Below are 57,671 nucleotides of genomic sequence, written 5' to 3'. Positions count from 1 at the left end.
CCGGACGTTTATTGCAAGATTTCATAATACCGCCCATAAGTTTTGTCTTATCGAATATCTCTCTTGTGCCATCCCGCTTAATTACAGTAATGGGGATCATGTCTATTCTCTCGTAAGTAGTAAAACGTTTTCCGCAGCTTTCACAAAGACGACGGCGACGAATAACCGCACTATCATCCTGCGCTCTGGAATCAATTACTTTCGTATCTGCATAGTTGCAAAAAGGACATTTCAAAATGGTATCCCCCTTTTTCGGTATTCTTTCCTTCTCGAAAATAATTATACGGCAAAAACCCCCAGTTGGTCAAGGTTTCATTCGTCTGTAATCAAAACCTCCTCTGCATCTACTTCCACTAAAATAATATCATCCCCAATGCGCTTAATACATCGCCATGGCACAAAAAAAAGACGTTCCTTACAAAAAAAATTCCATCTGGCACCATCCTCCGGAATAATCAGCGTACAAATTTTTCCACTTATTAAATCAATCTCCAAATCACATACAAACCCCAACCGCCTTCCATCGCAAATGTTGATAACCTCTTTTTCCCTCAGGCTCGAAAACCGCTCCCATTTCATGGATTTTGTCTCTCCTTTCTGCAGCTTTTATAACAGTTTATGCCCCAGCATTGTGAAATTCACCAAATTTCATTTTTTCAATAAATTCTCTTGACGGTAATTCCGGAAAGGTCTACAATATGTATGAATAATATTTTCCAAAAAACTATATGTTGTGTTTTGTCGATTTTAAATTTCTGTTCAGGCATATACTGGGTCTGTCAAAAAAAGGCAAATACAATGGCTATTTGAAAGGGGCATAAAAATATGATCACAACCATTAAAAAGCGTGACGGCAGAACGGTTTATTTCGACATTAATAAAATCGCCAACGCAATTGAAAAAGCATTTGAAGCAACGGTAGGCACAAAAGATTATGGTATTTGCTTGAACCTTGCGCAGGAAATATCCGAAGGTTTTGCCGCAGATAATATTACTTCCCCTACGGTTGAACAAATTCAAGATATGGTAGAAAAAGTGCTTATTGATCATGGATATGTCCGTACAGCAAAAGCCTACATCTTGTATCGTGCGGAACGTACCCGCGTACGCAACATGAATGATAGATTAATGAAAACTTTCGAAGATATTACCTATAAAGAAGCAAATGACAGTGATATAAAAAGAGAAAATGCCAATATTGACGGGAATACCGCCATGGGTTCCATGCTAAAATACGGCTCCGAAGGCGCAAAACATTTTTATGAATGCTACGTTTTGAATCCCGCCCATTCCGAAGCCCACAGAAATGGAGATATCCATATTCATGATTTGGATTTCTATACTCTCACAACAACCTGTTGCCAAATTGACCTCCAAAAATTATTTCAAGGCGGCTTCTCCACAGGCCATGGCGTTTTAAGAGAGCCTAACGATATCGCCAGTTATGCTTCCTTGGCATGTATTGCTATTCAATCTAATCAAAATGATCAACATGGCGGTCAATCCGTACCAAACTTTGATCGTGATCTTGCTCCCGGTGTCATTAAAACCTATAAAAAACGTTATCGTTCTAACTTTTCTTCTATTTTGGAAGTAATGGACAGCCCCGAAATGGGAAAAATGGCATTAGATAACTTTGCAAAATTGGAAGAAAAGGGATTGTATCCTACCCTTGACTCAAATCATGTGTTTGACAAAGCAGAAGAAGAAATATTCATGCAGTCAGGGGTATCCCCTGAAATGTACAAAAAAGTGAAGGATTTTACATCCAAAAAATCTACGGAAGAAACAGATAAGGCAACCTATCAAGCCATGGAAGCCCTCCTTCACAACTTAAATACCATGCACAGCCGTGCAGGGGCACAAACCCCCTTCTCCTCTATCAATTACGGTATGGATACCTCTACAGAGGCACGGATGGTCATGAAAAATATGCTTTTGGTAACGGAAGCAGGGCTGGGAAATGGAGAAACAGCCATCTTCCCCATCCAGATTTTCCGTGTTAAGGAAGGCGTTAACTTTAATCCCGGCGAACCAAACTACGATTTATTCAAATTAGCTTGCCGTGTAAGTGCAAAACGCCTATTTCCCAACTTTTCCTTCCAAGATGCAAGCTATAACCTGAAATATTATAAAGAAGGACACCCTGAAACGGAAATTGCTTATATGGGATGTAGAACCAGAGTCATGGGAAACGTTTATGATCCTGCGCAGGAAATCACCCCTGGGCGTGGCAATCTGAGCTTTACCAGCATCAACCTTCCTCGCATTGCCATCCTTGCCAATAAGAATATTGATTGGTTCTTTAAAGAACTGGACAGTAAAATTGATTTAGTTATTGCTCAGCTTATGGAACGCTTTGAAATTCAGGCAAAGAAAAAAGTACATAACTATCCTTTTCTTATGGGAGAAGGTGTTTGGATTGGCAGCGATAAATTAAACCCCTACGATGAAGTTCGGGAAGTAATAAAACATGGCACACTATCCATAGGCTTTATCGGCCTGGCAGAAACCTTAAAGGCCCTCATTGGTGTTCATCATGGGGAAAGTGAAATCGCACAAAACCTGGGTATCGACATCATAAGTCACATGCGGAACCGTTTGGATGATTACTCTAAAAAAACAGGCATGAACATAACCCTGCTTGGCACACCGGCAGAAGGCCTTTCCGGAAGATTTGTCCGCATGGACCGTGAAAGGTTTGGTTCCATTGAAGGGGTTACGGATAAGGAATATTACACAAACAGTTTCCATATTCCCGTTTACTACCCCATCAGTGCCTTTAAAAAGATCCAATTGGAGGCACCCTACCATGCCCTCACCAATGCTGGTCATATTACTTATGTGGAACTTGACGGGGATCCCAGCAAAAATTTGGATGCCTTTGAAAAAGTGATCCGCTATATGAAAGCTCAAAATATTGGGTACGGTTCCATTAATCACCCCATTGACCGTGATCCCATTTGTGGCTATAACGGTATCATCGGAGATACCTGCCCCAAATGTGGTAGAAAAGAAGATGATGGTGTTGTGGGCTTCCAACGGATTCGTCGAATCACCGGATATTTGGTAGGAACCCTGGATCGTTTCAACAATGCAAAACGTGCCGAGGTTGCAGACAGAGTAAAGCATTCCTTAGTTACCGATGTAAAAATTAATGCAAAGAAGGGCTGATTTAATGGAAATCAAACTCAGTGGTGTGGTAAATGATTCTATTGTGGATGGTCCGGGAATACGGCTAACCGTTTTTACACAAGGCTGTCCTCATCATTGTCCGGGTTGTCATAATCCTCAGACCCATGATCCTGAAGAGGGGTATACCGGAGATACTGATCTCATTCTGTCCGCTTTGGCCGAAAATCCTCTGCTGGATGGCCTTACTCTTTCGGGAGGAGAACCTCTGGATCAGCCCATCCCATGTACCTATATGGCAGAAGGCGCAAAAAAGCTGGGGCTGAATGTTTGGGCATACACAGGATATCTTTGGGAGAATCTTATAGAAAACGGAAATGCCGATATTCTTCGGCTTTTAAACCAAATTGATGTTTTAATTGACGGACCTTTTCTCCTAGAACAACGTTCTTTGGAACTACAGTTTTGTGGCAGTAAAAACCAACGGCTCATAGACGTAAAAAAATCCCTTGCAACGGGAAATATTGTTCTTTGGGAACCGGAAAACATTATATAAACTGCGCTGAACACATATTCCATAATTTGGAAAATTAATATCCTCAACCAAAAAAATCCCCACCTGTATTTTTTCGTTACAGCGTGGGGATTTTTCCCTGTTTTATTTATTTTTCTCCTCTTTATTTTCTTCCAATTGTTCCGTTTTTGCCCCAGCGGCCTCTGATGTTTCCTCTTCTTCTTGCACTTGCGGCGCAGGTTCCTTTGCTGATGGATACTGCACAAAGGCTTTAAATAAATCCCCCTCTATGGAAAGGGTAAACTTTCCTTTTTGGAGTTCCACTAAACTACGGGCAATATTTAACCCCAGTCCACTTCCTTCTGTGGAACGAGAGCTATCCCCTCGCACAAAGCGTTCCATCAATTCATCAGGCGCAATATTCAGCTGTTCTCTCGATGTATTTTTCATAGAAATAATTGCTGAATTCCCTTTTTTTGAAATTGAAATATAAACCCTTGTGCCAGTCTGGGAATATTTACATGCGTTGCTCAAAAGATTGCTCAATACACGCCACGTTAAATTGCCATCAACCATACCAAAAACCGGCTCCTGGGTGGTAATAATCACTTCCAACTTTGCTTTTTCCAGCTTTTCTTCATATTCAGCCACCGCCTGATGCACCAATTCACAAAGATCCGTTGGTGCCAAGTGTGCAGAAATATTACCTGTGGATGCTTTCGATGCCTCAACCAAGTCTTCCGTGAGTTTTTTCAATCTTCTGGATTGGCGATCCAAAACCTCCAAATACCCTTGTGCCTTTCCTGTTAGTTCTTCTTTTTTTAGTAAGTCAACATAATTAATAATGGAGGTTAATGGCGTTTTAATATCGTGAGATACATTGGTAATTAACTCTGTTTTTAATCTTTCGCTTTTCATTTTCTGTTCCATAGCAATGGTTGCACCCTTTGATAGGCTATTTAAATTACTTCCATGTCTTCGGAAAGATCGAAACATCCTAGAGGTATCCACCTTATAATCCAAATTACCGTTTGCCAATTGCTCCCCCGCCTTTTTCAACTTTTGCAGTTGGTTTGCCACCGAAAGAACAAGAACCAAAATAATACAGTTCACAATGAAAACTGTTCCGTTATTATTGGAATTGGCAAAGTAAAATAGCGAAATCAAAAACCATGCCACGGCATATTTCCATGTCATTGGCAAAGCGGTAATGGTATCCCTTATGGTAGTAAATACTGCCCCCATAAATTTCCATCCAATTCGAAAAACCCAATAAGTGATTGAATTTCTCCACCATTTTCCCATTTTCAGCCGCGTTGCAGTGGTCATCATAACTGCAATTGCCAATACAACAAAGTAAACTAATCCCGCAAAAAGAAATACAAAGTCACTAAAACTATCATAAGGATACATTGCATTTGTTCCCATAGCGGGAATTGATATTAGCGCTAAAATTAAGCCAAAATATATCTCCAATGGAATACGGTCTTGAAGATTCGGAATAATCTCCTCAGATTTCCCCCTATGTCCCGCAGCGCAAAGCAAATAAATAAGAATAGCAAAAAATGTTAATATGCTTGCCAATGCTACCACTAGAATCAACATTCGAAAAGAATAAATAAATTCATATAGCCTATAGGATAGCCAATAATCATCGGAAGCTGTCAAAGGAGCTTTCACGTATGCCCGAAGGCTAACATTAACGGGCTCATCATAATCAATCCATTCCCCATCCCCATTATACTCTCCATAGGTATAGAATGAATAGCTTTCCGACTGACCTACCGCTTGAGGTACATTCCCTTCGGCAATCTTCTCACCATCTAAGGTAAGAATCTCATATCCAAAGTTTACATTTTCTTTTCCCGACCATTCCTCTAGCTGGGGAGGGCGATAGTTATACATATCCATAGCCTGATCGGCATACTGATCGGTGATCCACTCACACCATGGCGTTTCATAATAGGAACGCGCATCGCCGCTATAGAAGCCGCTTTCTCCTCCCACAAATACGGCAGTTACGCTAATGAAACTCAAAACTCCCGAGATAACGGCAAGAAATAAGGCCAGTACTTTAAACCCAAGATTATGGGTGACCTTTGTCATTCTTTCGCCTCCTTTTCAACCTTGTAGCCAAGCCCCCATACCACCTTTAAATACCGTGGTTCAGAGGGATTGATTTCAATTTTTTCTCGCAGATGACGAATATGTACCGCTACAACACTGCCGGAGCCATAAGCATCTTCATTCCAAATTTGCTCATAAATTTGTGTGGATGAGAAAACACGTCCTGGATTTTCCATAAGAAGTTTTAAAATATTGTATTCGCTGGGAGTCAAGGATACCGCTTCGCCGTCTACAGAAACCGTTTTGGCTTCATCATCTAAATCAATGCCTCCAATGACCAAATGGGAAGCTTTTTTCGCCATACCGCCTAATGAGGTATATCGTCTTAGCTGAGAGCGTACCCGTGCCATCACTTCTATGGGATTAAAGGGTTTGGTAATATAATCATCTGCACCAATATTCAATCCAAGAATTTTATCGCTGTCTTCACTCTTTGCTGTTAAAAGGATAATGGGGATATTGGAGGACTCCCGAAGCTTCGCCGTAGCTGATATCCCATCCATCTGGGGCATCATAATATCCATCAGAATCAAGTGAATATCATTATTCTGTACCACCTGCAAAGCTTCTTTCCCTGTATAAGCAGTAAAAATCTTATAATTCTCCGTAGAAAGATATATTGACAGCGCAGAAACGATGTCTTTCTCATCATCACAAATCAAAATATTGTACATGCTGTACACCTCCGTCATTCTGTAATTTCATTTTATAAAAAAGCCCTTAAGAATCCATCTCGAAAATAATTAATTTTCCCTTAAGATTCATTTTTTCGCTTTTATTAAGATTTTTGTTAAGTTCTTCTTAAAATATATACCCTATATTTGTTGAAGACAATAAAAAATTGTAATTTCCGAAAGGTGGTAAAAAAAGTGGAAGAATTACTATGGATCGCAGTTATCATTGGAGTGCTTCTAAAGCTAATCAGCTTATATTTTGGCGGGATTGCCTGCTTTGCTTTCAAAAAAGAAATACAGTATCCTTCCGCAAAAAAAATGCGTCGCTTCGCAGTCATCACGGCAGCCAGAAACGAAGAATCTGTAATTGGTGATTTTGTCGAAAGCATACAAAAACAAAATTACCCCTATGAACTGTTCGATGTATTTGTTATCCCCAATAACTGTACCGACAATACAGAGCGTGCTGCAAAAGCTTACGGCGCAGAGATCATTCACTGTCCCTTTCCCGTAAAATGTAAAGGAGATGCCTTACATCAAGCCCTTATGCAATTGCAGAAAAAAGGCTACGATGCTTTTTGCGTCTTTGATTCTGATAACATTGTAAAATCCGATTTTTTACTTAAAATGAACGATGCCTTTGATGCAGGCGCAAAGGTTGCAAAAGGCCGCCAATTAGCAAGCAATCCCCATGCTTCTTGGGTTTCCGGTTGTTATAATCTTTATTTTAATCTTTTCCATCTGTTTTTCAATAAAGCAAGGGGTGCCTGTGGTCTTTCCGCAAAATTGGTCGGTACAGGCTTTGCTGTTGATAAAGACACTCTGAAAAAACTTGGTGGATGGAATACCATAACCATCGCCGAGGATGCGGAATTTTCAGCCCAATGTGCACTTTTGGGCGAGCGTGTATGGTGGGTACCCGATGCCATCACCTATGACGAACAGCCCACCTCATTTCGAGTATCCTTATTACAACGTCGTCGTTGGTGCAGCGGAATTATGCAAGTTGGGAAACTGCACCTGAAAAATCTGGTTAAACGCCTTCGTAAACCAAACAGAGCCTATGCCGCAGATTTTTCCATGTTTCTGATGAGTGCCTTCGCCCAAGCTTTTTCCATCATTCCCCTCAGCCTGACTTTTATGGCAGCTGTTCTTGATGGAAAAGAAGGAATTTTTAATTTCATACAGGTAATGGGCCTTTACTTTATGCTTTATTATATCATAATGTGTGTCTTAGCTGCATTACTTACAATCTATCAAGAAAAAAGGAGCATTCCAAGGGAAATGTATGGCGCGATTTTTTTATTCCCCATTTTTATGATATCATGGATTCCACTGCAAGTAATTAGTCTGTTTCGAGAAACAAGCAACTGGGCAGAAATTCGTCATAACGGTAAAAATAAGGATACCATACCTACAACATAAGTCATAATCCATTATATCTATCAAAAATTTCCTAAACAAAAGCGACAGATATAAAATCTGTCGCTTCAGACTGTCGAAAAACTTATTTTATAAAACGGAAGGGCTTGGGAAACTTTTTGTTTCCCAAGTAGAATCCGCAGGATGAGCTTTGCCCATCCGAGAAAAATAGAGCGTTTCAAGACCTTTTGGTCGCAGGAACACATCTATTTGCCAGTTAAGAATCTATCGATTGAAAAATATCAGAAAACTCATCTATATGGGAAAGAATGTCTGCATCTCCTTGATATCTAATCCCTAGAACCTTATTCCCCTTTAATAAGAAAATATTTGTTTTGCCTGACTCCTGCTCAATCCATGCCTGATCCACATTCTCCTGCTCCATAGGGGTTGTATCATAGTATTCCATCATTCCCTGAAGTGCCTTATTCCCTAAGGCTTCATATCTTAGCTCAATATAAGACAATTCTAGATGAACCTCATCTCTTTCCTGTTCCCCATCAGAATGATAGATTGTTTTTCCTTCTTGTTCAATTTCATAATGAACGGGCGTCAAAAAGGTTGTATAGGTACTGATATATGTATAATCATTATAATAGTTCCGATCTGCGCCTGTTATTTCTATCTCCGCCAGGGTTACATAGGAAAACGGCAGGGCATCTTCAGAAAGTTCAACAGCAAAGTTATCCTCATAATACACTGAAATAAGGGGGAAAAGCATCATAACAAAAACAAGAATTTGCACCAATGTCTCCGCACGTACCCACTTCGTTGTAGGTATATAGGGGGAATCAGCTTCTTCACCCATATTGATGCTTTCCAACTTTCTATTGATAAGAACATAGGCACGATATTCCCGAATGGCTGCCATAACATTTAACATCGTGGCAAGAAAATAAACATAGCTGGTATCCACATCTCTTCCCATGATATAATCGTCCAATTTCAAATAAAAGAGCCAAAACTGAAATCCCGTAAAAAAAGTAAAAGCCAAAACTGCTAAAATCATACTATTGCGCTTTTTCCTCTTTAAGCCCTCATAAATACGTTGTTCTTCCTCTTTTGAGAAAGGGACAGGCTTTGGATATTCAGCATCGTTGGAAAATACATAAAAGGCTTTTCCCAGTGTGGCAATATACTTCCATCCATCTTCCTCAAAAAGCTCTTTCATTTCGCTTGAGGGTTTCTCTTCCTCATCTTCTATAGGAATCAAACGATATTTTATTTTTTGACAATATTCATCTTGAAACACTGCTTTCTTACCCGAAAAGGAGTCTAATATCAGTCCTTCTTCAGCCATTTGAGACAGCCATTGTTCCATGGTCACCGTATCATACAAATGAACGGGAATAATCCGCTTTTCCATGGAAAACCTCCTTAAAATTACAAATAATAGCATATTGACTATATCAGCATATCCAAATTTTGTCAACAAAACAAGAAGGTTAATCCTAAGGGATTAACCTTCTTTATTTTTTCTTCTGCAATTTCCGCAAACACCGTAAAGAATCAGCTGCTCACAGTTTACTTGAAAATCCAATTCATCCTCTACTTTTTTATGAATCTCTGTTAATTCATCCAAATATAAATCTTGCACCTTGCCACACTGGACACAAACCGTATGAGGATGGCACTTTACAACAGCATCATAACGAGAACTGCCTTCACCCACATTCAGCTCCTGCACTAACCCAAGTTGCTTAAAATAATCTAAGGTTTTATAAACCGTAGCTAAGCTCATCGTTGGATTTGTAGGCTCTAATGCTTTATAGATGGTTTCCGCATTGGGATGCTCCGTGGTATTTAAAAGCATGTTATACACTGCAATACGCTGCGGTGTTACCTTTAGTCCTTTTTCTTTTAAAATTTGCGCAGTTTCTTTCATAAGCAAAACTCCTAAACGATAACTATTTTTATTTAATAATAATATACAAGAAGTAATTAGTCAATAGGAATATTTTTCAATTCAAAATTTCTCCCATTTGCCCAAGTATTGTCTTATACTTTTCTTTATGCTACAATTTAAAGCATAAGTTAAAAGGAGGAACACAGCATGCATATCGTACTTTTAGAGCCTGAGATACCGCAAAACGCAGGTAATATCGCAAGAACCTGCGCCGTTACCAACTCTGTTTTGCATTTGATTAAACCCTTGGGCTTTTCTGTTGAAGATAAATATTTAAAAAGAGCGGGGTTAGATTATTGGAAACTTCTTGACATTCGCTATTATGAAAATTTTCAGGATTTTCTGAACAAAAATCAAGGAATTCGTCTCTGGATGGCAACTACAAAGGCAAAGCATGTATATTCTGATGTAGAATATACAGAAGATGACTATATTATGTTTGGGCGGGAAAGTGCAGGCATCCCTGAAGAAATTCTTATGGCACATGAAGCAACCACCATCCGTATCCCCATGTTAGAAGCGGCTAGAAGTTTAAATTTATCAAACTCCGTGGCAATTGTTCTTTACGAGGCCTGCCGTCAACAGGGCTTCCCCGGAATGCTCTCACAAGGTCAGTTACATCATCATACTTGGTAAACAATTTGGCTTACTCCAAACGTATACCCTAAATAATGTACTTTTCCTAATTTTTTATACGCTAAAAACAAACACAAGTCTTTCTTTTCTGAGATAATGATAAAGCAATTTTGAACTCATAAAACCACCGGATCTTATATAAGATCCGGTGGTAAATACTTTCTGAACTCTATCATTTTAGTTGCTATGAAGGCATAAAATTTTGAAATCCAGTCAATTGAAATTACTCAGTTTTAGCGAAATAATTGCTCTAAATTTTTCGCTATATCTACAGAATCATTTACCATTTTCTGCAAATCCACCATAGCTTCACTCTGACTTTCAGTATTCTTAAGACTCACATCAGCATCTTGAATGGTGGTGTCTATCTTTTCCCTAATTAATTCGTTTAAAACATCAATTCTTACAACTGTTTCATTGGAACTTTCAGCAAGGGTATGAATCTCTTTCGCTACTACCGCAAAGGTTCTACCGTCATTACCCAATCTAGCTGCCTCGATAGATGCATTTAAACCTAACAGCTTTGTTTGACTAATTATTTTTGCAATAGACTTTAATACATCAGAAACTTCCCTAGTTACATTGCTCACTTCTGTAATTCCTGCAGACAGTTCATTATGGCTACTAGACAACTCTTTTGCAGCTGCGGTTAGCGTTCCGATGGTTTCCGATATATGTAAAAAATTATTGGCTAATTCTTTCGTTAATATTTCTATTTCAAGCCTATTATATCCATTTTCTGCTAATGCATTTACAACAATAAACAAAACATCTGCCGCCGCTTGAATATTTTTCATAGGAACAATATCTATCTCATGAGCCGCAGACCATAATGCATCCTGATTAATATTTAGATCTTTTGCTGTTTTTTTAATTGCAACTTCATTCGGCTGAGAATCTAAAACTTGGCCTCCCAGTACAGTCCCTATATGCCGCCCCTTAATAACAATTGGACAGGCAAAATCCATTAGATTTGCATGGCATGAACCAATATATGGCTTACCCATCTGAACTGCCTTCACACCCATATCATGGTGGCAAGTGGCACATCTCGCATCTCCAATAGATGACATATGTATGTAATTATTACAAAAATCCCGATAATGACTAGGCGCTGTAATTTCTCTTCCTTCTCGATCTACACAAACTGCAGCGCAATTCATACCTATTGCAAAATTATCCAAAAAATCCTGAAGCACTTTTATATCTATAATATCTGTCACTTCCAACTTTTCCAGACCAATCATTCCATTTTGTATCTCTACCATTCCCATTCCCCCTAAAGAAGCGCCAATATTTCATTTGTCTTTGAAAATCCATTTAAAACATTTATTTTCAATGTTATCATTTCGCTTTATCTATGTCAATGTAGGAAAACACAAAATTTACATGCCAAATAATGTAGTTAAATGTCCCATTTCCTCATATTATAAAACCTATTTTTTTGACAGTCCCTTTTTTTTATAGATATTTGCAAGTAATGAGATAAAATTAATACCAAAACTTCAAATTATTTTAAAAACGTAGTAAGCCATTCAAAATTATGACAATTAAATATCCTAATGAAAAGCACTCCAATGGTAATGACACCTAAATTGGAGTGCTATCGTTCAATTAATCTTTTTTCTTTTCCATCCCTTCTATTGACGCAAAAAACTGATCATAGGTATCTCCCCATTTTTTCGGAGCCTCCGTAACGCCAAGGCGACCATCCTCCATATCGGATAAAAACCTTTGACCTTGTTGATAAATCTCTCCTACGGTAACTGCACAGCCTAATTCCGTGGCAAGCTCGCAAAGAGCCAGTTCCGGATCCTCCGCCTTCCTTGTTTCCAATATTTTTTTACGCAGGCTACTGTCTTTTCTTGCTTTTTCCTGCAATTCAAATAATCCGTCTTTTAACATTTTTTTCGCCTCCTTTTTTAAAGTATTTCCAACGAAAACATTTCAATGCTAAAAATTCTTATCAATATTTTACCAATAAAAAAGGATACTCCGGTAAGTATCCCTCAAAATCTAATTCCGTAAAAACCATGGAGAGTATTACCTTTACAGTATTCCCATGGCCTTTGCACTTTCCTCAATGGCATCTGCCGCCAAATCCAAATCCTCTTTGGTATGCCCTGCGGAAATGATTACTCTTAAGCGAGCTGCATCTTTCGGTACCATAGGAAATTGGATTACCTGAGCAAAGACACCTTTCTCAAATAGATCCCGGCTCATTTTTTGTGCCCGTTCTCCATCCCCAACAATGACAGGAATCACAGGTGTAACTGTAGTTCCAATGTTTAAACCCAGTTTTTTCATTCGGTTAGCGAAATATTCTCTGTTTCCCCAAAGTTTTTTTACATAAGATTCCTCATCCGAAATCATCTCAATCACCTTTAATGCTGCTGCTGCCAAACAAGGAGCCATAGGCGATGCTGTAAAAATAAAGCTTCTTGCCTTTGGTCGCAATGCATCAATCAGTTCCCTTGAACCTGCCACAAACCCTCCGGCAGAGCCAAATGCTTTTGACAAAGAACCAGTTTCCACATATACACGCTGACGAAGTCCAAAGTGGTCTACCGTGCCTCTTCCCATAGGCCCCATAACCCCGTCGCCATGGGCATCATCAACCATTAGCATTGCCCCATACGCATCTGCCAAATCGGCAATTTCCGGAAGAGGTGCCAAATCTCCATCCATGCTAAACACGCCATCCGTAACAATAAGCTTTTTCCCTTCCACAGGCTCCTTTAATTTTTCCTCAAGGGATTTCATATTCTTATGCCCATAAACTTTAACCTGTGCCCCGGATAGACGACAGCCATCAATAATACTGCCGTGATTCAAAGCATCACTGTAAATAACATCACCTTTCCCCACCAAAAAAGGAATCACCCCTGTATTTGCTGAAACACCACAATTAAAAACAAGAACAGCTTCCACATCTTTAAACTCTGCCAACGCCTTCTCTAACGCATCGTGAACGGGAAAATTTCCAACTATATTTCGGCTGGCGGTTGGTCCCACTCCGTATTGATCTAAAGCCTCTTTTGCCGCCTGTATTGCCGCAGGATGGCTGGCAAGACCTAAATAGTTGTTGGATGCCATATTTACGACCTCTCGTCCATCCAAATTAATCCGTGCCCCTTGAGGACTATAAACAGTTCTATACATATTCTTTCCCCCTCTGCCTTTGCCTTGTGGAACTTTTCAATAATCCCCGCCCTTACCACGGGAAAAGCTTTCTTTTATTATAACAAATACAATCAGGCGAAACAACAAATACAGCGTCTAAAATATGTAAAAAAGTCCACTCATATTTCCAGCTGACACCTTTAACAAAAGCATAAACAAAAAGCTTGAGGAGCCCCCCAAGCTTTTTGTTATCAGTTAAAATACTGCAAGTTGATTTTTACTTTTCTTACAGTCTATTATTCTGTCCTTCCATTTTTCCAACTCAACAATGGGTAAAGGTAAAAGGGCTAGCCCAGCAACAACAATCCATTCTGTAATACCCAGAGGAGTAACTTTAAATACCGTCGCCAAAGGCTGAACCATAATTACCCCAACCTGAAGGATTGTACCCACAATCAGTGCTCCAACCAGCCAAACATTATCAAAAGGACGAATGGCCAATAAAGAATGCTCCGAGCGCATATTAAAAGCATGAATTAACTGAGACAGAGAAAGTACTGCAAACGCCATAGTCCTGCCAGTGACATACATTTTTTCTTCGTCAAAATATACATGTCCAATGGCAAACGCCAGCAATGCCAACATACCAATCATCATGCCTTCCACCATAATCTTACTTCCCAATCCACCGCCAAATAGCGTGCTCTCCCGCTTTCTAGGCGGGCGATCCATGCAATCCCTTTCCACCGGGTCCATGCCCAATGCAATGGCAGGCAAAGAATCCGTCACCAAGTTTACCCATAACAGCTGAATAGGAAGCAGGGGTGTTGCCCAACCAAAGCACATCGCTGCAAAAATCGTTATGATCTCTCCAATATTGCTGGATAAAAGAAAATGTACCGCCTTACGGATGTTATCGTAAATACCTCTGCCTTCCCGTACCGCTTCCACAATGGTAGCAAAATTATCATCCGTCAAAATCATATCCGATGCACCTTTCGCCACCTCTGTACCGCTTTTTCCCATAGCGCATCCGATATCCGCTGCCTTCAATGCCGGAGCGTCATTTACGCCGTCCCCTGTCATGGCAACAACACTGCCATCTTTTTGATACGCCTTCACAATACGCACCTTATGTTCCGGGGCAACCCTTGCAAATACCGTACAATGGCCAACGGCATCCACCAATTCCTCATCAGATAGCTTCCCTAACTCCTGACCCGTAATGCAAATATCTCCTTTTTGATAAATCCCAAGCTGGGTAGCAATCGCCTGTGCCGTAAGGGCATGGTCTCCCGTAATCATGACGGGGCGAATCCCCGCCTTTTTGCAAAGGGCAACTGAACTTGCAGCCTCAGGCCTGGGGGGGTCAATCATACCGGCCATACCAACAAAAACCATATCCCGCTCAGTCTTCTCTACTCTGGATAAATCAGGCTTCTCCCGCCATTCTTTAAACGCAACCGCAACCACTCTTAATGCACCTGCTGCCATCTCCCCGTTTTGCATCCTTGCCTTGCTTTTCTTATTTCCATCAAAAGTAACCTGAGCATGTCCCTCCAAACATTTCGTACAGCGTTCAAACAAAATATCCGGTGCACCCTTGGTAACTGTCATCCATGTCCCGTCGCCCATGGCATGAAGGGTAGTCATCATTTTTCGTTCCGACGAAAAGGGAATTTCACCGATTCTTGGCATTTCTCCATGCACATCCTCAATCCTCACACCGTTTTCTTCCGCCGCCTCAGCTAACGCCCGCTCCGTAGGCTCACCCAATAATTTTCCATTTTCCATTCGGCAATCATTGCAAAGGGAAAATAGCGTAAGAATAAGCCGTCTTTTTTCCTCATTCTTCTTTTTATCATGGCCTGAAATTTTAACAACCTTCATTTTGTTTTGTGTTAGCGTTCCTGTTTTATCCGAGCAAATGACTGCCGCACTGCCTAAGGTCTCCACTGCGGGTAAACGACGTATTATCGTATTTTTTCTGGACATTCTCTGCATCCCGATTGCCAACACAATCGTCACAATGGCAGGTAGCCCCTCGGGAATTGCAGCAACAGCCAAACTAACGGAAGTCATAAACATATTAAATGGTGGTTCGTGCCGCAAGATTCCCATAGCAAAAATAACGGCACAAATTCCCAGTGCCCCCATACCAAGGACCTTTCCGGTTTGTCCAAGTTTTTTCTGCAATGGCGTTTCTTGATCCTCCTGCTCTGCCAAAAGATTGGCAATCCTTCCAATTTCCGTATCCATCCCTGTTGCAACCGCTATGGCACGTCCGCTTCCGCCTAGTACGAAACTACCGGATAACACCATATTTTTCCGATCGCCCAAAGCCGTTTCCTTCGCAAAAACCTTTGTTTCCTTTTCTACCGCCAGAGACTCTCCAGTAATAGCACTTTCTTCGGTTTTTAAACTACGGCTTTCTGTCACTCGTCCATCGGCACATATGTATCCCCCTGCTTCAAGGAGCATAATATCCCCAACTACAACATCTTCAGCAGGAATTTCCATGCGCTTCCCATCCCGAAAAACCACAGCCTTCGGTGCCGACATTTTCTTGAGCGCCTCTAAAGCCTTTTGTGCCTTACTCTCTTGTATCACACCCAAGAGAGCATTTAGCACGACAATTGCTATAATAATGACAGAATCGATAAAGTCCTTTTCCCCATTTAGATAAGATACTGCAAAAGAAACCACCGCAGCCACTAATAGCAGTATAATCATAAAATCATTAAACTGAGCAAAAAATCTTCTTATAATTCCTGTGTTCTCCCCCTCATGCTGAAGCAGATTCTTCCCATTCTCCGATAATCTCTTTTTTGCCTCTTCCATAGAAAGGCCATTTCCCAAAGAAGACCCCAAAGACTGAACAACTTCCTTTGCATTTTGATTCCACCAATCCATATCATCACACCCGTCCTTTGTTTGTTTAATCAGTTTGTCCTCTTTTTCATATCTATGAGACCATGCCCAAAAAAATGCCATCTGCATACTATGAAATCAGGAGGTGTTTCCTTATGGTTTTTTGTTTGCTGCTTGCCTTTTCCCTCAGTGTGGACGCTTTAGGCATTGGCATCTCTTATGGATTGCGTCGCATTACTTTCCCAACCGCATCCAAATTTTTATTGGCAATAGAGACTTTTTTCATGATGCAAGGTTTTATTTTAGCAGGCCGCGGGCTTGCACTGCTTCTTCCCTCCGCCACAGGCGAGACCTTAGCCGCCTGCTTTTTGCTTCTGTTTGGTCTATGGCTTTGCTTACAAGGCTTTCGGAAGGCAAAAGAACCTCCATCACATCTGGCAACGGTTCACCAGCCTTCCGCTTGCGATAAAGACGCATCTAAGACATTGGAGCCTAAGGAAGCCCTCCTGCTTGGTTTTATTCTTTCCCTTGATTCATTAGGTGTTGGTGTCAGTGCTGCTGCTTCTGGAATAAAAATTGCCAGTCTTCCTATTTTTGCCGCAATTTTTCAGGTCAGCTTTCTATCCTTAGGTGCTTTCTTCGGTGAAAAGCTTACCTCTTCCGACAAAGTTAAAGAAAATCTGTGGACGACGCTATCCGGCGGAATCCTTATTTTGATCGCACTAATTCGTTTAATATTTTAAATTTGCTTCTCCATATTAAAAAAACAATTTGCACGATAGTGGGTGCTAGCATTCTAAAATGCAAGCAATTGGTTTCCATCACCTTAAAATCATGCTATACTTTATGAAACGGAGGTGATGATTATGTTCACATTTTTTAATAGTCTTACAGTATATGTAGCCCATTCCTTAGAAGAACAGGGAAAAATGCGTGAATTTTTAGAGGAGGCTGGAATCGAACATTCTGTATCGGCAGTGGATGCAAATTCCCCCGGAGGGCTTTCTCCCGTAATTTCTCCCGATCGTCTCTTGATACAACCCATTGACTTTAATTTTTACGTCTACAAAAAAGACTTTGACAGAGCAAAGAGTCTTATTCAAGACAATTGGCATTGGAATGAAAATACCTAACGAGGGGCATAATCCTCATATGCACCTCCAATCCCTTCTCTTTCGCAAAAAAGCCCCATTGCTTCGTGCAGGATCTACCTTGCACTAATAAGCATGAGGGCTTTTCATTTTTCCAAAAAAATTTCAATTAATTTTATCGAGACCTGTTCTTCTCACATTCAGTCGCAATCTTACAACTTCTCAATCCAGTAGTCCACAGCCTTTTTCAAAAATTCTGCACACCCTTTTACTTCTCTGTCATAGTAGGCAGTAAAACGTTCATCCATCAAATACATCTCCGTCAACGCCTTATGTCCTTTTAGGGAATAGCCTTTCCAAGTCATTTTCAACCATTCCTTGTGAAGCAGCACTATATTCTTTCCTTCTGCACTTTCCCCTTGTTTCCCCGCAATGACCACTTCCTTTAAACGAAATAAAATTTCATTTTCTAGATTTTTAAGATGTTCATATTCTCCCTCTGTCATATCTAAAATTTTCTTGTTTGTTTCTTCTAGGGCACCATTGCCATACTTCTCTCGAACTTCCTTGCCATAGCGTTCTTCATTTTCTTGAATAATTTCTTCTTTCAATACATCAAATCGTTCTCTGTCGCTCATTTCCACTTCTCCTTTTTTTGATAGAATTGTTTTTTTCACAATACAAATCAAGTCATCTACCCGTTTCTTTTGATTTTCAAGTTCCTGCAAATGACCATATAAGGCAGAAAGAATATCAAAATCAGTCTGATATAAAATATTTCTGATCTGCTCTAAACCAAAGCCCCGCTCCCGATAAAAAAGAATTTGTTGTAAAAGCTCAACCTCCTTTTCCCCGTAAAATCGGTATCCGGCATCATTGGTATGAGAAGGCAAAAGCAGACCAATCTCATCATAATACCGAAGGGTGCGTGAGCTTACTCCCGCCAATTCCGATAGTTCCTTAATGCCATATTCCATACTGTCACCTCCTATTGAAAAAAGGATACACCTTGACGCAACGTCAAAGTCAACAACAAAATTCATCATAGAACACTCAAATTTTTTTGCACAAAAAAGCGAGTAGCTATGCTACCCGCTCAATTAAACTTCTTACGCAGTTGTTTTTAATTTTTTTCTATTTTCCATCAATTGCATTGCAACAATAATACCAACTGCAATAATACCAACGAAGTCTGTTCCTATGCTCGGATAAATCAACATTAGGCCACAAATGATACAGATAACCCGTAAAACGGGATTTAAATCTTTAAACATATAACCAATCATGCCGCCAGAAATAGCAAACATACCGATAAAAGAAGTCACGACTACCTGAATTACCTGTATGGGTGTTGTATTAATAAATAATAACGCTTGGTTGTATGCAAATACATAGGGAATGATAAAGGCAGCAATGGCAAGCATTGTTGCGTTAAATGCCGTTTTCATAGGATTTGCACCCGCAATTGCAGATCCCGCATATGCGGCCAATGCAACAGGCGGCGTAATATCTGCTACAATACCAAAGTAAAATACAAACATATTGGCAGCCACGATATCCATATTCATGCCCGTAATTAATATAGGCGCACAGGTTGTAGCCATAATGATATAGTTCGCCGTTGTAGGCACACCCATACCCAAAATAATACAACATACCATTGTTAGCATGAGCGCAATAATAAGGCTATTGCCTGCTACGGAAACAATCCCTGAAATAAAAATCTGTCCTAAGCCTGTCATACTTACAACGCCGGCAATAATGCCCGCCATACCACAAGCGGCTGCAACAGAAAGGGTACCTTTCCCACCATTTTCCAAGGCTGTACAAAAGCCATTTACATTCATACGATTTTCTTTGTTAAACATACTCACGGCAATAGCTACTAATGTTGCAAAAATCGCAGAACGTGACATGGTGTAACCATCAATAATCATATATACCAGTACAACCAATGGCAAAAGCAAATACATATTTTTAAATAAATGTTTAAATTTTGGCAATTCTTCTTTGGGAATTCCCATTAATTTTAGCTTTCTTGCCTTAAAGTGTACCATTAAAAAGATACCTGAAAAATATAAGAATGCAGGTAAAATGGCCTTTTGAATAATGCTGGCATATTGTACACCGCACATTTCTGCCATCAAGAATGCAGCCGCACCCATAATTGGGGGCATAATCTGACCACCGGTAGAAGCTGCTGCTTCAACTGCACCCGCAAACTCAGGAGGATATCCTGTTTTTTTCATCATAGGGATGGTAACGCTACCTGTCGTAACCGTATTTCCTACGGAACTACCGGAAACCATACCGCATAGCGCACTGGAAATAACCGCAACCTTTGCAGGGCCGCCTGAACTGGCACCTGCCACAGAATTTGCACATTGAATAAAAAAGTTGGATATTCCCGTTGCTTCTAAAAAAGCGCCAAAAATAATAAATAATGCGATAAAGGTAGAACAAACACCGATAGGAACCCCGATAACACCTGTTGTTGTATAAAACAAATTATATATAATTCGTCTGAGAGGTAATCCCGTGGAAAATGCATAGATTACAAAGGCTGTTGCCACAACAATAATAGGGATACCCGTTACTCGGCGGCAAGCCTCCGTTAAAACTAAAATACCAATAATACCAAAAATCACTTCAATTTGCCCTATTCTTGTGGCCTTTTGGATGATTTCGTTAAAATTTATAACATAATAAAGAAAACTGGCAGAACCTCCAATTCCCAAAATCCAGTCATACCAAGGAATATGGTTCACCTTTTGCGACATACCCTTTTTTCTTGGATAAACTGTAAATATCAATAAAATAACTGCGCTCAAAAATAAACAACGCCTAATCTGTTCGCCCCAATTTGCGAATAAATTCATATAAACCATAAATAATGCGAACGCAATCAGCATGCACCGCACAATTATCTTTGGAATCCCTTCAAAATGACGAACATTCGCTTCCCTATCATATTTTTTCATAACCGCTTCCAAATTTGTACCATTTACTTCCTCATGAAATGCAGCAATGTTCTCCAAAGATACCTTTTCTTTCTTTTTAAACACCGTACGTCCTCCTTTTGTTCAGAATGCTTTTCAAAGTATCCAAACCAAATTTAAGCATTTTACATATCTTAATTATAAGGCAATCTAATTTTTTCTTAAAAACAATATGCAAAAAAACAAAGCATTAAAGGGCTTAAATTACTTTGAAACTATCAACCCCTTTTCTATTTCTTCCCCTTTTCATAACTAAAAGTGACAAATCTATCCTTACCGCAAAGTTGGCGCAGACTGATTTCTTCTCCGTTCACACTCAGAATATGATCATAAACAGGGCTTACATTATAAGAAAGATCAGGTATGGGCTTGTCAAAGCCGGAAACAATCATAGATCCATCTTCCCCGTATGTCAATGTTTGTCCATCTTCCACCTCAGTTTGCACCCCTGCTCCAAAATTATAGTATACCGTCTCGTATACAACAATTTTTCCATTCTCAATTCGGTACCGATCCTCCACCGTAGACTTATTTACAGAATGCATGAATCGCACAGAAAATTCCCCGCCTTCTTCCATGGGGTAACTTGCGAGAATATTGCCTGTTCTCCCGTTCCTCAATATCAGGCAATCTCCTGTATGGTTCATAAGAAAAATAGTAGTTGCAATAATAACAATTATTATTGCAACCACTATGCCAGCAAACTGCTTATAGCTTATTTTACCACGATTTGACAATTAGCTCAGAACACCAATCTCTTTAAAGTATTTCTCAGCACCGGGATGGAAAGGAACGGAAATCCCCTGTACTGCTGCATTTGAATCTAATTCAGCAAATTTTGCATTGCTGTTTGCCAAAGCCTCTTTGTTTTCAAAAAGTGCTTTTGTAAATTCATAAATGGTGTCTTCTGTCAAATCATTTTTAGCAATTAAGGTTGCACGAACGCTCAATGTCTGTACGTCATCAGGAACGCAAGAATATGTTCCGCCCGGAATAATTGTTTTAGTATAGAAAGGATATTCAGCCATTAAAGCTTCTGCATGCTCATCATCAATGGTCAGCAAATTAATGTCTTTGGAAATAGCCAAATCAACCACTGCTGTTGTAGGCGCGCCTGCTGTAATAAATGCTGCATCAATTTTTCCATCCTTGATAGAATCTGCTGCATCGCCGAAGCTACCGTTTACTTTGTTAATATCCTTGTTAATATCAATACCATAAGCCGCTAAAATCTGTGTTGCATTAAATTCAACACCGCTGCCTGCGTCACCCACATTTATTGTTTTACCTTTTAAGTCTGCAATACTGGTAATACCAGGGGCTGCTATAATCTGGCAGGTTTCATCGTAAATTCCTGCAATCGCAGAAAAAGAATCAAAGGCGCCATCTGCTTCAAAAAGGTCTGTACCTTTATATGCATAGTACATTACATCATTCTGAACAATGGCAATATCTGAAATTCCTTCGTCTACATCTAAAATATTTGCCTTGGAAGCACCGGTAGAAACCACCTTCAGGCTAACATTTTCCATTACGTTGTTTAATACGGTAGCCATGGTTCCACCGACAGCATAATATGTACCGGTTGTTCCACCTGTACCCAAAGTTAATTCCTGTGCGCCCGCAGAAGCATTATTCGTTTCACCCTCAGCAGCCTCATTGCCACTGCTGCCACAACCTGTAAATGCCATCACAGCAGTTACAGCCAAGGCTGTTAATGTTACTAATCTCTTTTTCATTTACCCATCTCCTTATTTTTTTATTTTGCTTTATGCAAATTATTTTATTTATATTCAGTTGTTATTTTATCATATATCAATGTATACTTCAATCGAAAGTTTATGGTTTGTATTTCTCTGTTTATTTTTCATTCGTTTTTCCAATGCTTTTTTCCATATTTCCCAATTTTATTATTCAAAAAAACTATTGATTTCCGCATCAAAATGAATAATTATATAATTTATAAATGATTGGTTCTTCCCTTGCAAAAGACAACTTATTCATTTTTATAATTAATTTAATTAATTTTAGCCTATTCATTAAAAAAATTGTGTATATTTTGAAATAATACGCATGGATAATAAAAAGTAACCAGACTGGACAATCCTATTTTAAGCGTGTAAAATATATAAATAATCGATTATAGCAAAGGAGAATCTCTATGTCTATACACACAGTTCAATATGAAGGCATCGAATTGGAATATGAACTAATTCGCAAAGATGTTAAATATATCAATCTCCGTGTGAATAAACATGGAAACGTTGTTGTCTCTGCATCAAAAAAAGTTCCTTATTCTGTAATTGAGGAATTCGTAAAATCCAAATCCCTTTGGGTTATCACACACCTTGCCGAAATTGAAAAAATTCGTCAAAATTTACCCCCGGCAGGATTTTATAATGGGAAAACCCTTTACTATTTGGGTAAACCTTACCGTTTGGTGATTTCCAAAGGCACATCCAAAATTGAAATAAACGGAGATAAAATTTGCATGTTTTCTACCAGCACCACCGAAAATGCTCTCCATGATGAATATCTTTTTTGGCTGAAACAACAAGCAAAAACAAAATTCCAAGAAATTTTAAAAGAAATTCACCCCTTGGTTGAACCTTACGGAATTTTACTACCAACCATCCATGTGCGGAATATGAAAACCCTCTGGGGGAGCTGTACTACTTGTGGAGATACCATTCGCTTGAATCTTCAGCTAATGAAAGCCTCAGAAGACTGCATCCAACAGGTTGTACTCCATGAGTTACTACATTTTCGCTATAAGAATCATGGGCATGACTTTTATGCCCTATTAACCCAACTAATGCCCGACTGGCAAGACAGAAAAAGTAAGTTAGAGTCGAAATTTAAGGATGGGGTATGAAATTTGCGACAATGTTGTGTTGACAAACCTGTTTATTAGGCATATAATAAATAACGTAGTACATTTCATGTTGCCGCGGAGTGGAGCAGTCCGGTAGCTCGTCGGGCTCATAACCCGAAGGTCGTAGGTTCAAATCCTGCCTCCGCAATCCAACCCCCAATTTATATGGGGGTTTTTATTTTACCCTTTTAAAGTTGATTTCTCCTGTAGTATTTACAAGCGCCCCTTGAACATCAAAATTTGTTTTTAAAGAGTGTTCCTTGTTTTTGCTGCATTTCATTCACCAAAAATTATAAATTTCGGGACACAAATTCTTCTATGAATAATTCTTCACTTTTTTGCATTTCTTTATGATAAATCTCAAGTTTTTTTTCCTTTAGCTTTTCCAGCGTGGAAGTCTCAATTTTTACTTCTACTACTTCAGCACGCTTCTCTTCTTCCACTTTTTTTAATTTTTCAAGCTGGCGTTTTTCTTGTTGAATTTCCACTTCCAGTTTATAGAGAAAACCTGAATATTCCATTGCTTCAATAATAGAAATTCCTTCTATCTTTTTCTCGTTAAACTCAGAATTGATACCTCTATATCTTTCCAAAAGAAAATCAATTTTTTGATTCTGCTCATTTACCATGGCAATTACTTTAGCATGTTCAGCCTTTTTGCTTTCTAAGCGCTGATTTTTAAAATTCATAACAGATTCCAGCTGAAAACTAAATTTTTTCATTTCATCACCCACAAATATAATACAGCCAACGGTTTATTTTAAAATTTCCTCCATCTGTTTCAAGGTTTCTTCAAGGGAAAATTTCTCATCCACGCCTTGTTTCAAAAAGGAATTAATTTTGTCTATTTTGGAAATCGCAAAGTCCAGCTTATGGTTTGTCCCATGCTTATAAGCACCAATGGAAATCAAATCGCTGTTTTTCTCATAAATACTAAGAATATCCCTTAGTTTTGAGGCCATTTCCAAATGATGTCGTTCAGCAATGGCACTCATAAGTCTTGAAATGCTTGCATTTACATCAATGGCCGGAAAATGATTCCCATTGGCCAATTTTCTGGACAACACAATATGCCCATCAATAATACCTCTTACCGTATCTGCAATGGGATCATTGGTATCATCCCCTTCCACCAGCACGGTATAAATTCCGGTAATAGAACCATCTTTAAAATTACCCGTTCGCTCAAGCAGCTTTGGCATTTCTGCATATATGGATGGTGTATATCCCCTTGCAATAGGCGGCTCACCTATAGCCAGTCCAATTTCCCGCTGAGCCATAGCAAATCTTGTTAGGGAATCCATCATAAGCAGTACATCCTTGCCTTGATTTTTAAAATATTCTGCAATTGCAGTGGCAACCAAAGGGCACTTCATTCGAAGCATTGCAGATTGATCTGAGGTTGCAACAACTAAAACAGATCGCTTTAGGCCTTCTTCCCCTAAATCTCTTTCAATAAATTCTCGAACTTCTCTTCCTCTTTCCCCCACTAGCGCAATTACGTTAATGTCTGTTTTTACTTTTCTGGCAAGCATACCCAGAAGGGTACTTTTCCCTACACCACTACCCGCAAAAATACCCATTCTTTGACCCTTGCCAATAGTAAGTAAGCCATCAATCGCCTTGACACCGAATTCCATTCTTTCTTGAATGGGCGGCCTGGTAAGAGGATTTGTTACAATACTGTCCACAGGAAAATACTGGCTTGACTGAAGCTCACCCAAGCCATCCATAGGTCTTCCCAGAGCGTCTATGATTCTCCCTTGTAAAAAATCCCCCACCGGTATTTTTAAGCACTCGTTTGTATTCTTTACAAAGGTTCCTGCGGAAACCCCTTTCATACTCTCATAGGGCATAAGCAGAATACGATCGTCCCGAAAACCTACCGTTTCCGCCATGATTTGCTTTTTCTCGCTTTCGTTGTAAATCATGCTGATCTCGCCAATACTGGCTTTTCTGCCGGATGCCTCTATTGCCATTCCAACAATATTTTCAATTTTGCCGATATGACTTATGGTATTTGAACGTTTAATCACATCAACCAATTCACTAAACAATGTCATTCCCTCCGAGCTTACCTGAACTCTTCATAATTGCCCTGATATTTTCAATCTGGGTACTTGCGCTGGCATCAATAATTTGGTCTGGCAGTTCAATAATACAGGTTCCCGGCGCAGAATCCTCCATAACAATTATCTTAATATGTTCAGACAAATGCGAAATTGCATCTATCAAATCTGCATTTGACTCTACAATTAAAGCAGAATCACTTTTTGAAATATAAATCTTTGCCCATTCTTTATATTTCATTTTACTTGTAGCAGTTACAATCATTTTTTTTATGATTTCTCCACTGGTTTTCAAACTAATCTGAATGACCTTTTCTGCAATGGAAATTGCCAGTTCTTTTAGCTCATCTATGTTTTGCGAAATAAGCAGCTTTTTCTCTTCTTCATACGCCTGTATAATATCTCTTACTTGAATAAGAAAAGCTGCTGTCTCTTCATCCATTTTTGCTTTATTCTCTTCATAAGCCTTTTGATAACCTTCCTGGTATCCTTCTTGAGAAGCTTGGTCAAAGGCATTTTTTTTGATTTCCTCAGCATCGGTTTGAGCTTGTCCGATCATCTCATCCGCTTTTTTTTGGGCCTCTGCAAGCACTTTTTTCTCTTTCTCAAGAAGCTTAGCCTCTCTTTTTTCAAGCTCCCGCAACAGCAAGTGGCTTTTATCAGGTTCATCAGAGATTTTTTTTTCCGACTCCTGAGGTTCAACCTCTTCCATATCTTCTTCTACCACTTCTTTATCAAAACTGGGCAGTACGATATTCCCGCTGGATTTATTAAAAGTTTTTTTCTCCGCAGAACTATCTCCAAACTGATCAAAACGAAAGGCGTCTATTGTTAATTCTTCATCATGCAATAATATCATCCTTTCCGCCCTTAGAAACAACAATCTGGCCTGCGTCTTCAAGCTTTCTGATTACGCTAACAATTCTCTGCTGTGCATCCTCAACATCTTTAACACGAACATTCGTTGTGATTTCCAGTTCAGATTTAATGGTTTCTGTCATACGAGCAGACATATTGGAGAAAATAACATTTGCAACTTCGCTTTGTGCACCCTTAAGCGCATAAACAAGATCTTTTTGGTCAACCTCACGAATAACTCTCTGAATGGAAAGATTATCCATCCCAACAATATCTTCGAATACAAACATTTTCTTACGGATTTCTTCCACAAGTTCAACGTCACGCTTACTAAGTTCATCAAAGATATATTTTTCATCGCCACGATCCACATAATTCATAACTTCGGCAATATAATCAATACCACCAATTTTCGTATAATCTGTGGTCATTACAGACGATAGTTTTTTTTCAATTTCCTGCTCCACAATTTTCATAGCCTCGGGAGCTGCACTATCCATTCTTGCAATTGCCTCGACTACGCTAATTTTTCTTTGCTCAGGGAGTCCGGCAATAATATTTGCCGCCCGATCAGAGTCCATATATGAAAGAACCAAGGCAATGGTTTGGGGTCTTTCATTGCTTAAAATAGAGAAAATGGACAAGTCATCATATTTACTCAAGAAAGAGAATACCCTGGATTTAAGGGTTTTCTCTACCTTTCCTAATAAATTGCTGGCCACATCTTCGCCAAAAGCTTTTTCCAAAACGCTTTTAGCATACTCCATGCCACCTTCTGTAACAACTTTATGAAGCATACAATTTTTATAAAACTCGTCCAAAATTCCTTCTGTCACTTCTGATGGCAAAAATCCCAGTTTTGCAACTTCAATGGTAATCCTTTGAATTTCCTCTTCCGTTAAATATTTATAAACCTGCGCGGCCTTTTCTGCTCCAAGGGAGATAACAACCGCAGCAGCCTTCTGTTCCGGCGTTATAACATTTTCCTTTGCCACTTTTATTCTCCCCCTCTTAACCAAGATCTGATCAGCTGCGCTGAGATTTCAGGATTATCCCCTGCAAGCTCACGAACCTTATTTTTCAACTCCAAACCTTTCTCGTTTGACAGATTTAAAATTTGGTTTTCCGCATCATCTTGCTGTTTTTGTTTTAATTGCTTTAAGTATGCTTCCTGCGAAGCAGTTTGTTGTCTTGGCGTCTCAAGTGTTGCACCCATTTGCTTCTTTTTCTTTCTTCTTCTGCTAGCGATAACAATAATCGTCACCAAAATGATCAGAAATACACCAGATGCGATTGCACCAATAATAATCCAATTATTCTTTCCTAAATTATCAAGATCTGTCGTAATAGGACTCGCATTAAAAAACGGAGATGCAACAATGGCTATTTTGTCATCCTGGTTTTCTTTAGTAATTCCCGCGGCATTGGCAATCAACCCTTTTAAATCCTTTTGAGAAATATTCCCAATGGTATCGCTGTTAATTGCGATTGAAACAGAAATGTCTTGAATGCTGCCAGCGTCAATTTGAGACTGTTCGGTGAGCTGATTCACCAAATAATCAATGGTGCTATCCTGTTTATAATATGTTTCCGTTCCGTCCGCTTCTACTTGAGAATAGGTAGGCACCTCTGCATTGGTCTGGGTTCCCGGAACACCACCGGCAGTATCTCCACCCTTTACCATCTCAACCCCATTGGTCTCAGTACTGGGAATCCCCTTATCAGAATCTTCCAGGGGAGCTTGGTGATTTACGATTTCTCGAATTTTTTTATCCACATCAACCGTTGTTCTTACAGAAACCTTAACATTATCAGAGCCATAAATAGGGCTTAATACATTCAGTATTTTAGCACGAATGGCATCATCCATATGTTTTTCAAATTCAAGCTTCAGTTTGTTAGCCCCTTCGGAAGTACTATCCCCTGAAGGCGAAACATCGTTGCCGTTTCCATCCAAGACTACAACATCCGCCATTTCCATGGAAGGTATACTTTTTGCAACCAAGCGCTGAATTCCCTTAACCTGTTCCGTTGTGGGAGAACCCCCGTCCTCCATAATAACTACAACAGATGCCTGGGCTTTTTGCGTACTATTATCATCCAGAACATATTTCTGGTCTTCTGCCAAAGCTATGGTAACCTTAGCATCTTTTACCCCTTGAAAAAGACGAATGGTAGCGCCCATTCTATTTTGAAGATCAAACAACTTATAGCTGTCCTTTTCGAAATCCGTGGTTGTCAACCCAATGTTGTTTTTAAAAACATCATATGTAAAACCACTTTTAGGGTAACCTTCATACACAAGTTGTGCTTTCAATTTTTCCTCTTGTTCCTTTGGAACATAAATTACACCATCATTTCCATATTTATAGTCCACACCCATGTCCTGCAGTTTTGTCATGATTTCGCTGGCTTCTTCTTGATTTAAGCCACTAAAAAGCGTTTCATATGGCTTTGATAAATTAAGAACAACTGCAGTGCCTATTGAAAAAAGTATGACCAGGCAAGCCCCGATTAACAATAACTTTCTCCATTTGGGGTTTATTTTTTTATATTGATTCTTACCTTTTTCAAGCAATTCTTTTATTTTTGCATTCAAACCGGTACCCCTCTTACTATAATATTTTCAGTTTATCAAACCCTCCGTCACCCTGTGCCTGACTTCAGATTATCAAAGATTCAGTCTCATTAATTCATTATATGAATCTAATGCCTTATTTCTTAAATTCACCAAAAGATCTACGGAAATCTGTGCCTGTGTAGCTGCAATCCCCAAAGAGTGCGTGTCTTCACTCTGCCCTGTAGCAAATAAATACTGCTCTTTCGCCAAAACATCTTCACTGTCTACCACATTAGATGCAGCCTCAGCAAAAATATTTCTAAAATCATATTGATTATTCTGGGTTGTTTTGTTTGAATTTATCTGATCCATTAACTGCAATGGTTCCAGTCTATTCAGTGGTATGATAGCCATATTCTTTCCTCCAATGATTACTTGCCAACCTCAAGTCCCTTAGTTGCCATTTCCTTAATTGCATTAAACGCAGTCACATTTGCATCATATGCCCTTGATGCTTCCATGCCATCAATGGTTTCCTTTAGAAGATCAACATTAGGCATCATAACATATCCATTTTCATCCGCATCCGGATGTGTAGGATCATAAACTGATTTAAGAGGGCTGTCATCTTCAACAATTTCACTTACGATAACGCCGCCCTGCTGACCTGAAGCGCCCCCCCGGGCCGTTCGATTAAAGATTTCCTGAAAACTCCCTTGATTTCGTGGCTCAAAAACTACCATACGCCTCTTATAAGGATCTCCGCTTTCGGTTCTCGTTGTATTAACATTTGAGATGTTTTCTGCTATAACATCCAGCCTTGCTCTTTGGGCCGTTAGACCCGATGCGCTGACATTCATCGCATTTAAAAAAGCCACAAATACCCCTCCTAATTATTTCATCGCAGCACGAATTCTATTAAACTCGTTATTCAAATTATCTATTGCCATTTTATATTGAATCGCCGCACCTGCCAATTCAACCTGCTCAACGTCCATATTGACATTATTTCCATCCAATCGGCTTGATTCATCCGCTTTCGTATGTACACTGATTGATGTTTCTTTTATTGCCTCCCCGATTTTACTTGCTGTGGCTTGATTGTAAAAATCCAGTTTGCTTTTTAACTCATCTTGGAATGAAACATACTGTGCCTTGTAGCCAGGTGTAGATACATTGGCAATGTTATTTAAAGTTACCTGTTGTTTATCCCATAAATAATCAGCCATTTTTTGCGACATCAAAATTGAGTTATTAAACATGGATACCCCCCTTTCTTTAGGCTCTCTTGTCAATTCCATATTAATAGGTATTCATTTTTTCCTGTAATTTCCACCAGATATTATATGAACTATAATTTATCTGTAATAACATAAAAGTACAAATTTATACCTTTATCCTAGGCATTCCACCTATACTCACTTGGTATACGATTCGTACTTCTTTTTTTCCATCCTAATATTCTCTATGAATAATTATAAAGAATTCCTTAGTAAAAATCAACATTAATCAACTATTTTTTATTTATTCAGACATTAAATTTACTTTCTGAATTCTATTTTTGTAAAATAAAAGCTATTTTTATAGAAAGTTGAATTATATTGTACTTTTTTGCCAACATAATCCTACATATCAATGAAAAAATAGAAAAAAACCGAGGCAGCAATTTTTGCTCCTCGGCTTTTCTGGTTATACTTTTTCTGATTATATTAATGTTGTCTTGTTTCTCTTGGGAAATTAATTTGTGCTTGTGCCGCCGCCAATCTTGCAATTGGAACACGGAAAGGAGAGCAAGATACATAATCCAAGCCAATCAAGTGGCAGAACTCAACAGAAGAAGGATCTCCGCCATGTTCGCCGCAAATGCCCAAATGGATATCAGGGCGTACAGGCAATGCCTTTTCAACTGCCCATTTCATCAGCAAACCAACGCCTGTTCTATCCAGTCTTGCAGTAGGATCACATTCATAAATGTTCTTATCGATATAATCCGCCAAAATTTTGCCTGCATCATCACGGGATAACCCATAGGTCATCTGTGTCAAGTCATTGGTTCCGAAGGAGAAGAATTCTGCCTCCGTTGCAATTTCATCTGCCGTCAATGCAGCTCTTGGAATTTCAATCATCGTACCAACAAGGTATTCAAGCTTTTTGCCCTTTTCGGTCATAATCTTTTCAGCTGTTTCCACCACAATATTCTTCACAAATTTCAATTCTTTAATTTCGCCAATCAATGGAATCATGATTTCGGGTTTAATGTTGATACCCAACTCATTGGAAACCTCGATTGCCGCTTCAATAATTGCTCTTGTTTGCATTTCTGCAATTTCAGGATAGCTTACTGCCAAACGGCAGCCTCTATGCCCCATCATAGGGTTCAACTCATGTAAGCCTCTTGCTTTCACTTTCAACTCTTCCACAGTTTTGCCTGTTTCTGCTGCCAATATTTCAAACTCATCATTTGTATTTGGCATAAATTCATGAAGAGGAGGATCCAGCAAACGGATCGTTACCGGTCTTTCCTGCATTGCCTTATAAATTCCTTTGAAGTCTTCTTTCTGGAAAGGTTCAATTCCCTTTAAAGCTTCTACTCTTTCTTCAACGGTTTCAGAAAGAATCATTTTTCTGAACTTCATAATTCTATCGCCTTCAAAGAACATGTGCTCTGTTCTCGTCAAGCCAATACCCTCTGCTCCAAAATCAATGGCAGTCTGAGCATCATGGGGTGTATCCGCATTGGTTCTAACCTTAAGAGATCTCTTTTCGTCAGCCCAAGCCATAAATTGGGCAAAGTTACCGCTGATTTCAGGGTCAACCGTAGGAATATCTTCGCCGTAAATATTACCGGTAGAGCCATCCAAAGAAATATAATCTCCCTCTTTAAAGGTTCTTCCGCCCAAAGTAAACGTTTTGGCTTCTTCATTCATTTTGATTTCTTCACAGCCGGATACACAGCATGTACCCATACCACGGGCAACAACTGCTGCATGGGAGGTCATACCACCACGTACTGTCAGGATACCCTGAGCAGCCGCCATACCTTCGATATCCTCAGGAGAGGTTTCCAAACGAACCAAAATAACCCTGTCGCCGCTTTCCGCCTGTGCCTTTGCATCCTCCGCCGTAAAGCAAACCTTACCTGCTGCTGCCCCGGGAGATGCGGGCAGGCCTTTACCCAGAGGTTTTGCAGCCTTTAATGCTTTTGGATCAAAAGCAGGGTGTAAAATCTGATCCAACTGCTTAGGTTCAACCTTCATTAAGGCTTCTTCCTTGGTAATCAGACCTTCTTCTACCATATCAACAGCAATACGCAATGCCGCATTTGCAGTTCTCTTGCCGTTTCTTGTTTGCAAGAAATACAGCTTACCTTCTTCCACAGTAAACTCCATATCCTGCATATCTTTATAGTGGTTTTCCAGCTTATTTGCAATTTCAGTAAATTGTTTGTATACCTCAGGCATATCATCCGCCAATTTTGCGATGGGGTTTGGTGTACGAACGCCGGCAACAACATCCTCGCCCTGGGCATTTACTAAGTATTCGCCCAACATTGCCTTTTCACCTGTTGCTGCATTTCTTGTAAAAGCAACACCGGTACCGGAGGTATCACCCATATTTCCGAATACCATCATCTGTACATTAACCGCAGTACCCCAGCTGTAAGGAATATCATTCATTCTTCTATATACAAAGGCACGAGGATTATCCCAGCTGCGGAATACGGCCATAGCCGCCTCAAACAGCTGTACCTTTGGATCTTGGGGAAATTCCTTGCCCTGATCATCAAAATAAATTTGTTTGAACATGGCTGTAACCTTTTTCAGATCTTCCTCTGTTAATTCCGTATCAAAGCGAACGCCAACTTGTTCTTTGTATTCATCAAGTTTTCTTTCGAACTTGGACTTGGAAACGCCGATAACAACGTCTGCAAACATCATGATAAATCTTCTGTAGGAATCATAAGCAAATCTGGGATTCCCCGTTTTCTTTGCCAATCCTTCTACAGAAACATCATTCAAGCCAAGATTTAATACCGTATCCATCATACCGGGCATGGATGCTCTTGCTCCGGAACGTACGGAAACCAGAAGGGGGTTTTCGGGATCGCCCAATTTTTTGCCGGCAATTTCTTCAAGTTTGCTCAGCGCTACATCAATCTGTGCAATCATCTCTTCCGTCAGTTTCTTACCGCCTTCGTTATATTCTGTGCAGGCTTCTGTTGAAATGGTAAAGCCTTGAGGAATAGGCAGACCTAACCTTGTCATTTCTGCGAGGTTTGCACCTTTACCGCCCAAAAGGTTTTTCATGGATGCGTTGCCTTCGCTGAACATATAAACATACTTCTTGCTCATACACATTACCTCCTGTTTTCCATCTGGATTTCAGACTTGGAATTTTATTTCTGGAATTTTAGAAAAACTAACTCATTTAAATTATAACATTCTCCCTTGAAAATCACAATGTTATTCCTTGCAGGCAAAAGCGTATTCTACTCAATTGTTCTAGCAAAAAACAAGTTCGTTGTCATTATGCAATAAATTTTATAATTTTATCTCTATTTTTACTTCATCTTGCCAAAAAAAATATGCCAACCATTCACCCTGGTCGGCATATTGCAATATGGGACACTTAATGTCCCACTAAAATTTCTGCTTTTGGTCTTTTTTTATAATACATCTTATACCTATAAGTGATAAGTATACACTATGGCAAATCATTGTGCAAGAAAAAGAATTATATATTATTCGTGATCTTTTCATTTATTAATTTAGCAAATAAAGTCAAAACCCTAAGGACTTTGCCCGGAAACACCTCAGAGATTTCCATTCAGCACTTTGCCGGGCAAAGTTGTCCTTCGGTCAAATAGCACTTCTTTGCTATTGTATTCTTGCCCCCTTAGCAACACATAAGTAAGCGGTTACAATCACAGTTTTTGGTCTCACTTTTTTCAAAAATCAAGAAGCTTTGAACAAACTCCAAGGTCTTTAAAACTCCATTTTTTCCTTCAAATATGCAGTCAACTGCGCAATGGGCATTCTAACCTGCTCCATAGTATCTCTGTCACGCACGGTAACACTCTGATCCTCCTCGGATTCAAAATCATAAGTGATACAGAATGGTGTACCGATTTCATCCTGTCTGCGATAACGCTTACCAATAGAACCGGATTCGTCAAATTCACAATTGAACTCTTTGGAAAGCATAGCATATACTTCCGTTGCCTTTTCACTCAATTTTTTGGAAAGAGGGAAAATGGCAGCCTTTACCGGTGCAATCGCTGGATGGAAATGCAATACGGTTCTTACATCACCCTCTCCAACTTCTTCCTCATCGTAGGCTTCGCATAAGAATGCCAAAGTCACACGGTCTGCACCCAAAGAAGGCTCGATACAGTAAGGAATATATTTTTCATTCTTTTCTTGATCGTAATAGGTCATATCTTGACCGCTCACGTCTTGATGACATCTTAAATCGAAATTGGTTCTGTCTGCAATCCCCCAAAGTTCGCCCCAGCCAAAGGGAAACTTAAACTCAATATCTGTGGTTGCGTTGCTGTAGTGACTCAATTCTTCCTGTTCATGGTCACGCAAACGAATGCTGTTTTCCTCCATGTTCAGTTTTAACAACCATTCTTTACAGAAGTTTCTCCAATACTCAAACCACTGTAAATCAGAACCAGGTTCACAGAAAAATTCTAATTCCATCTGCTCAAATTCTCTGGTACGGAATGTAAAATTACCGGGTGTAATTTCGTTACGGAAAGATTTTCCGATCTGACCGATGCCAAAGGGCAGTTTCTTTCTACTGGTACGCTGCACATTCTTGAAGTTTACAAAAATACCCTGTGCTGTTTCAGGACGAAGATATACAACATTTTTCGCATCTTCTGTAACGCCCTGGAAAGTTTTAAACATTAAGTTGAACTGGCGGATTTCTGTAAAATTATGAGCACCGCAGGATGGGCAAGCCACATTATGCTCGTCAATAAATTGCTTCATTTCATCATTACTCCAGCCATCAACCACCATTTCGGGCATATCATGGGCAGCGATATAATCCTCAATCAATTTATCTGCACGGAAACGCTCTTTACACTCCTTGCAATCCATCAAAGGATCGCTGAAACCGCCAACGTGACCGGAAGCAACCCATGTTTGGGGGTTCATCAGAATAGCACAATCCACACCAACATTATAAGGGCTTTCCTGAATAAATTTTTTCCACCAAGCCTTTTTTACGTTATTTTTTAATTCCACGCCGATAGGGCCGTAATCCCAAGTGTTTGCCAAACCGCCGTAAATTTCAGAACCGGGGTAAACAAAGCCTCTGTTTTTCGCCAACGCAACTACTTTTTCCATTGTCTTTTCTGTCATTTTAATTCCTCCTTCAAAAAAGTTAAAAGTTTTTTACCGAGGAACAGAAATAAAAAAACTCCCCTCCCTCGCTGTAAAAGCAAGGGACGAAAGTCTATCTTCCGCGGTTCCACCCTTATTGATCTATACCAAAAGCATAAATCCACTCTTGTGAAGTCCTGCTCCAAAGTGCCCTTCTCCGTATTCTGCTGTCCTCTTTTCACCCACCGACGACTCTCTGAAAACTTACTACGGATACTCCTCTTTTTCAATGCAGTTATTTAATTTAGCCCTTATCCTAACACTTTCCCGGTTTTCTGTCAATACTTATTTTCACGCAAATTATAACTCCTTGCTAAATTCACGGCTTTTCAAACGCACCCCCATATGTACCTCCAAATATCGCCTTAAAATACCATCCATTTGCACCATGGCCTCGTCTGAAAGTGCAAAGGCAAAAATTTGGTTTCCATCTCTTTGGGTAATAAAAGAAATTGCTTTTTGAACTGCCGTGAGCAGAGGGATTTCTCCCCCATGGCAATGGTTCTTACAAAGGAGTTCTCCTTCTTTTTCACTAAAAAACAAGGATTCCTCTCCGTTTCCGCATACCATACAGCCTTCCCCGGATAAAAACCCTGAAATTTGTAAATATTTCACCTCGAAAATACGGGAAATCAACCTGGGCGGTAATTGTGTTTTTTCCAGTGCCGCTAATGAGTACAATAGAAGTCTTAAGGTGTCATCCTGTTCCATCCCTGTGGGACATGTTTTATCCACCAACTCCGCCAGATACACAGCTTCTGCCAGCTTATCCATGTCAGTTCGTATGCCATAAAAACTTTCTATTAAATCAGCTTGGGTCATGGAATAAAACCCCTTGCCTTCGTAAGCCAAAAAATCACAGTAGGAAAAAAGCTGCGTACCGGAAAGAAGCTTGCTTTTGGTATTTTTCGCCCCACGGGCGCTCAGCATTACTCGTCCCACACCCTTGGCCAAAACCTGAATTCGTTTACTGCTCTCGCCATTTTGGCTTTCTCCAATTACAATGCCTCTTAACTTCACTACACCCACTTTTTCCCCTCGTTTTCCTTATAAAAATAGTTAAAAATTAAGTTTTCGGGACAGCGCCCCGAATCTTGTAAGCTGGTCAAACCCCTTTGCTTCGCAAAAATCGGCTTCGCTGCCTGCCTATCTTGGACAGTGCAATTTTGTAAAGGCTTGACCCAAACTTTTATAACGCAAAATTTGCATTTTGAAAATGTGAAACGGATTTTTCTTCCAAACCCCCTGAAATTGGGTTTCAATCAAAGTTTTTGCACTTGCTTTTTTCAAGTAGGGTTTGGGGCAAAACCCCAAGGTCTTGTTTAATAAAAATTTTTATTTTTTGAACTATCGGCAATCCTCCGTCGGGGATTTGGTCTATCTCCCATACCAGACTTGTAACGTAAATAATCTTCAACATGACCTGTTTGCACAAATTTTTGCCAGTATGCTTTTTTATTCCGCTCGTCCATAAAACCGTCCCCTTTCTTTCGTTATGTTATGGAGCAAAACCAAAAGCATACAGGTAAATTAATACCAAAGACTCCAAAGAAAGAAAGGAATGTTGATTTTACTAGATATTCCGTTTATCGTATCCAAAATTTCTCAGTAAAAAATCACTGTCTCGCCAATCTTTTTTCACCTTGACCCAAAGCTGCAAGTAAATGGAAGAACCCAAAAGTCGTTCCATGTCCCTTCTTGCTTGAGAGCCGATTTTTTTTAACATACTCCCCTGCTTACCGATAATAATTCCCTTATGGGAATCCTTTTCACAATAAATGGTTGCTTCAACATCTACCATATTTTGATCCTGTCGTTTTTTCATAGACATGATTTCCACAGCAATGCCATGGGGAATTTCATCCTGCAACAGATATAATGCCTTTTCACGGATAATTTCAGAGGCAATCTGCCTTTCCGGCTGATCGGTAACCATATCCCCGGGAAAATATTGGGGACCTTCCGGCAAATATTTTTTGATAACTCCCATCAAATCCTCTGTATTAATGCCTTTCATGGCAGAAATAGGAACAACCTCCGCAAAAGAATACAGCTTTCGATAGGCTTCAATAACTTTCAATAGCTTTTCCCGCTCAATGGTATCAATTTTATTAATAACCAATACAACCGGTGTTTTTACATTTTCCAAACGGTCAATGACGTATTGATCCATTTCCACTACTTTTTCTGTGGGTTCAATGAGCATTAAAACCAAATCCACTTCGTTAAAGGTATTTTCTGCCGAACGTACCATAAACTCTCCCAATTTATGTTTGGGCTTATGAATCCCCGGTGTATCCAAAAATACACATTGAAAATCCTCTTTGGTTAAAATACTGGTGATTTTATTTCGTGTTGTCTGGGGTTTATGGGAAGTAATCGCAATTTTTTCACCAATCAGACAGTTCATTAACGTTGATTTGCCAACATTGGGCCTGCCGATTAAGGTAATAAAGCCGGAATGAAATTTTTTCATGCTTGTCCCTCCGCTTTTTCCACTTCCATATAAGCCTTATATGCTACTTCTTTTTCATCCCAGTCTTTTTGCATATCCAACAAGACCATATACTGAAGCCAACGGTTATTTTTGGTGTCAATATCCTCTTGGGTCAGCCCCTTAACTAAGGTTAAAGCTTGGTAATATTTCATACCCGCTTCCGCCGTCATATATTCGGACTTCATGCCTAATATAACACAAATTTTATTAGGCAAAGCATATCTGCGAATTTCCTCCTCCACACCCTCTGTGCTTTTGCCCAATTGGCGCATAAATTCCAAAGCATTTTTATAATGAATCATATATTCGCTTTCTTTGATTTTTACACGCTGCGCTTTCCAGTTTTCTTCAATATATGCCACCACTTCTTCCATGGTTCTTGCATTGGGTTTCACTTCAACATTGGCAAATTTTTCTCTTAATGCGTCCATTTTTTATTCCTCCTATTTCTATACAAGGTCTCAAAGTTCTCGGGCCGCTGTCCCGAACCCTGCAAGGGGGTCAAGCACTTTTGCATCTTTGATGGTGCAATTTTGGAAAAGCTTGATCGAAACTTTATATAGCAAAATTAATCATTTTTGTTCTCAGTTTAAAAAACTTAGATATAAATAGGGCTAATATTATCCATTCACACCTTACTTATTTATGTTTTTCTATTATATACGGATAAGGCTTTTTTCACAAGCATGTCCACGCTTTGCTATAAAAAAACTCCTTGTAATATTCTGTCCATGAATAGGGTTCTTGTATCATTTTTCTATTGCCACTTTCACATACTGCCCAAATTTCACAACTTTTTTATAAGTTAAAAACATCTAGCTTTCGTTTAGTTCGTCCCATCTTTTACGAATTGCCTTCATATCTTCCCAGGCAGGGCGCTTCTTATCCTCATCCCGCAAAAGTGCCGAAGGATGATAGGTTGCAATAAAATGATATCCCTTTTTTGAATACCACGTTCCCCTTTGTCGGGTAATACGAAAATTAGGGTCAATAATGGTGGTAGCCGCAACTCTGCCAAGGCAAACAATTATTTTCGGTTCTAACAATTTCAATTGATACCTCAAATAATTCAGGCAGGCCTCCTTTTCATCGTCATATGGATCCCTATTTCCCGGCGGTCGACATTTTACAATATTCGTTATATACACATTCTCCAAGGAAAGACCCACACTTGCCAACATTTTGTCCAAAAGTTGTCCCGCAGGGCCAATAAAAGGCTCGCCTTGCAAATCCTCCTGCTGCCCCGGTCCCTCGCCCACAAACATAATGTCAGCCTTAGGGTTTCCTTTTCCGATAACCACGTTGTTACGAAGCTCCCAAAGCCTGCATTTTTTACAGCTGTAACAAGCACCTTCCAACGTTTCCCAGTTTTTTTGAACCATAATCCTCACCCACTTACTTGATGTCCTCTCCACGAAAGCCCATGGGCAATAATTCTTTCAGCTTCATTACCTTCATACCCTCCGTAAAGCTGTCTAAAACCACTTCTCCCTCGGGCATAAATTCATATAACACCTGTCTGCAAATACCGCACGGTGCAGCATAGTCCCCCGAGCTGGCAACAACGGCAATTTTCTCAAATTCCCTTACGCCTTCGGAAATCGCCTTTGTCATTGCCGTTCTCTCTGCGCAAATGGTGGCACCAAAAGAAGCATTTTCTACGTTACATCCAAGAAAAACTCTACCATCCTTTGCTAACAATGCCGCACCAACCTTGAATTTAGAATAAGGGGCATAGGCCTGTTCCATGGCTTTTTTTGCTAATACAACCAATTCTTGATTTTCCATAAAAACATCTCCTTTATTCTCTAGGGATTCCGGCTTTTATCAATATTTCCCGTTGCTTTGCAAACATTTCTTTTTCTTCCTCTTCCTCCATGTGGTCATAGCCCAAAAGGTGCAGCATACTATGGGCAGTCAAAAAAGCAATTTCTCTTTTTAAGGAATGGCCATATTCCTTTGCTTGTTCTTTTGCACGCTCCAAAGATATAATAATATCTCCTAAAAGAATCTCGCCTTTTTCGTTTACATCAGACCGTTCTCCGTCTTCAAATGTCAGTAAGGGGAAACTCAAAACATCTGTTGCTCGATCAATATCACGAAATTGCTTATTAATCTGACGAATTTCTTCATTGTCCACAATAGACACGCTTACCTCACAAGGTTTTTCAAAACCTTCATATTGTAAAGACTCATAAATCAGTTTTTCTATGGCGTTGGAAAGCTCCAAAGAGAGAACCTCCTCCGTCCGGTTATCAATCAGTATTGTCACTGTTTTTCTCCTCTTTCCCAACTTCAACCTTACGAGATGCCGCCTCAATATCCTCTTTTTTAGGATAGCTGACTCTTTCGTGGTACATTCCATGGAAAACCTTTATAAAAGCCTTTCGTATGATTTCCAATTCATGTATCCCTAACCCGCTGTGGTTTAACTGTCCATCATCCAGCTTGTCCTTAATTAAGCCCTGGATTGCACCCTCAACTTCATCCAAAGTTTTGCCGCTGCCCAGCATAGACCGCACAGCCGCCTCTACCGTATCGGCAAGCATCACCACTGCCGATTCTCTGCCTGTGGGAATTTGCCCATCATAGCGGTAATCTGCCTCGTTTACATTCTCCGCACCATAGATTTTCAATGCTTTAAAATAAAAATATTTTACCAAGGAAGTCCCATGATGTTCCTTCATAAAGTTCAAAATAACCTTGGGCAATCCAAATTCCATACCAAGCTCCGCACCTGCTTTTGTATGCTGGGTAATAATACGGGCGCTGGATTTTGGTTCAAGATCATCATGGGGATTATGCCCCGACTGATTCTCCGCAAAATACATTGGGTATTTTAATTTCCCAATATCATGATAGTAGGCTCCCGCCCTTGCCAAAGCAGTATTGCCGCCGATTTCATAAACAGCTGTCTCCGCTAAATTTGCCACAATTAAGCTATGGTGATATGTACCCGGTGCCTCAATCATCAATCTACGTAAAAGCTCATTATTGGGATTGGTTAATTCTAAGAGGCGTAGGGGCGTGTTCGCTTCAAATACACCTTCCCAAAAGGGGAGACTGCCAACGGCAATCACTACAGAAATGAGTCCCATTAAAGCACCCAAGCCTGAAGCAACGACCAACTCCGTGGTATACCCATCCCTAAAAAAAAGCCCCGCCGCAAACATCGCTGTAAAGTTCACCACAGCCATTCCTACAGCAACGGGAACCATATGTGAACGTTTCTCTGTTTTTTGAATCATCAAAGCCCCAAAGGAGCCACTGATTAAGGCATAGGTTAAAAACTCTACATCGCCACTAAAAATCATGCAGGCTATGATAGAAAAAAAGCAGTTCATCAAAAGTGCCATGCGCCGTCCAATTAAAATGCTAATGAGCATACCAAACAGACATAGCGGAATCAGCGAATAATAGGGCAATAAGGCCATAGCTTTGCATAAAATAACCATAATCACATATACGCTAAACAGCATACGGACTTCATTCTTTTTTAATATCACAGCACCTTTATTCCAAAAGAAAAAGAGTCCAACCGCCCCGAAAAGCAAAACTACAATAACAGAGCTTCCTAAAAACGAAAGTAATTTTCCATTATTTTGTGCATCACCAATGAGTTTTAAAGAAACCAATCTGTCATAAATATCTTGGGTAATGATTTCCCCTTCATCAACAATTTTTTGGTTTTTGCGAATCCATACATCGCTGACTTCCTGGCGCTTTTCTTCCCTGGCAGCTTCCATAGCTTCTTCGTCCAGCACAAGATTGGGATCCAATGCGGCGGAAACAATGGTATATCCCATTTCTTTTAAATCAGTGCTCCATCCGGATATTTCAATTCCTTCCTTTACTTGCACCTTCCCTTGCTCCAGTTCATCAGCGGAGAATCCTTCGCTGTAAATCTGATTCAGTATTCCTACACAATCATCTGCAAACAAAATACGATTGGATAACGGCATAGCTTGATATGCTGTCAACTGTCGATTGGTAAGAACCACAGGAAGCTTAAGGGATGCTTCTTGCACCATTTGATAAAAGTCGTCTCCATCTTTCATTTTTAAAATTAAATCATTCAGCTCTTGAAACACATCGTTTACTTGTGTCGTGCTGTTTTCTTCTACGGTAATATCACTTTTGTAGATTGGGCCAACGCTGCTTGCCGCCGCTGTTTTCAACTTTTCCGTTGTAACCTCATCTACCGTATCTCTGGCTGCGACGTAACGCCTTATGGCTACATCACCCACCTGAACAATTTCCTCATTTTGACCATAGGGGCCTATCCCAATGGACAGCAACGTTACCATAAGGGCGATCCCCAGCAAAATCCATTGAGAATACCGCCTAATACCTACCTCTTTTGTCTTTTTTACCATCCTGATCACTCCGCTTCTTGGTCTCAAATTTTTCATACGCCAGAATGATTTTTTGTACCAATGGGTGCCGCACAACATCTTTATTGGTCAGCGTAATAATTCCGATTCCTTCAATACCTGATAATATTCTGGATGCTTCCATTAGTCCGGAACGCTTTCCTTCCATCAGGTCTATCTGGGTCAAATCACCTGTAATTACCGCTTTAGAACCATATCCAATACGGGTTAAAAACATTTTCATCTGCTCCGGTGTCGTATTTTGCGCCTCATCCAATACAATAAAAGCGTTGTCTAAAGTACGTCCACGCATATACGCCAAAGGTGCAACCTCGATTAAGCCCCGCTCCATGTTTTTCAAAAAGGTTTCAGAACCCATAATCTCATAAAGAGCATCATAAAGGGGCCTTAAATAGGGATCAACTTTTTGCTGCAAATCCCCGGGCAAAAATCCTAACTTTTCTCCCGCTTCAATGGCAGGGCGAGTAAGAATAATTCGGTTTACTTCGTTATTTTTAAAAGCAGTGATTGCCATAGCCATTGCCAGATAGGTTTTCCCCGTACCCGCAGGCCCAACACCAAAAACCACAGTATTATTTTTAATTAAATCCACATATTTTTTTTGCCCCAAGGTTTTCGGCTTTAAAGGTCTTCCGTTTGTAGTAATGCAAATCAAATCGTTATAAACTTTTTCCACTTCCTCTAAGTTCATCTCTTCTGCGGCAGAAATAAAATAGGTCAAATTTTGATCCGTAATTTCTTCTCCCTTTCTTGCCAAAGCCGCCATGGAATTCATTACACTCCAAGCCTTATGCACATTCGGTTCTTCCCCACTGATTTTAATGTCATCTCCGCGGTTTACAATTTTCACGTTACATTCTTTTTCAATTTTCTTTATATTTACATCAAATTGACCAAAAACAGGTAACATCACCCTATTGTCCATTTGCATTGTTCTCTCCATCTGTGCCATCTATGGCATCCCGTCCTTTCTCCGCCTCTTGTTTTTCATCAATTCGCTCTGTAAGTTCCGCTTGCCCCTTTGCACAGACACAATCGGTATACTCTTCATAATGCACATCAATTTTTTCTATTGTACCATATTGACTTAAGCATTGTTCCGTCTTTTTTCTTAATGTTTCCTCAAGCTCCGCCTTCGCTTCTTCAACGGTTCGGCTCTTTTTCTCGAGGGTATATATATTATATTGCTCTTTTTTTATAGAAATAGGCACTTTAAAATCTCCCAATGCCAAATCTTTTTCAAAAAGAACTTCTGTATCAGCTTGTTCTTCCTCCAAAGAAGGATGGATAAAATCTGCATCTTTTCCCCAAAAACTTAAAATGCTATTGGTTTTAATCTCTCCTGTATAAACTTTTTCGTCGTATGTAAGGGGTAATTCCGCAGTCAACTGCTGCCAAACCTTCGCCGTAACAAAACCCTCTGCTGCCACATATTCTGCATGCTGCTCCTCTCCCTCCAGGCCAATTAAGACCTCAGAAGAAATGAGCACATCTCCTTTTTTCACCACATCGCCCTCTTGTACCTGGGGCGTTCCTCTTTCAGCAGTTATTTTTAAAATAACGCCATCCATGGAAGCAACCACATCGCAGGGTGTCTCCTTGTCCACTACCTCTGCTTTTTCAATGGTCTCTGCAATTTTTATGGTTACATCGGTTCCCTTAATGCCAACGCTTACCCAAGAAATATCGGGAAACTGCACCAATAATTCTTTTGTAATCTCCTCCGGGTGCACACCTCGTTTCCACGCAGCCGGCTTCAACCCCAATTCTTGGCAGTAAGACAGAATATCCTCTTGAGATACCCGCTCATTCCCTTCTACACGAATCACCCAAATAAAGGACGAAAGTAAGTACAGGCCTACCGCAAAAAGCAAAATCCCCACGGTTAGAACCTGCCGCCCATGAAATCGTCGAATTTTAGCCGGGAATCCGCCATATCCCTGTACCTCCAGCCTGCATCCGGTTTTTTCAGCACATATGGAAACCATATTCATGCTCCCCATTGGCACCTTTAACTTCACTCCAGCGCCTTCCGTAGCCACATCCCATACATATACTCCACGGTATGAAAGCATATTCATAAACCGTTCTGCGGCAAAACCGTGCACTTTTATCATAACATATCCACGAAAATAATACCATAATGCCAGAAACAAAATCCTCACCTCATTAGGTTAAAAATTCCAGCGCAACCAGCTTCCCTGTTATCACCAGTACATCGCCGGTTAGCTGTTTTAGCCCCAAACCCTGCCCACGGATGCATAACGTTCCTGCCTTTGTTCCAACACGAATACTCTCTTCTCCATAGGTCAAAATTCCTTTATGATTTTCAACAGTAACTTCCTCCCGCCCCGTTAAGGAAATCAACGGCAAATCCAACGTGATCTCCTTTGGCAGGTCTAAAGCCTCTGACACACCCCTGCGTAAATCCATTTTTTTCATCACCATCCGAAAAACCGTTTGTTTACATTATGCTAAAAAACCCAAAGAAATACCTTGTCTTTCAATGTTCCCACTGTTCCGCATAAAACAAAAAAAGTACGACTCCCCTTGTTATGAAGTCGTACTAACCTTTTTTTAAATTTTAATAATTAGGGATTTTCCCCTCAAACATTCTTATTGATGTTGCCCTTACGTTTCATATAACCACATAAATACACAACTTAAATAAAATCAGTTTTACTTTCTATTTTTAACCCAAAAGAGCCCTGTCATTTACAAACTCACTACCGCTTGCCACAGAGAATTTTTGCAACAAATCTTCCACTGTCAGCTTCTTTTTCTCTTCCCCTTTAATGTCCAATATAATTCGTCCATCCCACATCATAATCAAACGATTCCCATGAACAATGGCATCCTTCATATTGTGTGTAACCATTAAAGCCGTCAAACTATTTTCGGCAATCACCCGGTCAGAAAGCTCCAAAACCTTGGCTGCTGTTTTGGGATCCAAAGCTGCTGTATGCTCATCCAATAAAAGAAGCTTTGGCTTTTTCAATGTAGCCATAAGCAAGGTCAGCGCCTGTCTTTGCCCGCCTGAAAGGAGTCCAACCTTGGCTCTCAGGCGTGTTTCCAACCCTAAGTCCAACGTCTTTAAAAGTTCCTTATACCATTCTCTTTCTTTGGCGGTAATCCCCCAGCGAAGCCCACGGGACTTTCCTCTGCGGTATGCGATTGCAAGGTTTTCCTCAATTTCCATATCCGCAGCCGTTCCGTTCATAGGGTCTTGAAATACACGGCCTAAATAGACCGCTCTCTTATGCTCTGGCAATTTTGTAACATCAACACCATCAATAACAATCTGCCCACTGTCCACAGGCCAAACACCGGCAATTGCATTGAGCATGGTAGACTTTCCTGCTCCATTTCCGCCAATAATTGTTACAAAGTCTCCTGCCTCAAGGGTAAGATTTACGCCATTCAAAGCCTTTTTTTCGTTGGGTGTATTGGGATTGAAGGTTTTATGGATTTCTTTTAATTCAAGCATTCGCCTTCCCTCCTTTTTTTCCGTGCTTCGTATAATACTGACCTCTTAAATAAGGCACCGCCAAGAAAGCCGCTACAATCAATGCACTTACTAATTTTAAGTCTGTGGTTTCCAAACCTAACTGCAATACTACGGTAATAACAACAAAATATAAAATCGCCCCAAGGGTTACTCCTACCAAACGGAAGGCAAAATTTCTAAATATCTTGCCAAATAAAACACCGCCGATAATGACTGCCGCTAAACCGATAACAATGGCGCCGCGACCCATGTTTACATCTGCGTTACCTTGATACTGTGCGTAAAGCGCACCGGATAAACCAACCAAACCGTTGGAAATCATTAAACCCACAATTTTCATGGCCTTTGTATTAATCCCCTGGGCTCTTGACATATTTTCATTATTTCCTGTTGCGCGAATGGAACGCCCAAGCTCTGTCCCAAAAAACCAATATAAAATTCCTATGGCAATGGCACAAAAAACAGCAGAAACAATAATTGCATGGGGAATATTACGCAAACTCAAAAGCAAATGATATTTATCAACACTAATTGCCTGGTTAGACTTCCCCATAATACGCATATTTACAGAATATAACCCTAATTGAGTCAAAATCCCCGATAAAATTGCGGGGATTCCAAAAGTAACATGGAACACCCCTGTTGCTAAACCGGCCAACATACCGGCAACCGTTGCACCAATTAAGGCTAAATAAGGATTGTACCCAGCAAGCATCATCATTACCGCTACGGCACCACCTGTACATAGACTTCCATCTACAGTCAAATCCGCGTAATCCAATACCTTGTAAGTAATATAAACCCCTATGGCCAACAGACCCCAAATAAGCCCCTGAGCCACAGAACCCGGCAAAGCCTTCATTAATGCTATGACATTCATATCATTTCTCCCCCAATCTTTTTGTATCTCTTTTGTAGAAAAAAGGGAGCGGTCAGTAAACTGCCCCGCTCTACCTCTTTATTTTTATGGAATCTTATTTTTATTGAATTGCCTCGAAACCCTCAGGCATTGTGATACCTAACGCTTCTGCAATTTCTGCGTTATATTTGGGAACAATGTTATCGGAAACATAGCCAATGGGTGTTGTTGCAGGATCTGCACCATTTACCAAAATTTCATAAGCCATCTCACCAGCTTTTTGTCCTAAGTCATAGAAACTAATGCTCAGTGTCGCCAAACCACCGGATGCACACATACCTTCTTCACCGGCAAAGACAGGAACACCTGCCGGTACAGTTACATTCTTAACAATTTCCATATTGCTTGCCATGGTATTATCAGTAGGAATAAATACTACGTCACATTCGCTTACGGCATTTGTAATAACCGCCTGAATTTCATTGGAATCCGCTGCTGTATATTCTTTGAATTCAATACCGGCTTCTGTCAAAGCCTTCTGTGCCAATTCAGACTGGAATATAGAGTTTGGCTCTGCACTGCAATATACAATTGCAACTTTCTTTGCATCAGGGCAAACCTGCTGTAATAATTTCATTTGTTCATCAATGGGTGTTAAATCAGATACACCCGTAACGTTTCTTCCGGGTGCCTCATTGGAATCTACAACACCGGCTGTTTTAAAGTCTGTTACAGAGGTACCTACAATAGGAATATCTGCTGTTGCCGCTGCCGCTGCCTGAACAGCACCCGTCGCATTTGCCATAATCAAATCAACATCGCCGGAAACAAACTTTGTTGCAATGGTTGTGCAGTTTGTGCTTTCCCCCTGGGCATTTTGTACATCGAAGGTTACAGAATCACCTAAAAGTTCTTTCAACTTATCTTGGAATCCCTGGGTAGCCGCATCCAAAGCAGGGTGCTCAACCAACTGCATAATCCCTACGTTATAGGTTTTTGCATCGGCACTATCGTCAGCCGCAGGTTCATCTGTTTGGCTTGTATTGCCACAACCAGCCATGGAAATCATCATTGCCGCCATAGCCATAGCAGCAGCCAAACGCATTTTATTCTTTTTCATACCATACCACTCCCTCAAAAATAAGCCGCATGCTTTAATGCATATGTGCGGTTATGCTTTAAACTATTAAAGTAATTATAACACGCTTTTGTTTAAAGTCAAGTCAATCTTTCATTATATTTACACAAAATTATCTATTGCATCCTCTATCTATTAATAAAATTTTACAATAAGCGAAAAGACCTGCTGGGTTTCCCCAACAGGTCTTTTTTAATTTCACTATGATTATTGATTGCCCTGGAGCATTTTCTTTACAAAACTGCCAACGATTTTATTATCAGCGCGCCCTTTTACTTTCGGTGTAATCACCGACATAACTTTTCCCATTTCTTTAATGGAAGAGGCACCGGTTTCTTTTATCGCTTCTTCTACGATCGTCTGGATTTCGGTTTCGCTTAATTGCTCTGGAAGGTAACCTAACAAAATATTGATCTCTTGATTGAGTTTTTCAATCAGATCAGTTCTTCCGCTTTTTTCAAACTCAGGAAGGGAATCTCTTCTGCTTTTCAGCTGTTTGGTGATTACTTCAATCACGCCGTCTTCATCCAATTCGACTTTTTTGTCCTTCTCGATCTGAAGGATACCCGAACGGACTAACTGAACTGTATCCTTTCGAACGGAATCCTTTTCTTTCATCGCAGTTTTTAAATCTGCAAATAGTTGCTCTTTTAATGACATATCATCATCCCTTTTCGCCGTCTAGATTTTATTTAAACTTACGTTTTCTTGCGGCTTCGGATTTCTTTTTGCGCTTTACGCTGGGTTTGTCATAATGCTCTCTTTTGCGAACTTCGCCCATGATGCCATCTCTGGCACACGTTCTTTTAAAACGACGCAGTGCGCTGTCTAAGGATTCATTTTCTTTAACTTTTACCTCCGACATGAATTTCCCTCCCTCCAGATGCGAGATTCGTTTGTTGCAGATGATAAAAAACCGCGCCAGATCCGCCATTTTTACCATACATTTAAGAATTATACACAAAAAAGCAACAACCGTCAATATAAAGACTATGATTTTCCTAAGAAAAAAAACAAGCTCTCTATATTTTCCACACATTTTGAAGGAGACCCACTATATATTGATATCCGAAGCTAAATCTTTGTTACCTTACTTGTTTTTATAATTTTTTCCTTCTCTTGGGTCAAAACAATCATCCCAAGGGGTGGTACGTTGATGGAAACACTTTGGCTAAAGTGATCCCAAGGTATTTCCTCTGCAATAATTTCCTCCGTATTTTCCACACCGCTTCCGCCAAATTCAAGGCTGTCGCTATTGAAAATTTCTTTATATTTCCCCTTATTGGGCAAGCCAATACGAAAATCGGCGTGGGCAACAGGCGTAAAATTACAAATACAATAAATTTCTTTGTCATCACTGCGACGTATAAAAGATAGCATGGACAAATCTCTATCATCGCAGGAAATCCATTGAAAACCATGGGGATTAGAATCTTCTTTCCAAAAAGCGTCATTTTCCAGATATAACTGGTTTAGCTGTTTTACATAAGTCTGCATATGCTGATGATCTGCATATTGCAGCAAATGCCAGTCCAAACTTCTTGCTTCGCACCATTCATGGTACTGACCGAATTCTCCACCCATAAAAAGCAATTTTTTGCCGGGATGTCCGTACATAAATCCATAGGCAAGGCGGAGATTGGCAAAACGCTGCCAGTCGTCCCCCGGCATCTTCCCAATCATAGCGCTTTTTTCATGAACTACCTCATCATGGGAAAGCACCAGAATAAAGTTTTCCGAGTAATGATAGGCCATGCCAAAGGTCAAACGGTTATGATAATTTTTTCGGAATAGAGGATCATTTTTCATATAGAACAGGAAATCATTCATCCAGCCCATATTCCACTTTAGGGTAAAGCCCAAACCACCCTCCTTAGGATCTTTGGTTACCCCCGGCCATGAGGTAGACTCCTCGGCAATCATCATTGCCCCGGGAACTCTTTCCTTGACAATAGAATTCATATGCTTTAAAAACTCAACTGCCTCTAAGTTCTCACTGCCGCCATACTGATTGGGCAGCCACTCTCCCGCATCCTTTCCAAAATCAAGATACAGCATAGAGGCCACCGCATCCACCCTTAAACCATCCATGTGGTATTCCTGTAGCCAGAATAGGGCATTACTGATTAAAAAATTAGTAACCTCTTTTCTGCCATAGTTAAACATATAGGTTCCCCACTGCCTGTGCTCGCCGCGGCGGGGGTCAGCATGTTCATACAACGCAGTTCCATCAAATCGCCCTAGACCAAAGGAATCCTTTGGAAAATGAGCAGGCACCCAATCCAAAATTACGCCTATGCCATGATTATGGCAGGTATCAACGAAATATTTAAATTCATCAGGCGTGCCAAAACGGCTGGTGGGGGCAAAATACCCCGTAACCTGATAACCCCAGCTTCCATCAAAAGGATGCTCCAAAATGGGCAAAAGTTCAATATAAGTATAACCCATTTCCTCCACATAGGGAATCAGTTGATCTGCCAACTCAATATAACTTAAAAAGCGATCTCCCTCCTCGGGTACTCGCATCCAAGAGCCCAAATGCACCTCATATACATTCATGGGGGAAGTATAAGGACTTCTCTTACTCCGAGCAGTAAGCCATCTTTTATCATGCCACTTATATTTTTTGGAATTGTACAGAACAGAGGCAGTTTCAGGACGAACCTGCGAAAATCTGCCGTAAGGGTCTGCTTTATCCGCAGGGGTACCATCACATTGTATTACATGGAATTTATACTGATCGTTTTCCATCAATCCGGGGATAAAAAGCTCCCAAACGCCCGATATACCCAAGCGACGCATAGGATGGCGCCGCGTATCCCATTGGTTGAAGCTTCCAATCACACTTACACTTTTTGCATTGGGTGCCCAAACCGTAAATGCAGCACCCCTTGTGCCACCATGGTTTATCAATCGGCCTCCCATTTTATCGTAAATTTCATAATGGTTGCCTGCCCCAAATAAGTATCTATCATATTCGGAAATGGTAGGTAAAAAGGAATAGGGGTCATAGCTGCGCCAAGTGATTCCACTGTCATTGGTAAATTCCAACATATATCGAAACCATTCTTTGCGATCCCACAGAAGCACTTCAAAAAATCCATCGTCATGAATTTTTGTCATAGGATACTGCTTTTTTTTATTTTTCATATCTATGACAGTAATTTTTTGTGTACCTGGTAAAAAGGCCCGCACGCCAATGGCTGTTTCCCCATCCATTTCAATCTCATGCATCCCCAACACTCTATGTGGGTCATAGTGTTCGCCATTTACGATTTGAAAGATATCATATAACTCTGTTATTTCCACAATATCATCCCCTTTTTACGTTGCACCTTGATCCCATTTACCCCAAAGGTCTTTCATTTATTATATACCACACAACTATTTCTTTCCATACAAAAAAAACAGGCATTTTCGACAGCGCTCAATATAAAATTGCTAAAAAAAGAGACATCTTGTCATCCCATAAAAATAGAGCTATACTAAAAATGGATTAAATCATCCAAAACCTGTACGATGATAAGGAGGAATCCATATGAAATTAATGTTTTTAGGAGCAACTCATGAGGTAACCGGCAGCTGCCATTATATCGAAGCCTGTGGCAAAAGCATCCTGTTGGATTGCGGAATGGAGCAAGGACATGATACCTATGAAAATCAAGAAATTCCCGTACCCGCATCAGATGTCGACTATGTTTTCCTGTCCCACGCCCATATTGACCATTCCGGGTTGTTGCCATTACTCTACAAAAATGGATTCCGTGGGGAAATCTATGCAACAGAAGCAACAACAGACCTTTGCCGCATTATGCTTTTGGATAGTGCCCATATTCAGGAATTTGAAGCCCAATGGAGAAACCGCAAGGCCAAAAGAGCCGGAAAGGCACCCTTTGAGCCCCTGTATACCACAGAAGAAGCATCAGCCGTTGCCGGGCATTTTGTCCCCTGTGATTATGAAAAGGAAATTTCCGTAACCAACGGCATCTCCATTCGTTTTACCGACGTGGGACACCTTCTTGGTTCCTCCAGCATTGAAATTTGGCTGACCGAAGGCCAGACAACGAAAAAAGTTGTATTTTCAGGGGATATCGGCAATCTTAACCAGCCCATTATTCATGACCCCAGATACACAAAAGAAGCAGACTATGTCATTATGGAAAGCACCTACGGTGATCGTTTGCATAACCCTCCGCCGGATTACGTTGCGGAGCTGGCAAAGCATATTCAAGAAACCTTTGACCGTGGCGGCAACTTGGTTATCCCCGCTTTTGCCGTAGGACGAACCCAAGAAATGCTATATTTTATACGAGAAATCAAGGAACGAAAACTAGTAAAAAACCATGAGAATTTTAAAGTTTATGTCGATAGCCCCTTGGCAATTGAAGCAACAAAAGTCTTTAAGGAAAACAGAATGGATTGCTATGATACCAAAGCCATGGAATTAGTAAAAAAAGGCATCAATCCTCTGGAATTCAACGGTCTGATTACCGCTGTAACCCCCGAAGATTCTCAAGCAATCAACTTTGACCGTGATCCAAAGGTTATCATTTCAGCCTCAGGTATGTGCGAAGCCGGTCGTATCCGCCACCATTTAAAACATAACCTGTGGCGCAAGGAAAGCACCGTGCTTTTTGTTGGCTATCAAGCTATAGGAACTTTAGGCAGAATCATTGTTGAAGGGGCAGAGGAAGTTCGTCTGTTCGGCGAAACTATCTCTGTCAATGCTCATGTTGAACAACTGGCAGGGGTTAGCGGCCATGCTGATAAAAATGGTCTGCTACGCTGGATTAACAATTTTGATCCAAAACCCACAAAAGTCTTTGTTGTACACGGTGATGACCTTGTTACCCAAGCATTTGCTCAGAATCTCATTGACGAATACGAATATCAGGCCGTTGCCCCTTTCAGCGGTGCCTGCTATGACCTGGCAAGTGGCGCTTTATTGACAGAAGGCGTAAAAATCCCCGTAAAGCCCAAGGAAACACCCCAGCAAAAAGCTGTATCTACTGGCGGAAAACGGGCAATCTATCTATCGGAACAGCTTGATTTGGCAGGTCAGCGGTTGATTCGACTGATTAACCAGAATAAAGGTGGCGCAAATAGAGATATGGAAAAGTTGTTGAAGCAGCTTCAGGATTTCTCCAATAAAATAGACAGCTAAATAATTTTTCAACAAAAATAAAGTGAATTTATATTCCCCTCTCTAACCATAAAATCAAAAAACTTCTCCAAAATGGATACAGTTTTTAAAAATTCGGGAATATAAATTCACTTATTTATTTTAGTAATTGTAAAATAGAATATTTAATCAAATTTCTTCCGTTTCTTATATTTGAACATCAAATATCATATTCCAAAGCGCCACTGCACAAACATAAAACACAGCGAAAAAATATTGCCAGGAAAGTTTTTTCTTGTAAAGATAATAGAGTACCGCAAAAATAATTACAGCTCCAACGCCGACAATAAGCCACTTTGATTGCCCATAAAAACTTATGCCGGTTACCACAAGGATTACCATAAGGGGCATTGTCAAATAAGTAGCCTTTAATAGCTTATTCAGACGCGAACGAAAAATAAACCATGACATCAAACAGACTAGGATAAGGTATAACGCCCTACTTAGCATAGGGGGCGGTGCATTTTCAGCAACACCCAAAACGATCATACTTGATTTTATCACAAGAAATGCTAGCAGGAATGCTAAATTAAAAAGGATAAATCCTCCAATTACAATAACAAAAGCAGATAAAATATTTTTTTGATATTGCTTCATGGCCCCTCCTATTATTCATATTTTATTGTCTTCTAATCATTCTTTAAATACTTTAGCATGCATTTTATGGCTAAAACCGCCAGGGTAATTTCTAGCCCTACACGCACTACCGCTGCTACGATAGCCCATATTGTAAATAAAGACCCCATACCAACAAAAGACTGAATTGACTCCATAACATTCTCCCCCAGAAAAATAAATTTTAAAAGCTTCATTTTTATTCAGCATATCCTAATACTTCAACAAAAACAACATAATTTCTGGAAAATTAAGACAATTTTAAACAGAGCCTCATCTATTTTCCTGCAACAGAAATATTTTTTACCAAAACTGATGGAGAGCCTTTTCCGCTTGCCGCAAAATACATATCCTCCCCCATCGCCAAAATATCCAGTAAAAGCGTATAAAAATTCCCTGCAATGGTAATTTGCTCAACGGGCTTTTCTATTTTTCCATTTTCTACTATAAATCCCTCGGCAGAGAGCGAAAAATCCCCGGAAACAGCATTTGTTCCCGCATGCAACCCCATAAAATCCGTAATATAAAGACCATTCTCCATTTGACCAAAAAGCTCCTCTAAACTCTTGTCACCTTTTTGGATATAAAAATTGGTACATGCCGTTTTCACCGGCGCAGTCAATCCTGCTTTAAAGCCATTTCCCGTAGAAGCCACGCCGTCCTTCTTTGCGGATTTTCGATTATACAACAAAGTTTTCAAGCATCCCTCCTGGATTACCCCTTTGTTTTTCCCCGCAACCCCTTCGCTGTCAAAAGGTACAGAAGCATAACCGCCCTCCAAAAGGGCATCGTCCCGCAAAGTAACGCAGGATGCCGCAATTTTCTCCCCAAGCCTATCTTTCAGCAGGGAAAAGCCCTTTTGGGCGTTTTCCGCAAAGAAAATGCCGCTAAAGGCAGCCAACAACGAGGTCATTGCCTTTCCGTCTAAAACAGCGGTATAGGTTCCACTGTTCACCGTTCCTGCCCCCAAAAGAGCCGCCCCTCGTCTTGCCGCTTTTCTGCCTGTTTCTTCCGGGTCAAAATCTCCCCAATCCCTGCCCTTCCAAAATGCAGAGCCTTTTTTCGTTTCATCACCGTTTCTCGCAATGGCACTAACATACCCCGAAGCAAAATTTTTTGTATAAGAAATATCCAAGCCAAGGCTATTGGCAATGGCCACCTCTCTTTTTCCGATTCCTAAAACGCAATAATCCAAAGAAGCAATGCTCTCCGCTCCGTTTAATGCCGCTTCCTCCATGCGTTTTGCCAGCTGAATGCGTTTTTCTACGCAAACCTGCTCCAATTCGGGATAATATCCGTTAAATTCAGGATACGCTTCCCCGCCAAATAAATCCTCACACTCTTCCTCAGGCATAAGCATGGCATTTTCTTTTGCCGCCTGAATCACATAGTCAATACTTTCTTCTTCCAAACGTTCCATAGAAGCATAACCCGTACGGCCTTGGTAAGTTCCACGAAAAGAAATACCCCCTTCACTGCTATTTTCGTAGTTGGAAACCTCGCCCTCCATTAATAAAACTTCGAAGCTTTCCCCACCTAAATAGAATACCTCGCAATCGGTAAACCCCTGTTTCAGTGCCTCATCTATGATTTGCTTTTGCAAAGCCTGTCTCTCCAATGTTTTTACCCCCTTCCGCCAACGGTCATTTCTTTTACCCGTATCATAGGTTGTCCAACATCGGTGGGAATGGAACCGCTGATACTGCCACACATTCCTTGGGCACGGGCTAAATTATTTCCAACCATATCAATTTTCATCAAAACCTCCATGCCCTTTCCAATTAAGGTTGCTCCCCTCACAGGCTCGGCAACTTTACCATCCCGAATCATATATCCTTCTAAAACCGCAAAATTAAAAGCGCCCGTAGCCGGATCAACACTGCCGCCGCCCATCTGCTTTGCATACAGACCAAAGTCCGTATTGGCGATGATTTCAGCCGGGGTGCTTTTCCCGTTATCAATAAATGTATTGGTCATGCGGCTTGTGGGTGCAAAACGATAGCTTTCCCGCCTGGAAGAACCCGTGGACTTGGCACCCATACGCCTTCCATTTAACTTATCCACCAAATAGGAACGCAAAATGCCATTTTCAATTAAAACATTTCTCTGAGTAGGTGTTCCCTCATCATCCATGGCGGCAGAACCCCATCCGTTGGGAATGGTTCCATCGTCAATGGCAGTCACAACAGAAGAAGCAATTTGCTCCCCCATCTTTCCTGCAAAAACAGAAGCATTTCTGGCCACTGCCGTGGCTTCTAAACTATGTCCGCAAGCTTCATGAAAAATAACACCACCAAATCCATTGTCAATGACCACAGGCATTCTTCCTGCGGGGCAAGGCTTTGCCCCCAGCATGGTAACAGCAATTCTGGCTGCCTCCCTTGCCTTTTCCTCCACATCAATTTGCTCAAACAGCTCAAACCCCAAAGAACCCCCGGGGCCCAGATGCCCGCTTTGCTTTTCTGTGGCCGAAGAAGCAATTGCCTCTACGGTAAAACGGCTGCGGACACGCTGTTCCTCTGCCCACAATCCGTCAGTATTGGCAATAAAAACATCCTTTACAATATCCAGGCAACCCGTCTTGGTTTGGGTAATTATATCACTGTATTTTTTTGCCGCTTCCGCCGCTAAAAAAAGCTTTTCCGCCTTTTTCCTTTTTTCCACCTCATCAGGCATGATACGAATAGGATTCATACAGGCCATGTTCATTCTTCTCCATCCTTGAAGGGTATATACCCGATCTCCTCTAGCCGCTGCCGCCGCTTCTCTGGCAATACGAATTAAATTTTTCTCCGAAGTATCATTGGCAAAACCATAAATCGCCTTGTTTTGAAAAAACAATCGTATTCCTATACCATAGTCCATTCCACTTTGTGCCGCCTCAACCCTTCCATTTACCACACTTATTGTGCTGCGTTTGGACTGCTCCATGTATATCTCTGCAAAATCAGCCCCTGTTCCTAATGCAGCTGATAATGTATTTTCCACAACGCTTTTCTTCAGCATAAGCCTCCGTCCTTTCTCTGTTTTTCTTCTGTTTCCTCTAAGTATAGACTTACTGCTTCCAAATAATGCAATAATCCATTACCTGTTTTCTGAATTCTGTATTTTTGTTCAAAAGTCTCTAAAGGAATAGATTTCCTTCCCCCTTTTTCCGCTTTCCTCCAAAACTCTTCCAATATTTCAAAGGGAAGAAGATAATAATCATCTAAAGCCGTAAAATGCACCAGAAGAAAGGCCAACCCTCGTTGGGCACGAAAATCCGCCATAAACTCTATCTGGTGCTTATGTATATTCTGCAAAGGCAGATTCTTATGGGCTGTTTCCTTTGCATCAAAACAAACAGGTATCCCTTGTGCAACACCAATATAATCAACGGTACTCTGTTTTTCAAAATACGCTAACGTAATGGTTTTATTTTCTTGATTTATTTTTACCGGTGTAATGGGCGTAGGCACCTTTTGCAGCAGCGCAAGCCCTCTTTGCCGATATTTTTCGTTGGTAAAGTTGATATTTTCCTCTAAAGAGCTACCACGAAGCCCTCTTGAATTCCAGTGAGACATTTTTCCTCCTCTAATTGTTCTATATTTTGTAAGATCATACTTTTTCCCAAACAAATTGTTTTCATAATTATACCATACCCGCTGAGAAAAGAACATTAACTCTCCGTCAACACCGGTTCCAAATATCCATGCCCATTTCTACTTCTTATGTAAGATTATCTCTGAATTTTTTCCCTATTCGTCAATCAAATCTCCTGCGGTAACAAAGGTAATTCCCTCCTGCTCTAATTCGGGAATCAATTCCTGAATGGCCTTTACCGTCACGTTTCCCCCCTCGGGTCCCACGTGGCCGATGGCCAAAGCTTTCCCGTCCCGCAAGGCAACCTCCGCAGCTTTTCTAAGATTTTTCTTTACCGTTTCCACATCATTGGTACCGTCTAAAAAAACACTTCTGGCAAAAAAGGGAACCCCTTTTTCTTCCGCTAACGTTCGACCCTGACTTTTGGCGGTAGTCACACTGTCAATAAAAAATCCATTCCGTTCTTTCAATTCATCTAGTACAATTCCAAGGCATCTGGTATCCTCCATAATCGCCGACCCCATATGGTTATTCATACCTACCGCATCAGGTAAAACGGCGTAAGCCTCTTCCACCAAAGCCTTAATTTCGTCATCGGTCATATTCCGAAAAACACCTTTTTCCCCTACCCATTCCGGCTT

The 57,671-nt window shown here is 40.4% G+C and carries 55 protein-coding genes, 1 tRNA gene and 1 other annotated feature (1 of these 57 running past the window's edge); of the genes, 9 read left to right on the top strand and 47 right to left on the bottom strand.

The features are described 5' to 3' along the window. A protein-coding gene (gene nrdR / locus P9Q65_RS01720; protein WP_304507358.1) for a transcriptional regulator NrdR crosses the window boundary here: on the bottom strand, positions 1 to 235 show its 5' portion. 233 nt of this gene lie to the left of the window's left edge; 235 of the gene's 468 nt are visible here — the first part of the coding sequence; the start codon lies at positions 233 to 235; its stop codon lies off the left edge, out of view. A 77-nt stretch (positions 236 to 312) separates the two neighbouring features. Continuing rightward, positions 313 to 579, bottom strand: coding sequence for a YlmC/YmxH family sporulation protein (locus tag P9Q65_RS01715; RefSeq protein WP_304507357.1), 267 nt, complete (start codon positions 577 to 579; stop codon positions 313 to 315). Positions 580 to 825: 246 nt separating this feature from the next. Between P9Q65_RS01715 and P9Q65_RS01710 the strand changes: the two genes are divergently transcribed. Together P9Q65_RS01710 and nrdG are read left to right on the top strand one after the other, a co-directional pair. Next, the gene (locus P9Q65_RS01710; protein ID WP_304507356.1) at positions 826 to 3,174 is read left to right on the top strand and encodes an anaerobic ribonucleoside triphosphate reductase; all 2,349 of its coding nucleotides are present in this window, start codon (positions 826 to 828) and stop codon (positions 3,172 to 3,174) included. Between the two features lie 4 nt (positions 3,175 to 3,178). After that, the gene (gene nrdG, locus P9Q65_RS01705) at positions 3,179 to 3,688 is read left to right on the top strand and encodes an anaerobic ribonucleoside-triphosphate reductase activating protein (protein ID WP_304507355.1); all 510 of its coding nucleotides are present in this window, start codon (positions 3,179 to 3,181) and stop codon (positions 3,686 to 3,688) included. A 102-nt stretch (positions 3,689 to 3,790) separates the two neighbouring features. On the opposite strand, the gene P9Q65_RS01700 is transcribed toward nrdG, so the two are convergent. Together P9Q65_RS01700 and P9Q65_RS01695 are read right to left on the bottom strand one after the other, a co-directional pair. Continuing rightward, positions 3,791 to 5,752, bottom strand: coding sequence for a HAMP domain-containing sensor histidine kinase (locus tag P9Q65_RS01700; protein ID WP_304507354.1), 1,962 nt, complete (start codon positions 5,750 to 5,752; stop codon positions 3,791 to 3,793). After that, positions 5,749 to 6,447 carry a response regulator transcription factor gene (locus tag P9Q65_RS01695; RefSeq protein WP_304507353.1) on the bottom strand — a complete coding sequence of 233 codons (699 nt, stop codon included), beginning with the start codon at positions 6,445 to 6,447 and terminating at the stop codon, positions 5,749 to 5,751. The genes P9Q65_RS01700 and P9Q65_RS01695 overlap by 4 nt, the downstream gene beginning before the upstream one ends. A 195-nt stretch (positions 6,448 to 6,642) precedes the next feature. Here P9Q65_RS01695 and P9Q65_RS01690 point away from each other — a divergent pair, with 195 nt between their 5' ends. Beyond that, positions 6,643 to 7,872 (top strand): glycosyltransferase family 2 protein, encoded by a 1,230-nt coding sequence (locus tag P9Q65_RS01690; RefSeq protein ID WP_304507352.1) that lies wholly within the window; start codon positions 6,643 to 6,645, stop codon positions 7,870 to 7,872. 214 nt (positions 7,873 to 8,086) lie between these two features. Here P9Q65_RS01690 and P9Q65_RS01685 read toward each other — a convergent pair whose 3' ends face one another. Both P9Q65_RS01685 and P9Q65_RS01680 read right to left on the bottom strand, forming a co-directional pair. Beyond that, on the bottom strand, positions 8,087 to 9,235 hold the full coding sequence (locus tag P9Q65_RS01685) for a DUF2812 domain-containing protein (RefSeq protein WP_304507351.1): 1,149 nt from the start codon (positions 9,233 to 9,235) through the stop codon (positions 8,087 to 8,089). 93 nt (positions 9,236 to 9,328) lie between these two features. Further along, the gene (locus P9Q65_RS01680) at positions 9,329 to 9,754 is read right to left on the bottom strand and encodes a Fur family transcriptional regulator (RefSeq protein WP_304507350.1); all 426 of its coding nucleotides are present in this window, start codon (positions 9,752 to 9,754) and stop codon (positions 9,329 to 9,331) included. Between the two features lie 168 nt (positions 9,755 to 9,922). On the opposite strand from P9Q65_RS01680, the gene trmL reads away from it, so the two are divergent. After that, positions 9,923 to 10,411 carry a tRNA (uridine(34)/cytosine(34)/5-carboxymethylaminomethyluridine(34)-2'-O)-methyltransferase TrmL gene (gene trmL, locus P9Q65_RS01675; RefSeq protein ID WP_304507349.1) on the top strand — a complete coding sequence of 163 codons (489 nt, stop codon included), beginning with the start codon at positions 9,923 to 9,925 and terminating at the stop codon, positions 10,409 to 10,411. A 233-nt stretch (positions 10,412 to 10,644) separates the two neighbouring features. Here the strand turns inward: trmL and P9Q65_RS01670 are convergent, their stop codons facing one another. From P9Q65_RS01670 to P9Q65_RS01655, 4 genes are all read right to left on the bottom strand, one after another. Beyond that, a complete protein-coding gene (locus tag P9Q65_RS01670; protein WP_304507348.1) occupies positions 10,645 to 11,679 on the bottom strand; it encodes a PocR ligand-binding domain-containing protein in 1,035 nt (344 codons plus the stop codon). A gap of 346 nt (positions 11,680 to 12,025) precedes the next feature. Further along, positions 12,026 to 12,316 (bottom strand): hypothetical protein, encoded by a 291-nt coding sequence (locus tag P9Q65_RS01665; protein ID WP_304507347.1) that lies wholly within the window; start codon positions 12,314 to 12,316, stop codon positions 12,026 to 12,028. Between the two features lie 144 nt (positions 12,317 to 12,460). After that, complete coding sequence (locus P9Q65_RS01660; protein ID WP_304507346.1) at positions 12,461 to 13,573, bottom strand: aminotransferase class I/II-fold pyridoxal phosphate-dependent enzyme; 1,113 nt, start codon at positions 13,571 to 13,573, stop codon at positions 12,461 to 12,463. A 216-nt stretch (positions 13,574 to 13,789) separates the two neighbouring features. After that, entirely contained in the window at positions 13,790 to 16,447 is a 2,658-nt protein-coding gene (locus P9Q65_RS01655) for a calcium-translocating P-type ATPase, PMCA-type (protein WP_304507345.1), read from the bottom strand. 113 nt (positions 16,448 to 16,560) lie between these two features. On the opposite strand from P9Q65_RS01655, the gene P9Q65_RS01650 reads away from it, so the two are divergent. After that, complete coding sequence (locus P9Q65_RS01650; RefSeq protein ID WP_304507344.1) at positions 16,561 to 17,148, top strand: manganese efflux pump; 588 nt, start codon at positions 16,561 to 16,563, stop codon at positions 17,146 to 17,148. Between the two features lie 123 nt (positions 17,149 to 17,271). Beyond that, positions 17,272 to 17,538: a hypothetical protein gene (locus tag P9Q65_RS01645; protein WP_304507343.1), complete on the top strand. Its 267-nt coding sequence runs from the start codon at positions 17,272 to 17,274 to the stop codon at positions 17,536 to 17,538. A gap of 170 nt (positions 17,539 to 17,708) precedes the next feature. Here the strand turns inward: P9Q65_RS01645 and P9Q65_RS01640 are convergent, their stop codons facing one another. From P9Q65_RS01640 to P9Q65_RS01625, 4 genes are all read right to left on the bottom strand, one after another. Next, on the bottom strand, positions 17,709 to 18,473 hold the full coding sequence (locus P9Q65_RS01640; protein WP_304507342.1) for a MerR family transcriptional regulator: 765 nt from the start codon (positions 18,471 to 18,473) through the stop codon (positions 17,709 to 17,711). A gap of 132 nt (positions 18,474 to 18,605) precedes the next feature. Continuing rightward, complete coding sequence (locus P9Q65_RS01635; protein ID WP_330695123.1) at positions 18,606 to 20,561, bottom strand: TRAP transporter permease; 1,956 nt, start codon at positions 20,559 to 20,561, stop codon at positions 18,606 to 18,608. 164 nt (positions 20,562 to 20,725) lie between these two features. Further along, positions 20,726 to 21,115, bottom strand: coding sequence for a DUF1850 domain-containing protein (locus P9Q65_RS01630; RefSeq protein WP_304507341.1), 390 nt, complete (start codon positions 21,113 to 21,115; stop codon positions 20,726 to 20,728). Between the two features lie 117 nt (positions 21,116 to 21,232). Further along, complete coding sequence (locus P9Q65_RS01625; RefSeq protein ID WP_304507340.1) at positions 21,233 to 22,234, bottom strand: TAXI family TRAP transporter solute-binding subunit; 1,002 nt, start codon at positions 22,232 to 22,234, stop codon at positions 21,233 to 21,235. A gap of 422 nt (positions 22,235 to 22,656) precedes the next feature. On the opposite strand from P9Q65_RS01625, the gene P9Q65_RS01620 reads away from it, so the two are divergent. Next, positions 22,657 to 23,370: a M48 family metallopeptidase gene (locus P9Q65_RS01620; protein ID WP_304507339.1), complete on the top strand. Its 714-nt coding sequence runs from the start codon at positions 22,657 to 22,659 to the stop codon at positions 23,368 to 23,370. 74 nt (positions 23,371 to 23,444) lie between these two features. Continuing rightward, positions 23,445 to 23,518, top strand: a tRNA-Met gene (locus P9Q65_RS01615). Between the two features lie 142 nt (positions 23,519 to 23,660). On the opposite strand, the gene fliJ is transcribed toward P9Q65_RS01615, so the two are convergent. The 27 genes from fliJ to glgB all read right to left on the bottom strand — a co-directional run bounded on the left by fliJ (position 23,661) and on the right by glgB (position 50,960). After that, complete coding sequence (fliJ, locus tag P9Q65_RS01610; protein ID WP_304507338.1) at positions 23,661 to 24,092, bottom strand: flagellar export protein FliJ; 432 nt, start codon at positions 24,090 to 24,092, stop codon at positions 23,661 to 23,663. A gap of 33 nt (positions 24,093 to 24,125) precedes the next feature. Beyond that, entirely contained in the window at positions 24,126 to 25,427 is a 1,302-nt protein-coding gene (fliI, locus tag P9Q65_RS01605; RefSeq protein WP_304507337.1) for a flagellar protein export ATPase FliI, read from the bottom strand. Next, positions 25,420 to 26,298 (bottom strand): FliH/SctL family protein, encoded by an 879-nt coding sequence (locus P9Q65_RS01600; RefSeq protein ID WP_304507336.1) that lies wholly within the window; start codon positions 26,296 to 26,298, stop codon positions 25,420 to 25,422. The genes fliI and P9Q65_RS01600 overlap by 8 nt, the downstream gene beginning before the upstream one ends. Further along, a complete protein-coding gene (fliG, locus tag P9Q65_RS01595) occupies positions 26,282 to 27,292 on the bottom strand; it encodes a flagellar motor switch protein FliG (RefSeq protein WP_304507335.1) in 1,011 nt (336 codons plus the stop codon). Before fliG ends, P9Q65_RS01600 begins: the two co-directional genes overlap by 17 nt. A gap of 2 nt (positions 27,293 to 27,294) precedes the next feature. After that, positions 27,295 to 28,896 carry a flagellar basal-body MS-ring/collar protein FliF gene (fliF, locus tag P9Q65_RS01590; RefSeq protein ID WP_304507334.1) on the bottom strand — a complete coding sequence of 534 codons (1,602 nt, stop codon included), beginning with the start codon at positions 28,894 to 28,896 and terminating at the stop codon, positions 27,295 to 27,297. 72 nt (positions 28,897 to 28,968) lie between these two features. Next, complete coding sequence (locus P9Q65_RS01585; protein ID WP_304507333.1) at positions 28,969 to 29,271, bottom strand: flagellar hook-basal body complex protein FliE; 303 nt, start codon at positions 29,269 to 29,271, stop codon at positions 28,969 to 28,971. A 17-nt stretch (positions 29,272 to 29,288) separates the two neighbouring features. After that, positions 29,289 to 29,735 (bottom strand): flagellar basal body rod protein FlgC, encoded by a 447-nt coding sequence (flgC, locus tag P9Q65_RS01580; RefSeq protein ID WP_304507332.1) that lies wholly within the window; start codon positions 29,733 to 29,735, stop codon positions 29,289 to 29,291. 15 nt (positions 29,736 to 29,750) lie between these two features. Then, positions 29,751 to 30,119, bottom strand: a complete 369-nt coding sequence (flgB, locus tag P9Q65_RS01575) for a flagellar basal body rod protein FlgB (RefSeq protein ID WP_304507331.1) — start codon at positions 30,117 to 30,119, stop codon at positions 29,751 to 29,753. A 447-nt stretch (positions 30,120 to 30,566) separates the two neighbouring features. Next, positions 30,567 to 33,209, bottom strand: coding sequence for a pyruvate, phosphate dikinase (gene ppdK, locus P9Q65_RS01570; protein WP_304507330.1), 2,643 nt, complete (start codon positions 33,207 to 33,209; stop codon positions 30,567 to 30,569). Between the two features lie 633 nt (positions 33,210 to 33,842). Continuing rightward, positions 33,843 to 35,231: a glycine--tRNA ligase gene (locus P9Q65_RS01565; protein ID WP_304507329.1), complete on the bottom strand. Its 1,389-nt coding sequence runs from the start codon at positions 35,229 to 35,231 to the stop codon at positions 33,843 to 33,845. A 79-nt stretch (positions 35,232 to 35,310) separates the two neighbouring features. Continuing rightward, positions 35,311 to 35,491, bottom strand: a binding site (T-box leader). Positions 35,492 to 35,552: 61 nt separating this feature from the next. Beyond that, a complete protein-coding gene (recO, locus tag P9Q65_RS01560; RefSeq protein ID WP_304507328.1) occupies positions 35,553 to 36,281 on the bottom strand; it encodes a DNA repair protein RecO in 729 nt (242 codons plus the stop codon). 293 nt (positions 36,282 to 36,574) lie between these two features. Beyond that, a complete protein-coding gene (locus P9Q65_RS01555) occupies positions 36,575 to 36,724 on the bottom strand; it encodes a hypothetical protein (protein ID WP_304507327.1) in 150 nt (49 codons plus the stop codon). 101 nt (positions 36,725 to 36,825) lie between these two features. Further along, positions 36,826 to 37,728: a GTPase Era gene (gene era / locus P9Q65_RS01550; RefSeq protein WP_304507326.1), complete on the bottom strand. Its 903-nt coding sequence runs from the start codon at positions 37,726 to 37,728 to the stop codon at positions 36,826 to 36,828. Next, on the bottom strand, positions 37,725 to 38,180 hold the full coding sequence (locus P9Q65_RS01545; RefSeq protein ID WP_304507325.1) for a hypothetical protein: 456 nt from the start codon (positions 38,178 to 38,180) through the stop codon (positions 37,725 to 37,727). Before P9Q65_RS01545 ends, era begins: the two co-directional genes overlap by 4 nt. A gap of 384 nt (positions 38,181 to 38,564) precedes the next feature. Next, positions 38,565 to 39,131 carry a uracil-DNA glycosylase gene (locus P9Q65_RS01540; RefSeq protein WP_304507324.1) on the bottom strand — a complete coding sequence of 189 codons (567 nt, stop codon included), beginning with the start codon at positions 39,129 to 39,131 and terminating at the stop codon, positions 38,565 to 38,567. 13 nt (positions 39,132 to 39,144) lie between these two features. Further along, positions 39,145 to 39,537: a cytidine deaminase gene (gene cdd / locus P9Q65_RS01535; protein WP_304507323.1), complete on the bottom strand. Its 393-nt coding sequence runs from the start codon at positions 39,535 to 39,537 to the stop codon at positions 39,145 to 39,147. A 13-nt stretch (positions 39,538 to 39,550) separates the two neighbouring features. Further along, the gene (gene ybeY / locus P9Q65_RS01530; protein ID WP_304507322.1) at positions 39,551 to 40,021 is read right to left on the bottom strand and encodes an rRNA maturation RNase YbeY; all 471 of its coding nucleotides are present in this window, start codon (positions 40,019 to 40,021) and stop codon (positions 39,551 to 39,553) included. Next, the gene (locus P9Q65_RS01525) at positions 40,005 to 42,125 is read right to left on the bottom strand and encodes an HD family phosphohydrolase (protein WP_304507321.1); all 2,121 of its coding nucleotides are present in this window, start codon (positions 42,123 to 42,125) and stop codon (positions 40,005 to 40,007) included. The genes ybeY and P9Q65_RS01525 overlap by 17 nt, the downstream gene beginning before the upstream one ends. Next, complete coding sequence (locus P9Q65_RS01520) at positions 42,094 to 43,095, bottom strand: PhoH family protein (RefSeq protein WP_304507320.1); 1,002 nt, start codon at positions 43,093 to 43,095, stop codon at positions 42,094 to 42,096. Before P9Q65_RS01520 ends, P9Q65_RS01525 begins: the two co-directional genes overlap by 32 nt. After that, complete coding sequence (gene yqfD / locus P9Q65_RS01515; RefSeq protein ID WP_304507319.1) at positions 43,058 to 44,299, bottom strand: sporulation protein YqfD; 1,242 nt, start codon at positions 44,297 to 44,299, stop codon at positions 43,058 to 43,060. The genes P9Q65_RS01520 and yqfD overlap by 38 nt, the downstream gene beginning before the upstream one ends. Positions 44,300 to 44,312: 13 nt before the next feature. Next, positions 44,313 to 44,576 (bottom strand): sporulation protein YqfC, encoded by a 264-nt coding sequence (gene yqfC, locus P9Q65_RS01510; protein ID WP_304507318.1) that lies wholly within the window; start codon positions 44,574 to 44,576, stop codon positions 44,313 to 44,315. A 259-nt stretch (positions 44,577 to 44,835) separates the two neighbouring features. Continuing rightward, positions 44,836 to 45,630, bottom strand: coding sequence for an ABC transporter ATP-binding protein (locus P9Q65_RS01505; RefSeq protein WP_304507317.1), 795 nt, complete (start codon positions 45,628 to 45,630; stop codon positions 44,836 to 44,838). Then, the gene (locus P9Q65_RS01500; RefSeq protein ID WP_304507316.1) at positions 45,623 to 46,531 is read right to left on the bottom strand and encodes an ABC transporter permease; all 909 of its coding nucleotides are present in this window, start codon (positions 46,529 to 46,531) and stop codon (positions 45,623 to 45,625) included. Before P9Q65_RS01500 ends, P9Q65_RS01505 begins: the two co-directional genes overlap by 8 nt. A 100-nt stretch (positions 46,532 to 46,631) precedes the next feature. Next, positions 46,632 to 47,630 carry an ABC transporter substrate-binding protein gene (locus P9Q65_RS01495; RefSeq protein ID WP_304507315.1) on the bottom strand — a complete coding sequence of 333 codons (999 nt, stop codon included), beginning with the start codon at positions 47,628 to 47,630 and terminating at the stop codon, positions 46,632 to 46,634. 225 nt (positions 47,631 to 47,855) lie between these two features. Further along, the gene (locus P9Q65_RS01490; RefSeq protein ID WP_304507314.1) at positions 47,856 to 48,308 is read right to left on the bottom strand and encodes a GatB/YqeY domain-containing protein; all 453 of its coding nucleotides are present in this window, start codon (positions 48,306 to 48,308) and stop codon (positions 47,856 to 47,858) included. A gap of 28 nt (positions 48,309 to 48,336) precedes the next feature. After that, positions 48,337 to 48,513, bottom strand: a complete 177-nt coding sequence (gene rpsU, locus P9Q65_RS01485; protein ID WP_022255363.1) for a 30S ribosomal protein S21 — start codon at positions 48,511 to 48,513, stop codon at positions 48,337 to 48,339. 209 nt (positions 48,514 to 48,722) lie between these two features. Beyond that, on the bottom strand, positions 48,723 to 50,960 hold the full coding sequence (gene glgB, locus P9Q65_RS01480; protein WP_304507313.1) for a 1,4-alpha-glucan branching protein GlgB: 2,238 nt from the start codon (positions 50,958 to 50,960) through the stop codon (positions 48,723 to 48,725). A 229-nt stretch (positions 50,961 to 51,189) separates the two neighbouring features. Here glgB and P9Q65_RS01475 point away from each other — a divergent pair, with 229 nt between their 5' ends. Continuing rightward, positions 51,190 to 52,815, top strand: coding sequence for an MBL fold metallo-hydrolase RNA specificity domain-containing protein (locus P9Q65_RS01475; RefSeq protein ID WP_304507312.1), 1,626 nt, complete (start codon positions 51,190 to 51,192; stop codon positions 52,813 to 52,815). 165 nt (positions 52,816 to 52,980) lie between these two features. Here P9Q65_RS01475 and P9Q65_RS01470 read toward each other — a convergent pair whose 3' ends face one another. The 6 genes from P9Q65_RS01470 to P9Q65_RS01445 all read right to left on the bottom strand — a co-directional run. Then, a complete protein-coding gene (locus P9Q65_RS01470) occupies positions 52,981 to 53,430 on the bottom strand; it encodes a hypothetical protein (protein ID WP_304507311.1) in 450 nt (149 codons plus the stop codon). 32 nt (positions 53,431 to 53,462) lie between these two features. Next, positions 53,463 to 53,606, bottom strand: a complete 144-nt coding sequence (locus P9Q65_RS01465; protein ID WP_304507310.1) for a hypothetical protein — start codon at positions 53,604 to 53,606, stop codon at positions 53,463 to 53,465. A 119-nt stretch (positions 53,607 to 53,725) separates the two neighbouring features. Further along, positions 53,726 to 55,066: a TldD/PmbA family protein gene (locus P9Q65_RS01460; protein WP_304507309.1), complete on the bottom strand. Its 1,341-nt coding sequence runs from the start codon at positions 55,064 to 55,066 to the stop codon at positions 53,726 to 53,728. A gap of 5 nt (positions 55,067 to 55,071) precedes the next feature. Further along, positions 55,072 to 56,454, bottom strand: a complete 1,383-nt coding sequence (locus P9Q65_RS01455; protein ID WP_304507308.1) for a TldD/PmbA family protein — start codon at positions 56,452 to 56,454, stop codon at positions 55,072 to 55,074. After that, positions 56,448 to 57,011: a Holliday junction resolvase RecU gene (locus P9Q65_RS01450; RefSeq protein WP_304507307.1), complete on the bottom strand. Its 564-nt coding sequence runs from the start codon at positions 57,009 to 57,011 to the stop codon at positions 56,448 to 56,450. Before P9Q65_RS01450 ends, P9Q65_RS01455 begins: the two co-directional genes overlap by 7 nt. A 174-nt stretch (positions 57,012 to 57,185) precedes the next feature. Next, positions 57,186 to 57,671 (bottom strand): divergent polysaccharide deacetylase family protein (locus P9Q65_RS01445; protein ID WP_304507306.1); only part of this gene is annotated, 486 nt, incomplete at its 5' end.

The sequence above is a fragment of the Anaerotignum sp. genome (assembly GCF_030625865.1).
In the GTDB taxonomy this organism is placed as follows: domain Bacteria; phylum Bacillota; class Clostridia; order Lachnospirales; family Anaerotignaceae; genus Chakrabartyella.
This window is presented reverse-complemented; position numbering and strand designations above follow the sequence as displayed.

Coding starts and splice junctions, on each gene's coding strand:
- P9Q65_RS01715 (WP_304507357.1), bottom strand. CDS start 579: ATGAAATGGGAGCGGTTTTCGAGCCTGAGGGAAAAAGAGGTTATCAAC.
- P9Q65_RS01710 (WP_304507356.1), top strand. CDS start 826: ATGATCACAACCATTAAAAAGCGTGACGGCAGAACGGTTTATTTCGAC.
- nrdG (WP_304507355.1), top strand. CDS start 3,179: ATGGAAATCAAACTCAGTGGTGTGGTAAATGATTCTATTGTGGATGGT.
- P9Q65_RS01700 (WP_304507354.1), bottom strand. CDS start 5,752: ATGACAAAGGTCACCCATAATCTTGGGTTTAAAGTACTGGCCTTATTT.
- P9Q65_RS01695 (WP_304507353.1), bottom strand. CDS start 6,447: ATGTACAATATTTTGATTTGTGATGATGAGAAAGACATCGTTTCTGCG.
- P9Q65_RS01685 (WP_304507351.1), bottom strand. CDS start 9,235: ATGGAAAAGCGGATTATTCCCGTTCATTTGTATGATACGGTGACCATG.
- P9Q65_RS01680 (WP_304507350.1), bottom strand. CDS start 9,754: ATGAAAGAAACTGCGCAAATTTTAAAAGAAAAAGGACTAAAGGTAACA.
- trmL (WP_304507349.1), top strand. CDS start 9,923: ATGCATATCGTACTTTTAGAGCCTGAGATACCGCAAAACGCAGGTAAT.
- P9Q65_RS01670 (WP_304507348.1), bottom strand. CDS start 11,679: ATGGTAGAGATACAAAATGGAATGATTGGTCTGGAAAAGTTGGAAGTG.
- P9Q65_RS01665 (WP_304507347.1), bottom strand. CDS start 12,316: ATGTTAAAAGACGGATTATTTGAATTGCAGGAAAAAGCAAGAAAAGAC.
- P9Q65_RS01660 (WP_304507346.1), bottom strand. CDS start 13,573: ATGTATAGAACTGTTTATAGTCCTCAAGGGGCACGGATTAATTTGGAT.
- P9Q65_RS01655 (WP_304507345.1), bottom strand. CDS start 16,447: ATGGATTGGTGGAATCAAAATGCAAAGGAAGTTGTTCAGTCTTTGGGG.
- P9Q65_RS01650 (WP_304507344.1), top strand. CDS start 16,561: ATGGTTTTTTGTTTGCTGCTTGCCTTTTCCCTCAGTGTGGACGCTTTA.
- P9Q65_RS01645 (WP_304507343.1), top strand. CDS start 17,272: ATGTTCACATTTTTTAATAGTCTTACAGTATATGTAGCCCATTCCTTA.
- P9Q65_RS01640 (WP_304507342.1), bottom strand. CDS start 18,473: ATGGAATATGGCATTAAGGAACTATCGGAATTGGCGGGAGTAAGCTCA.
- P9Q65_RS01625 (WP_304507340.1), bottom strand. CDS start 22,234: ATGAAAAAGAGATTAGTAACATTAACAGCCTTGGCTGTAACTGCTGTG.
- P9Q65_RS01620 (WP_304507339.1), top strand. CDS start 22,657: ATGTCTATACACACAGTTCAATATGAAGGCATCGAATTGGAATATGAA.
- fliJ (WP_304507338.1), bottom strand. CDS start 24,092: ATGAAAAAATTTAGTTTTCAGCTGGAATCTGTTATGAATTTTAAAAAT.
- P9Q65_RS01600 (WP_304507336.1), bottom strand. CDS start 26,298: ATGATATTATTGCATGATGAAGAATTAACAATAGACGCCTTTCGTTTT.
- P9Q65_RS01585 (WP_304507333.1), bottom strand. CDS start 29,271: ATGGCTATCATACCACTGAATAGACTGGAACCATTGCAGTTAATGGAT.
- flgB (WP_304507331.1), bottom strand. CDS start 30,119: ATGTTTAATAACTCAATTTTGATGTCGCAAAAAATGGCTGATTATTTA.
- ppdK (WP_304507330.1), bottom strand. CDS start 33,209: ATGAGCAAGAAGTATGTTTATATGTTCAGCGAAGGCAACGCATCCATG.
- P9Q65_RS01565 (WP_304507329.1), bottom strand. CDS start 35,231: ATGACAGAAAAGACAATGGAAAAAGTAGTTGCGTTGGCGAAAAACAGA.
- P9Q65_RS01555 (WP_304507327.1), bottom strand. CDS start 36,724: ATGGACGAGCGGAATAAAAAAGCATACTGGCAAAAATTTGTGCAAACA.
- era (WP_304507326.1), bottom strand. CDS start 37,728: ATGAAAAAATTTCATTCCGGCTTTATTACCTTAATCGGCAGGCCCAAT.
- P9Q65_RS01545 (WP_304507325.1), bottom strand. CDS start 38,180: ATGGACGCATTAAGAGAAAAATTTGCCAATGTTGAAGTGAAACCCAAT.
- P9Q65_RS01540 (WP_304507324.1), bottom strand. CDS start 39,131: ATGGTTCAAAAAAACTGGGAAACGTTGGAAGGTGCTTGTTACAGCTGT.
- cdd (WP_304507323.1), bottom strand. CDS start 39,537: ATGGAAAATCAAGAATTGGTTGTATTAGCAAAAAAAGCCATGGAACAG.
- P9Q65_RS01525 (WP_304507321.1), bottom strand. CDS start 42,125: ATGGTAAAAAAGACAAAAGAGGTAGGTATTAGGCGGTATTCTCAATGG.
- P9Q65_RS01520 (WP_304507320.1), bottom strand. CDS start 43,095: ATGGCACAGATGGAGAGAACAATGCAAATGGACAATAGGGTGATGTTA.
- yqfC (WP_304507318.1), bottom strand. CDS start 44,576: ATGGATTTACGCAGGGGTGTGTCAGAGGCTTTAGACCTGCCAAAGGAG.
- P9Q65_RS01505 (WP_304507317.1), bottom strand. CDS start 45,630: ATGCTTGAATTAAAAGAAATCCATAAAACCTTCAATCCCAATACACCC.
- P9Q65_RS01500 (WP_304507316.1), bottom strand. CDS start 46,531: ATGAATGTCATAGCATTAATGAAGGCTTTGCCGGGTTCTGTGGCTCAG.
- P9Q65_RS01495 (WP_304507315.1), bottom strand. CDS start 47,630: ATGAAAAAGAATAAAATGCGTTTGGCTGCTGCTATGGCTATGGCGGCA.
- P9Q65_RS01490 (WP_304507314.1), bottom strand. CDS start 48,308: ATGTCATTAAAAGAGCAACTATTTGCAGATTTAAAAACTGCGATGAAA.
- rpsU (WP_022255363.1), bottom strand. CDS start 48,513: ATGTCGGAGGTAAAAGTTAAAGAAAATGAATCCTTAGACAGCGCACTG.
- P9Q65_RS01475 (WP_304507312.1), top strand. CDS start 51,190: ATGAAATTAATGTTTTTAGGAGCAACTCATGAGGTAACCGGCAGCTGC.
- P9Q65_RS01470 (WP_304507311.1), bottom strand. CDS start 53,430: ATGAAGCAATATCAAAAAAATATTTTATCTGCTTTTGTTATTGTAATT.
- P9Q65_RS01465 (WP_304507310.1), bottom strand. CDS start 53,606: ATGGAGTCAATTCAGTCTTTTGTTGGTATGGGGTCTTTATTTACAATA.
- P9Q65_RS01455 (WP_304507308.1), bottom strand. CDS start 56,454: ATGCTGAAGAAAAGCGTTGTGGAAAATACATTATCAGCTGCATTAGGA.
- P9Q65_RS01450 (WP_304507307.1), bottom strand. CDS start 57,011: ATGTCTCACTGGAATTCAAGAGGGCTTCGTGGTAGCTCTTTAGAGGAA.